The organism is Pseudophaeobacter sp. A-200-2 (assembly GCF_041008815.1).
Classification (GTDB): domain Bacteria; phylum Pseudomonadota; class Alphaproteobacteria; order Rhodobacterales; family Rhodobacteraceae; genus Phycobacter; species Phycobacter gallaeciensis_A.
Map to the genome: position 1 here is coordinate 114540 of NZ_JAXGFU010000011.1, position 56022 is coordinate 170561.

Annotated in this window: 50 protein-coding genes and 1 pseudogene (1 of these 51 cut by a window edge); 22 read left to right on the top strand and 29 right to left on the bottom strand. The window is 60.8% G+C overall.

Annotated features, from left to right (window positions below; all coding sequences use genetic code 11):
• The 3 genes from dnaK to radC all read left to right on the top strand — a co-directional run.
• A protein-coding gene (gene dnaK, locus SM766_RS17280) for a molecular chaperone DnaK (protein WP_065272089.1) crosses the window boundary here: on the top strand, positions 1-1473 show its 3' portion. Its footprint begins 447 nt before the window's first position; only the last 1473 of its 1920 coding nucleotides appear in the window; the start codon falls outside the window, past its left edge; the stop codon is at positions 1471-1473.
• An 82-nt stretch (positions 1474-1555) separates the two neighbouring features.
• Positions 1556-2710, top strand: coding sequence for a molecular chaperone DnaJ (gene dnaJ, locus SM766_RS17285; protein ID WP_065272088.1), 1155 nt, complete (start codon positions 1556-1558; stop codon positions 2708-2710).
• A gap of 128 nt (positions 2711-2838) precedes the next feature.
• Positions 2839-3612, top strand: coding sequence for a RadC family protein (gene radC / locus SM766_RS17290; protein WP_490363366.1), 774 nt, complete (start codon positions 2839-2841; stop codon positions 3610-3612).
• Between the two features lie 21 nt (positions 3613-3633).
• Here the strand turns inward: radC and SM766_RS17295 are convergent, their stop codons facing one another.
• The 3 genes from SM766_RS17295 to secA all read right to left on the bottom strand — a co-directional run bounded on the left by SM766_RS17295 (position 3634) and on the right by secA (position 9070).
• Positions 3634-5187 (bottom strand): substrate-binding domain-containing protein, encoded by a 1554-nt coding sequence (locus SM766_RS17295; protein ID WP_274836071.1) that lies wholly within the window; start codon positions 5185-5187, stop codon positions 3634-3636.
• 24 nt (positions 5188-5211) lie between these two features.
• A complete protein-coding gene (locus SM766_RS17300; protein WP_368948567.1) occupies positions 5212-6141 on the bottom strand; it encodes a hypothetical protein in 930 nt (309 codons plus the stop codon).
• A gap of 202 nt (positions 6142-6343) precedes the next feature.
• Positions 6344-9070 carry a preprotein translocase subunit SecA gene (gene secA, locus SM766_RS17305; protein ID WP_368948569.1) on the bottom strand — a complete coding sequence of 909 codons (2727 nt, stop codon included), beginning with the start codon at positions 9068-9070 and terminating at the stop codon, positions 6344-6346.
• A 178-nt stretch (positions 9071-9248) separates the two neighbouring features.
• Between secA and SM766_RS17310 the strand changes: the two genes are divergently transcribed.
• Genes SM766_RS17310 through mutT form a run of 3 tightly spaced genes read left to right on the top strand, consistent with a single transcriptional unit; the run spans position 9249 to position 11726 of the window.
• On the top strand, positions 9249-10100 hold the full coding sequence (locus SM766_RS17310) for a peptidylprolyl isomerase (protein ID WP_274831711.1): 852 nt from the start codon (positions 9249-9251) through the stop codon (positions 10098-10100).
• 4 nt (positions 10101-10104) lie between these two features.
• Positions 10105-11331, top strand: a complete 1227-nt coding sequence (gene argJ / locus SM766_RS17315) for a bifunctional glutamate N-acetyltransferase/amino-acid acetyltransferase ArgJ (protein ID WP_368948570.1) — start codon at positions 10105-10107, stop codon at positions 11329-11331.
• The gene (gene mutT / locus SM766_RS17320; protein WP_065272081.1) at positions 11328-11726 is read left to right on the top strand and encodes an 8-oxo-dGTP diphosphatase MutT; all 399 of its coding nucleotides are present in this window, start codon (positions 11328-11330) and stop codon (positions 11724-11726) included. The genes argJ and mutT overlap by 4 nt, the downstream gene beginning before the upstream one ends.
• Before the next feature lie 506 nt (positions 11727-12232).
• On the opposite strand, the gene infB is transcribed toward mutT, so the two are convergent.
• The 6 genes from infB to pip all read right to left on the bottom strand — a co-directional run bounded on the left by infB (position 12233) and on the right by pip (position 19616).
• Complete coding sequence (gene infB, locus SM766_RS17325) at positions 12233-14719, bottom strand: translation initiation factor IF-2 (RefSeq protein WP_065272080.1); 2487 nt, start codon at positions 14717-14719, stop codon at positions 12233-12235.
• A gap of 8 nt (positions 14720-14727) precedes the next feature.
• Entirely contained in the window at positions 14728-15348 is a 621-nt protein-coding gene (locus tag SM766_RS17330; protein ID WP_274831714.1) for an RNA-binding protein, read from the bottom strand.
• Between the two features lie 29 nt (positions 15349-15377).
• Positions 15378-17012: a transcription termination factor NusA gene (gene nusA / locus SM766_RS17335; protein WP_065272078.1), complete on the bottom strand. Its 1635-nt coding sequence runs from the start codon at positions 17010-17012 to the stop codon at positions 15378-15380.
• On the bottom strand, positions 17012-17629 hold the full coding sequence (gene rimP, locus SM766_RS17340; protein WP_065272077.1) for a ribosome maturation factor RimP: 618 nt from the start codon (positions 17627-17629) through the stop codon (positions 17012-17014). Before rimP ends, nusA begins: the two co-directional genes overlap by 1 nt.
• Before the next feature lie 164 nt (positions 17630-17793).
• The gene (locus tag SM766_RS17345; RefSeq protein ID WP_368948571.1) at positions 17794-18639 is read right to left on the bottom strand and encodes an ABC transporter substrate-binding protein; all 846 of its coding nucleotides are present in this window, start codon (positions 18637-18639) and stop codon (positions 17794-17796) included.
• Positions 18636-19616 carry a prolyl aminopeptidase gene (gene pip / locus SM766_RS17350; RefSeq protein ID WP_065272074.1) on the bottom strand — a complete coding sequence of 327 codons (981 nt, stop codon included), beginning with the start codon at positions 19614-19616 and terminating at the stop codon, positions 18636-18638. The genes SM766_RS17345 and pip overlap by 4 nt, the downstream gene beginning before the upstream one ends.
• A gap of 49 nt (positions 19617-19665) precedes the next feature.
• Here pip and ubiG point away from each other — a divergent pair, with 49 nt between their 5' ends.
• Positions 19666-20415 (top strand): bifunctional 2-polyprenyl-6-hydroxyphenol methylase/3-demethylubiquinol 3-O-methyltransferase UbiG, encoded by a 750-nt coding sequence (gene ubiG / locus SM766_RS17355; protein ID WP_274836062.1) that lies wholly within the window; start codon positions 19666-19668, stop codon positions 20413-20415.
• A gap of 307 nt (positions 20416-20722) precedes the next feature.
• On the opposite strand, the gene SM766_RS17360 is transcribed toward ubiG, so the two are convergent.
• From SM766_RS17360 to SM766_RS17375, 4 genes and pseudogenes are all read right to left on the bottom strand, one after another.
• Positions 20723-21160, bottom strand: a complete 438-nt coding sequence (locus tag SM766_RS17360; protein WP_368948572.1) for a MarR family winged helix-turn-helix transcriptional regulator — start codon at positions 21158-21160, stop codon at positions 20723-20725.
• Positions 21160-21990 (bottom strand): carbon-nitrogen hydrolase family protein, encoded by an 831-nt coding sequence (locus SM766_RS17365; protein WP_368948573.1) that lies wholly within the window; start codon positions 21988-21990, stop codon positions 21160-21162. Before SM766_RS17365 ends, SM766_RS17360 begins: the two co-directional genes overlap by 1 nt.
• 17 nt (positions 21991-22007) lie before the next feature.
• On the bottom strand, positions 22008-22265 hold the full coding sequence (grxC, locus tag SM766_RS17370; RefSeq protein ID WP_065273656.1) for a glutaredoxin 3: 258 nt from the start codon (positions 22263-22265) through the stop codon (positions 22008-22010).
• Between the two features lie 86 nt (positions 22266-22351).
• Positions 22352-23081 (bottom strand): annotated as a pseudogene (locus tag SM766_RS17375) (double zinc ribbon domain-containing protein).
• Positions 23082-23095: 14 nt separating this feature from the next.
• Here SM766_RS17375 and SM766_RS17380 point away from each other — a divergent pair.
• The 3 genes from SM766_RS17380 (at position 23096) to SM766_RS17390 (ending at position 28183) form a co-directional block, all read left to right on the top strand.
• Positions 23096-23926, top strand: coding sequence for a methyltransferase domain-containing protein (locus tag SM766_RS17380; protein ID WP_368948574.1), 831 nt, complete (start codon positions 23096-23098; stop codon positions 23924-23926).
• 125 nt (positions 23927-24051) lie between these two features.
• Positions 24052-25113, top strand: a complete 1062-nt coding sequence (hemH, locus tag SM766_RS17385) for a ferrochelatase (protein ID WP_368948576.1) — start codon at positions 24052-24054, stop codon at positions 25111-25113.
• Positions 25114-25180: 67 nt separating this feature from the next.
• Positions 25181-28183 carry an aminotransferase class III-fold pyridoxal phosphate-dependent enzyme gene (locus SM766_RS17390; RefSeq protein ID WP_368948577.1) on the top strand — a complete coding sequence of 1001 codons (3003 nt, stop codon included), beginning with the start codon at positions 25181-25183 and terminating at the stop codon, positions 28181-28183.
• A 91-nt stretch (positions 28184-28274) separates the two neighbouring features.
• On the opposite strand, the gene SM766_RS17395 is transcribed toward SM766_RS17390, so the two are convergent.
• Both SM766_RS17395 and SM766_RS17400 read right to left on the bottom strand, forming a co-directional pair.
• Positions 28275-28457 (bottom strand): hypothetical protein, encoded by a 183-nt coding sequence (locus SM766_RS17395; protein ID WP_065272066.1) that lies wholly within the window; start codon positions 28455-28457, stop codon positions 28275-28277.
• Positions 28458-28595: 138 nt separating this feature from the next.
• Positions 28596-29213 (bottom strand): L,D-transpeptidase, encoded by a 618-nt coding sequence (locus SM766_RS17400; protein ID WP_065272065.1) that lies wholly within the window; start codon positions 29211-29213, stop codon positions 28596-28598.
• A gap of 167 nt (positions 29214-29380) precedes the next feature.
• Here SM766_RS17400 and dalA point away from each other — a divergent pair, with 167 nt between their 5' ends.
• Positions 29381-29875 (top strand): divisome-associated lipoprotein DalA, encoded by a 495-nt coding sequence (dalA, locus tag SM766_RS17405; protein WP_065273655.1) that lies wholly within the window; start codon positions 29381-29383, stop codon positions 29873-29875.
• A gap of 62 nt (positions 29876-29937) precedes the next feature.
• Here dalA and SM766_RS17410 read toward each other — a convergent pair whose 3' ends face one another.
• The 8 genes from SM766_RS17410 to hslO all read right to left on the bottom strand — a co-directional run bounded on the left by SM766_RS17410 (position 29938) and on the right by hslO (position 39370).
• The gene (locus tag SM766_RS17410; protein WP_065272064.1) at positions 29938-30456 is read right to left on the bottom strand and encodes a L,D-transpeptidase family protein; all 519 of its coding nucleotides are present in this window, start codon (positions 30454-30456) and stop codon (positions 29938-29940) included.
• 63 nt (positions 30457-30519) lie between these two features.
• Positions 30520-31317, bottom strand: coding sequence for an ion transporter (locus SM766_RS17415; RefSeq protein WP_368948578.1), 798 nt, complete (start codon positions 31315-31317; stop codon positions 30520-30522).
• Positions 31318-31340: 23 nt separating this feature from the next.
• A complete protein-coding gene (locus SM766_RS17420; protein ID WP_368948579.1) occupies positions 31341-32588 on the bottom strand; it encodes a class I SAM-dependent RNA methyltransferase in 1248 nt (415 codons plus the stop codon).
• A gap of 78 nt (positions 32589-32666) precedes the next feature.
• Entirely contained in the window at positions 32667-34520 is a 1854-nt protein-coding gene (locus tag SM766_RS17425; RefSeq protein ID WP_368948580.1) for an ABC transporter ATP-binding protein, read from the bottom strand.
• Positions 34514-36358: an ABC transporter ATP-binding protein gene (locus SM766_RS17430; RefSeq protein ID WP_368948581.1), complete on the bottom strand. Its 1845-nt coding sequence runs from the start codon at positions 36356-36358 to the stop codon at positions 34514-34516. Before SM766_RS17430 ends, SM766_RS17425 begins: the two co-directional genes overlap by 7 nt.
• A gap of 224 nt (positions 36359-36582) precedes the next feature.
• Positions 36583-37746: a CCA tRNA nucleotidyltransferase gene (locus SM766_RS17435; RefSeq protein WP_368948582.1), complete on the bottom strand. Its 1164-nt coding sequence runs from the start codon at positions 37744-37746 to the stop codon at positions 36583-36585.
• On the bottom strand, positions 37746-38318 hold the full coding sequence (locus SM766_RS17440; RefSeq protein ID WP_490363368.1) for a CoA pyrophosphatase: 573 nt from the start codon (positions 38316-38318) through the stop codon (positions 37746-37748). The genes SM766_RS17435 and SM766_RS17440 overlap by 1 nt, the downstream gene beginning before the upstream one ends.
• A gap of 65 nt (positions 38319-38383) precedes the next feature.
• A complete protein-coding gene (gene hslO / locus SM766_RS17445; protein ID WP_274829333.1) occupies positions 38384-39370 on the bottom strand; it encodes an Hsp33 family molecular chaperone HslO in 987 nt (328 codons plus the stop codon).
• 76 nt (positions 39371-39446) lie between these two features.
• Here hslO and SM766_RS17450 point away from each other — a divergent pair, with 76 nt between their 5' ends.
• On the top strand, positions 39447-39884 hold the full coding sequence (locus SM766_RS17450) for an NUDIX hydrolase (protein ID WP_368948584.1): 438 nt from the start codon (positions 39447-39449) through the stop codon (positions 39882-39884).
• A 282-nt stretch (positions 39885-40166) separates the two neighbouring features.
• Here the strand turns inward: SM766_RS17450 and SM766_RS17455 are convergent, their stop codons facing one another.
• Entirely contained in the window at positions 40167-41399 is a 1233-nt protein-coding gene (locus tag SM766_RS17455; protein ID WP_370570785.1) for a PP2C family protein-serine/threonine phosphatase, read from the bottom strand.
• A gap of 215 nt (positions 41400-41614) precedes the next feature.
• Between SM766_RS17455 and SM766_RS17460 the strand changes: the two genes are divergently transcribed.
• Positions 41615-41938 (top strand): Hpt domain-containing protein, encoded by a 324-nt coding sequence (locus SM766_RS17460; RefSeq protein WP_368948585.1) that lies wholly within the window; start codon positions 41615-41617, stop codon positions 41936-41938.
• 58 nt (positions 41939-41996) lie between these two features.
• Here the strand turns inward: SM766_RS17460 and ilvA are convergent, their stop codons facing one another.
• Both ilvA and SM766_RS17470 read right to left on the bottom strand, forming a co-directional pair.
• Entirely contained in the window at positions 41997-43235 is a 1239-nt protein-coding gene (gene ilvA / locus SM766_RS17465; RefSeq protein WP_274829330.1) for a threonine ammonia-lyase IlvA, read from the bottom strand.
• Positions 43236-43317: 82 nt separating this feature from the next.
• Positions 43318-44076, bottom strand: coding sequence for a hypothetical protein (locus SM766_RS17470; protein WP_274831729.1), 759 nt, complete (start codon positions 44074-44076; stop codon positions 43318-43320).
• Positions 44077-44213: 137 nt separating this feature from the next.
• Between SM766_RS17470 and SM766_RS17475 the strand changes: the two genes are divergently transcribed.
• From SM766_RS17475 to SM766_RS17485, 3 genes are all read left to right on the top strand, one after another.
• Entirely contained in the window at positions 44214-45440 is a 1227-nt protein-coding gene (locus SM766_RS17475) for an argininosuccinate synthase (protein ID WP_065272053.1), read from the top strand.
• Positions 45437-45901: a DUF1810 domain-containing protein gene (locus SM766_RS17480; protein ID WP_274831731.1), complete on the top strand. Its 465-nt coding sequence runs from the start codon at positions 45437-45439 to the stop codon at positions 45899-45901. Before SM766_RS17475 ends, SM766_RS17480 begins: the two co-directional genes overlap by 4 nt.
• Positions 45902-45981: 80 nt before the next feature.
• Entirely contained in the window at positions 45982-46266 is a 285-nt protein-coding gene (locus tag SM766_RS17485) for an SCP2 sterol-binding domain-containing protein (protein WP_274836046.1), read from the top strand.
• 385 nt (positions 46267-46651) lie between these two features.
• Here SM766_RS17485 and SM766_RS17490 read toward each other — a convergent pair whose 3' ends face one another.
• Both SM766_RS17490 and SM766_RS17495 read right to left on the bottom strand, forming a co-directional pair.
• The gene (locus SM766_RS17490) at positions 46652-47365 is read right to left on the bottom strand and encodes a sulfotransferase-like domain-containing protein (protein ID WP_368948586.1); all 714 of its coding nucleotides are present in this window, start codon (positions 47363-47365) and stop codon (positions 46652-46654) included.
• Positions 47365-48273: a D-amino acid aminotransferase gene (locus SM766_RS17495; protein ID WP_065272049.1), complete on the bottom strand. Its 909-nt coding sequence runs from the start codon at positions 48271-48273 to the stop codon at positions 47365-47367. Before SM766_RS17495 ends, SM766_RS17490 begins: the two co-directional genes overlap by 1 nt.
• Positions 48274-48414: 141 nt before the next feature.
• Here SM766_RS17495 and msrA point away from each other — a divergent pair, with 141 nt between their 5' ends.
• The 6 genes from msrA to SM766_RS17525 all read left to right on the top strand — a co-directional run bounded on the left by msrA (position 48415) and on the right by SM766_RS17525 (position 54656).
• On the top strand, positions 48415-49080 hold the full coding sequence (gene msrA, locus SM766_RS17500) for a peptide-methionine (S)-S-oxide reductase MsrA (RefSeq protein WP_368948587.1): 666 nt from the start codon (positions 48415-48417) through the stop codon (positions 49078-49080).
• Positions 49081-49302: 222 nt separating this feature from the next.
• The gene (locus tag SM766_RS17505) at positions 49303-50079 is read left to right on the top strand and encodes a substrate-binding periplasmic protein (protein ID WP_368948589.1); all 777 of its coding nucleotides are present in this window, start codon (positions 49303-49305) and stop codon (positions 50077-50079) included.
• Positions 50080-50233: 154 nt separating this feature from the next.
• Positions 50234-52453: a putative bifunctional diguanylate cyclase/phosphodiesterase gene (locus SM766_RS17510; protein ID WP_368948590.1), complete on the top strand. Its 2220-nt coding sequence runs from the start codon at positions 50234-50236 to the stop codon at positions 52451-52453.
• A 247-nt stretch (positions 52454-52700) separates the two neighbouring features.
• Positions 52701-53486, top strand: coding sequence for an energy-coupling factor ABC transporter ATP-binding protein (locus SM766_RS17515; RefSeq protein ID WP_368948592.1), 786 nt, complete (start codon positions 52701-52703; stop codon positions 53484-53486).
• On the top strand, positions 53461-54060 hold the full coding sequence (locus tag SM766_RS17520; protein WP_368948593.1) for an energy-coupling factor transporter transmembrane component T family protein: 600 nt from the start codon (positions 53461-53463) through the stop codon (positions 54058-54060). Before SM766_RS17515 ends, SM766_RS17520 begins: the two co-directional genes overlap by 26 nt.
• Before the next feature lie 47 nt (positions 54061-54107).
• On the top strand, positions 54108-54656 hold the full coding sequence (locus SM766_RS17525; protein WP_065272045.1) for a biotin transporter BioY: 549 nt from the start codon (positions 54108-54110) through the stop codon (positions 54654-54656).
• A gap of 70 nt (positions 54657-54726) precedes the next feature.
• Here the strand turns inward: SM766_RS17525 and SM766_RS17530 are convergent, their stop codons facing one another.
• Positions 54727-55203 (bottom strand): response regulator, encoded by a 477-nt coding sequence (locus SM766_RS17530; RefSeq protein ID WP_368948594.1) that lies wholly within the window; start codon positions 55201-55203, stop codon positions 54727-54729.
• Between the last annotated feature and the right edge of the window lie 819 nt (positions 55204-56022).

The following is a 56022-nucleotide window of genomic DNA, read 5'->3' on the forward strand; positions in this document are numbered from 1 at the left end:
CGTCAGGCCACCAAAGACGCAGGCAAGATCGCCGGTCTTGAAGTCCTGCGTATCATCAACGAGCCGACAGCCGCCGCGCTGGCCTATGGCCTCGACAAGGAAGACACCCAGACCATCGCGGTTTATGACCTTGGTGGTGGTACCTTCGACGTGACCATTCTGGAAATCGACGACGGCCTGTTCGAAGTGAAGTCGACCAACGGCGACACCTTCCTCGGTGGTGAAGACTTTGACATGCGCATCGTCAACTACCTGGCAGATCAGTTCAAGAAAGAGCACCAGGTCGACCTGACCAAGGACAAGATGGCCCTGCAGCGACTGAAAGAAGCCGCTGAAAAAGCCAAGATCGAACTGTCCTCCAGCTCGCAGACCGAAATCAACCAGCCGTTCATCTCGATGGATCCGTCCTCGGGCCAGCCGCTGCACATGGTCATGAAACTGACCCGCGCCAAGCTGGAAAGCCTGGTTGGCGACCTGATCAAGGCTTCGATGAAGCCCTGCGCCGCAGCTCTGAAAGACGCCGGTCTGTCCGCGTCCGACATTGATGAGGTGGTTCTGGTCGGTGGTATGACCCGGATGCCGAAAGTCATCGAAGAGGTGACCAAGTTCTTCGGTAAAGAGCCGCACAAGGGTGTGAACCCGGACGAAGTGGTTGCCATGGGCGCCGCCATTCAGGCCGGTGTTCTGCAGGGTGACGTGAAAGACGTTGTTCTGCTCGACGTGACCCCGCTGAGCTTGGGTATCGAAACCCTGGGTGGTGTCTTCACCCGCCTGATCGACCGCAACACCACTATCCCGACCAAGAAGTCGCAGGTGTTCTCGACCGCGGAAGACAACCAGAACGCCGTGACCATTCGTGTGTTCCAGGGTGAGCGCGAGATGGCTGCCGACAACAAGATGCTCGGTCAGTTCAACCTCGAGGACATCCCCCCGGCACCGCGCGGCATGCCGCAGATCGAAGTGACCTTTGACATCGACGCCAACGGTATCGTTTCGGTCGGCGCCAAGGACAAGGCGACCGGCAAAGAGCAGACGATCACCATTCAGGCTTCGGGCGGTCTGTCCGATGACGACATCGAAAAGATGGTCAAGGACGCCGAGGACAACGCCGAGGCGGACAAGGAACGCCGCGAGCTGATCGAAGCGAAGAACCAGGCCGAAAGCCTGATCCATTCGACCGAGAAGTCGCTCGAAGAGCACAGCGACAAGGTGGACCCGTCCACCGTCGAAGTGATCGAACTGGCGGTTGCCGCGCTGAAGGACGACCTGGAAAGCGACAAAGCCAACGCCGAGAAGATCAAGGCTGGCATCCAGAACGTCACCGAAGCGGCGATGAAACTGGGCGAAGCGATCTACAAGGCGCAGGCTGAAGAAGGTGAAGAAGAACCCACAGCCGCTGACGAAGCCAGCGGCCCGGGCGACGACGACATCGTGGATGCCGAATTCGAAGACCTGGACGGCGACAAGCGCTAAGGTCTGAATCATTGGCTTGACCCTCGGGCCGGTCCGGACCCCGGACTGGCCCGTTTTACGTTGAGGCAGAAGGGGTAAACCGATGTCAAAACGCGACTATTACGACATTCTCGGGGTGGCCAAAGGCGCCACCGCCGAGGAAATCAAAAAAGGCTATCGCAAGAAAGCCAAGGAACTGCACCCGGATCGCAATGCCGATAACCCGGATGCCGAAGCGCAGTTCAAAGAGGCCAACGAGGCCTACGAGGTTCTGAAGGACGCCGAGAAGAAGGCAGCCTATGACCGCTATGGTCATGCGGCCTTTGAAAACGGCATGGGCGGTGGCGGCGGTCCCCGCGGCGGCCATCCGGGCGGCGGCGATTTCTCCTCGGCCTTCTCGGATGTGTTCGACGACCTGTTCGGCGACTTTATGGGCGGACGCGGCCAAGCAGGCGGGCGTCAGCGCGCATCGCGCGGCGCGGATCTGCGCTATAACCTGCGCGTCACCCTGGAAGAGGCCTTCTCCGGGCTGCACAAGACGATCAAGGTTCCGACCTCGGTCGCCTGTACCTCCTGCGAGGGCACCGGTGCCGAAGGTGGGGTCGAACCCACCACCTGCCCGACCTGTTCGGGTATGGGTAAGGTCCGTGCGCAACAGGGCTTTTTCACGGTGGAGCGCAGCTGCCCGACCTGTTCGGGCCTGGGCCAGATCATCAAGAACCCGTGCAAAACCTGCCACGGCCATGGCCGCGTGGAAAAGGACCGCTCGCTGTCGGTGAATATTCCGGCGGGCGTGGAAACCGGCACACGGATCCGTCTGGCGGGCGAAGGCGAGGCGGGCCTGCGCGGCGGGCCTCCGGGCGACCTCTACATCTTTGTCGAGGTTTCACCGCACGACCTGTTCGAACGCGACGGCAACAATCTTTATTGCCGGGTGCCCGTGTCGATGGCCAAAGCTGCCCTGGGCGGTGCCATCGAGGTGCCGACCATCGACGGCGGCCGTGGACGCGTCCAGATCCCCGAAGGCAGCCAGTCGGGCCGTCAGATGCGCCTGCGCGGCAAGGGTATGCCCGCGCTGCGTGGCGGCAGCCCCGGTGACATGTTCATCGAGCTGGCCGTGGAAACACCGGTCAACCTGACCTCCCGACAAAAGGAACTGCTGCGCGAGTTCGAAGATCTCTCGGAAGAGAACACGAACCCGGAATCCCGCAGCTTCTTCTCCTCGGTCAAAAGCTTCTGGGACGGAATGAAGGGGTAAGCCCCTGAACCCTCCCCGGCTTTCGGGTCGAATACCATCGCAAAAACGCCCCCTCGTGGGGCGTTTTTACTTTGTGCAGCCCACTGCGCTGGCCCTTAATACCGAGGACAGGCCTGATACCTTCAACGATGGTGATCGTGGTGAAAGCTGGCGCATTCCGGGACAAGACCCTGCCACTGTTTGATTGCAGTGACGAAGCGCGCGATGCGCTGGTGCCTGCCGGACGCCTACCGTCCTATATCAAGGATCACCGCGCCCGGCTGCGCCTGCGGTTCATGGAGGGCGGCGCGGCAGCCATGCCAGATTATGAGCTGCTTGAGCTGATACTGTTCCGGTCTATCCCGCGTCAGGACGTCAAACCGCTGGCACGCCGACTGATGGATACCTTTGGCGATTTCAACCGGGTCATCACCGCCCCGGCAGAGCGCCTGTTGCGGGTGAAAGGCATCGGCGAAGCGGTGATCACCGACCTTAAGGTGCTGGAGGCCGCCGCCCACCGAATGGCGCGTTCCCGCATCATGCAGCGGCAGGTGCTATCCAGTTGGGATGCGCTGCTGGACTACTGCCACACCACCATGTCCCACTCTGAAGTCGAGCAATTCCGGGTGCTGTTCCTGGACCGCAAGAACGTGCTGATCGCGGATGAGGAACAGGCTCGCGGCACCGTCGATCATGTGCCGGTCTACCCGCGCGAGGTCGCCAAACGGGCGCTGGAGGTGAACGCCAGCGCTGTGATTCTGGTGCACAATCACCCCTCGGGCGATCCAACCCCCTCGGAAAGCGATATCAGCATGACCGCAACCATTGAGAACGCCCTGACCGCGCTTGGCATCACTCTGCACGATCACCTGATCATCGGGAAATCATCCGAACTCAGCTTTCGCAGCCACGGGTATCTGTAGCTCTGGCACCCATCGCAAGGGTCAACGTACCCAGACTTCGACCCGGCGGTTCACCTCGCGGCCCCAGGCGCTGTCATCGCAGGCCATGGGCAGAGCCTCACCAAAGGCAGCCACGTCGATCTCTACCCGGTCGAGATTGGCGGTCTCTGCCGCTGCCGCCACCGCATCGCGTACCGCATTGGCCCGCTTAATGGCGATCTTGCGGTTTGTCTCAGCCGGTCCCACTCCGTCGGAGAAGCCGACGAAGAGCAACCTGTGCGAATCGTAGATCCCGGCCTCCAGCGCCCGGCCCAATTGTTCGATGTTGCTACGGGACTGGGCATCAGGGCGGGTTGAACCCGGTTCAAACCGGAAGGATGTTGTCAGCCTCTGGAGCCCGCGCAGAGTAGATGTCAGCCGCTGCAGTTCTTCCAGATCCACCTCTGGCCCTGCCGCCTCTATCGCGTTGGCCAGCCGGTCCCCCTGGGCGGCAATCGACACGCGTTCCGGCGCCTGATCGACGAATCCCGCCCTGCGGATCACAATCTGCGCGCCGGGACCACGCACGTAGCTAAGGAAATCCCGCGCCACCTTGGGCAGCCGTCGTTCCGGCAGGTAAAGGAACATGGGAGAGGTCAGCGGGTAATCCTCAGTCTTGATCGACCGGCGCGTCGCGCGCAGGGAGAACCCACATGGCCCGGTCAGGGTCAGCGCTCGCGCGGTGCCCGTATTGGCAAAACTGCCGATAGCGAGTGCGAAGGGGTCCGTGGCAACCATGCGCACCATCGTGCTGTGCCGGTCATGGCGACGCAGATCAGGCATTAATGTCGCCTTGGCCGGGGCCAGCAGCTTGTCCTCAACCGCCTGGGCCAGGCCGGAGCCTTCGACCGGCAGGTGCAGGGAAATCGGTGCATCGGCGCCGCCCAGCTCGGACCAGTTGGTGATCTCACCGGAAAGGATCGCAACCAGCTGCGGCAGAGAGATACGCTGCACCGGGTTTTCCGGCGACACCAGCGGCACCATCGCATCAAGCGCCAGAACCCGGCTACGCGACGGGCCCGTCATATCCCCCATGCCAGCCGCCTGCGCGTGTTCGCGCTCGGCCGGGCGGATTTCCCGCAGCGCCATGACGATATCGGCCTCATCCGCCAGAAGATCAGCAAAGCCTTCGTCGGTATTGCTGACGAAAAAATCGAACCGGGCGGCGGGACGATCCCCGCGCAGCAGAACATATTCGAAATTGTCGCCGGGCAGCGGATCGCGGCGCGTCTGGTAGCCGTTGCGCAGGGCAAACCCTTCGATCAGGGCGGGCAGCAGGACCTCTGCCATGGTCGAGGACCCCGATAGAGTGATCTCTGCCACGTAATCCGACAGGCTGGGACAGCCCGGCCCGTCACAGCTGACCCCGGATCCGTCGACGGTCAACTCGCCGAACTTGGTGTCGACACGGTAATATTCTCCGTCGAATCCCAACAGGTTGCCGGTGATTTCCACGGCCCCATCGGGAGAAGACAGCGTGACATCCTGGGCGGCCAGCGATGTGACAGTTCCGGACAGAAGAAGTGCGGCGCAAATCGCCGCACGAAAGAAAGCCATGAGAAATCCTGGAATGAATGCGGATCAGTTGGAGGCGATTTTCAGGTTTTCCAACAGATTATTCAACACCAGAAAGTCACCCTTGGCCGCGCAATCGGGGATTGCCAGCGTCAGGTCACGGGTCTGCAATTTGCTCTGCCCGCCAGCCCGATGCAGGGTCAGGGCCTGCGCCTCAACATCACGGCCACAGTTGATCGCGGTGATCTCTGCCTCGACGCTGATTTCCACCGTTTCACCGGCTTGTTCGGCGGCGCGCGGGAAGCTGTAAACCTCGGCCAGACGCGGCGCCAACTGGCTGTCATCACCCAGCCGCACCATATGGCCCATGCCAGAGGCCGGATCAGAACCATGCCAGACATGCCCCGGCGCGCCATAGTCGGCGCCGTTTTCGCGGGCATGAATTTCAAAACCGCTGTTGCCGGTCCATTGCAGCGCGACGCGGTCGATTTCGGAAAGGTCCGGCACCGGTACCACCGCGACTTCGGCCATCCCGTCCTGCGGCTCGATGATGAATACCGCCGAAGTGGCCAGGGCTGGCACCTCTTGTGTCAGATGGCCCGCATCATCCAGCGCTACCGTGAACATCATGCCCTGATGATGCACCGTCAGCCGCTTTCCCGCCTGGCAGGGCGCGGATACGTCGAGTTTAACCATGGCACCGGGCAGTGCATTAGCTGCGACCGACAGGGCGCAGTCATCCTTGGCGACGACCGCTTCGGCCTGCACGGTCTCTGCCTGCTGCGGCGCCGGACCTTCGTGCGGAACCGAGGTCAGCGTGATGTTCTCGATGGTCAGCTCGGACAGATCCGGATCGGCCGGGACCTGCACCGACGCGGCACTGATCTCCGGTGTTTCATAGATACGCGGAGCGGCGGACTGCTGCATGAAAAAGCCGATCCCCAGCGCACAAGCCACGGTTCCGCTGCTCAAGATCAAGATACGTTTGTCCATCATCACACACTCCACACCCTGGATAGGTTAAGGAAGTGTAGCATGGGAAAGGCGGCCAGTTTGTGGCCGCCTGCGGGAGAGATTCGGGCAGAATAAAGAGAATTTTAATATCTCTGTCTGAATGGCCCACGCGTGCGGTCAGGCCAAATCAGGGGCCGATCCCCGGTTAAAACGGCTGGCGTTCAACCGGGCATGCAGGCGTATCTCAGGCCAGACGCCCGTGGCAATGTTTGAACTTCTTGCCCGATCCACAGGGGCATTTGTCATTGCGCGACGGGTTGCCCCAGGTTTCGGGATCATCCTCGACAAATCCGGGCGCGGGCTCTTCCACGAGTTCAGCAACAGCTTCGCCTTCTGCAGCAGGCGCAGGTGCACCGCCGGCGGAGGCCATTTGCTGAATGGCGGCCTGGCGGGCTGCCATTTCCATCATCATCTGGCGCTGCTCTTCTTCGTTCATCGGACGCACGCGGCTCAGCTGCTTGGCAACGTCTTCGCGCAGGGAGTCGAGCATGCTTTCGAACAGCTGGAAGCTTTCGTTCTTATACTCGTTCAGCGGATCACGCTGCGCATAGCCGCGGAAACCCACAACCGAACGCAGATGCTCCAGCGTCAGCAGATGTTCGCGCCACTTGGCGTCGATGGTCTGCAGCAGCACCTGCTTTTCGATGTTGCGCATGTTTTCCGGACCGAAGGCCTCGGTCTTTTCCGCCATCAGCGCATCGCTTGCGGCCTCAAGCCGTTCGCGGATCTGTTCGTCGTCGACGCCTTCCTCGGCAGCCCATTCGGCCACCGGCGCGTCGATGCCCAGCCCTTCAAGCACAGCGGCCTGCAGGCCTGCGGTGTCCCACTGTTCGGCGTAGGTCTTGGGCGGCATGTAAGTGTCGATCAGGTCGTCGATCACCTCGTGACGCATATCATTGACGATCTCGGACAGATCCTCTGCCGCCATGATTTCACGGCGCTGGCCAAAGATCACCTTGCGCTGGTCGTTCATCACATCGTCGAACTTCAGCACGTTCTTACGCATATCGAAGTTGCGGCCCTCGACCTTGGCCTGGGCACGTTCCAGCGATTTGTTCACCCAAGGGTGAATAATCGCTTCGCCTTCCTTCATGCCCAGCGAAGACAGGACCTTGTCGAGACGCTCGGACCCGAAGATGCGCATCAGGTCGTCTTCGAGGCTGAGATAGAACCGGGTGCGGCCCGGGTCACCCTGTCGGCCCGAACGGCCGCGCAGCTGGTTGTCGATGCGGCGGCTTTCGTGGCGTTCAGAGGCCATCACGAACAGGCCGCCCGCGTCCAGAACCTTCTGCTTTTCTTCGGCGTGCTTGGCTTCCTCGGCGGCGCGCAGCTCGGCAGGATCGGCATCGGGGTTGGCCTCAAGCGCGGCCATCACCTTGATGTCGACGTTGCCGCCCAGCTGAATGTCGGTACCCCGGCCAGCCATGTTGGTGGCGATGGTCACCGCGCCAAGCCGCCCGGCATCGGCGACGATCTGCGCTTCCTGCTCGTGGTGGCGCGCGTTCAGCACGTTGTGTTCGATGCCTTCCTGCTGCAGCATCTGGCTCAGCAGTTCGGATTTCTCGATCGAGGTGGTGCCCAGAAGAACCGGCTGCCCCTTGGCATGGGCCTTCTTGGTCTCTTCGATCATCGCGCGGTATTTTTCCATCGCGGTGCGGTAGACCTGGTCGTCCTCGTCCACCCGTGCAATCGGCCGGTTGGTCGGAACCTCAACCACGCCCAGACCATAGATCTCGGCGAATTCCTCGGCTTCGGTCATGGCAGTACCGGTCATGCCCGACAGGCGGTCATAAAGGCGGAAATAGTTCTGGAAGGTCACCGAAGCCAGCGTCGTGTTCTCGGGCTGGATCTGCACCTCTTCCTTGGCTTCGATGGCCTGATGCAGGCCTTCGGACAGGCGGCGCCCGGCCATCATGCGGCCGGTGAATTCGTCGATCAGCACAACCTCGCCATCGCGCACGATGTAGTCCTTGTCACGCTGGAACAGTTTATGCGCGCGCAGGGCCTGGTTGACGTGGTGCACCACGGTGGTGCTTTCGGGGTCATAGAGCGAGGCCCCCTCTTCCAGCAGGCCGCGTTCGATCAGCTTCTGCTCAAGGTATTCGTTGCCCTCTTCGGTGAAGGTCACACCGCGGGTCTTCTCGTCGATCTCGTAGTGTTCCTCGCTCAAGAGCGGGATCACCGTGTCGATGGTGGTATAAAGCTCGGAGCGATCTTCAGCCGGGCCGGAAATGATCAGCGGCGTACGTGCCTCGTCGATCAGGATCGAGTCGACCTCATCGACGATGGCAAAGTTGTGATACTTCTGGAACACCTGGTCCAGGCTGGGCTTCATGTTGTCGCGCAGGTAGTCAAAGCCCAACTCGTTGTTGGTCGCATAGGTCACATCGGACTGGTAGGCCGCCATCTTCTGATCGTCGGGCTGACCGGACCAGATCACGCCTGTGGTCATGCCCAGCTGCTCAAAGACCTTGCCCATCCATTCGCTGTCACGTTTGGCCAGGTATTCGTTCACCGTAACCACATGCACGCCCTTACCGGTCAGCGCATTGAGGTAGGCCGGGAAAGTGGCGACAAGTGTCTTACCCTCACCCGTTTTCATCTCGGCGATATTGCCCTGGTGCAAGAAGACACCGCCCATCAGCTGCGTATCAAAGGCCCGAAGACCCAGCGCCCGGCGGGCCCCTTCGCGTACGTTGGCAAAGGCTTCGGGCAACAGAGCGTCGAGGGCTTCACCGTCCAGCGCGCGTTTGCGCAGCTCTTCGGTTTTCTCGATCAGACCCTGGTCGCTGAGCTTTTCGAATTCGGGTTCCAGCGCGTTGATCTTTGCGATCAGCGGCCGCGTCGCCTTGATTTTTCGGTCATTCGGTGTGCCGAAAATCTTTTTGGCGAGTGTTCCGATACCCAGCATGTGCTCTCCCACGGTCCTGTCATGGCTTCTGACCTAAGGCAGGCTTGCCCGCCCTGCCCGCAACCCATAAACAAAGGTGGAAACGACGGTCCTGCCATTGGCCCTTAGGCGATGTAAGCGGCAGGCATATAAGTGTCAACGCCGCGCCATGCTGCGGCCCGGGAATAGGAAGAATTGAATGCTGAAAGGTCTCACTTTTCTGCGAGGCGCGGCAACCGCGGCCGTAATGGCGCTGCCTTTGTCGGTACAGGCCGCACCGCATGCCAATACCGTGGTGGCCTCAGTCAACGGCGAAGAGATCACCCTTGGTCACATGATCATGGCCCGTGAAAACCTGCCGCAGCAGTACAAGCAACTGCCGGACGAGGTGCTGTACAACGCCATTCTGGACCAGCTGATCCAGCAGACGGCACTGAAACAGCAACTGCATGGCGAAGTGCCCCATTACGTGGAGCTGTCGGTCGAAAACGAAAGCCGGGCATTGCTGGCCGCTGATGTCATCGAAATGGTGATGGCCAACGCAACCGGTGAGGAAGCCCTGCGCGCGGCCTATGACCGTAAATACTCCACCGGCGATGGCGGCGATGAATTCCACGCGGCGCACATTCTGGTGGAAACCGAAGAAGAAGCCAAAAAGATCAAGATGGAGCTGGAAGACGGCGCTGATTTTGCCACCACTGCCAAGGCGCGGTCGACCGGCCCCTCCGGGCCAAGCGGCGGTGATCTGGGCTGGTTCGGGCTGGGTAGTATGGTTCCCGAATTCGAAGAGGCTGTGCTTGCCATGCGGTCGGGGGATATCTCGGATCCTGTGAAAACCCAGTTCGGCTGGCACGTGATCCTGCTGCGCGAACGGCGCAAATCTGCCGCGCCCAGCTTTGACGAAGTGCGCGGCGAGCTGGAGCAGGAACTGCGGACACGCGCTGTCGAAGATCGCGTCAACGCACTGACCGCTGAGGCCACCATCGAACGACCCGAAATCGAAGGGCTGGACCCCGCGATGATCAAAGATCTTGGTCTTGTAAGGAACTGATCCGATGGCAAAACCTCTGCCCCGTTCTCCACTGGCTCCGGCCGGATTTCCCGATCTTCCCACGATCAAAGGCGTGCGGTTCGCCACCGCAGCCGCTGGTGTAAAATACAAGGACCGGACCGATGTGATGCTGGCGGTACTGGATCCGGGCACCACGGTTTCCGGGGTGTTCACTCGCTCCAAGACGCGATCTGCACCTGTGCGCGATTGTCAGGAGAAACTTGGGGCAGACCCTTCGGCGAGCGCCGCGATTCTGGTCAACTCGGGCAATTCCAATGCCTTTACCGGTCATCACGGACAAACCTCGGTGGCAGAGATCGTCGCCGCCGTCTCCGGCATCACTGGGGCACCAGCAGGGCGCGTCTTTACCGCCTCGACCGGGGTGATTGGTGAACCGCTGCCGCATGATCGGATCGTCGCCAAAATCGCCGAGCTGAATGATGGGCTGAATGCCGATGCGCTGGAAGCAGCAGCCGCCGCCATCATGACCACCGATACCTTTGCCAAGGGCGCTGGCGCCACCGTCACCATCGACGGGCAGACCGTGAACATCGCCGGGATCGCCAAAGGATCTGGCATGATTGCGCCTGATATGGCGACCATGCTGGTCTATATCTTCACCGATGCCAAGGTCGAGCAAAGCGCGCTGCAGGCGCAGCTGGCCAAAATCTGTGACCGGACCTTCAACTGCATCACGGTAGACAGCGACACCTCGACCTCGGACAGCCTGATGCTCTGTGCGACCGGCGCATCGGGCGTTGATGCAACCGGGAACCCGGAGTTTGAGCAGGCGCTGGAGGGCGTGATGCTGGATCTGGCGCATCAAGTCGTCCGCGATGGGGAAGGCGCTACGAAGTTCGTCGAGATCCAGGTGACCGGCGCCGAAAGCGACGCAGATGCCAAGACCCACGGGCTGGCGATTGCCAATTCGCCTCTGGTGAAAACCGCAATCGCGGGTGAGGACCCCAACTGGGGCCGCGTGGTGATGGCAATCGGAAAATCCGGCGCTGCGGCGGACCGGGACCTGCTGTCGATCTCCTTCGGCGATGTTCTGGTGGCCGAAAAAGGCTGGGTTGCGCCCTCATACAAGGAAGAGGACGGCGCCGCGCAAATGAAACAGGACGAGATCACGATCAAGGTGGATCTGGGTCTTGGCGATGGCGCGGCAACGGTCTGGACCTGCGATTTGACCCATCAATACATCACCATCAACGCGGATTACCGGTCATGAAAACGGTTCTCGTCTCGGCCGTGGCCCTGATCGACGTCGAAGGGCGGATCCTGCTGGCGCAGCGCCCCGAAGGCAAATCCATGGCCGGGCTTTGGGAATTCCCCGGCGGCAAGGTTGAAGCCGGGGAGACCCCCGAAGTGGCGCTGATCCGCGAACTGGAAGAGGAGCTGGGCATCAACACCTGGCAATCCTGCCTGGCGCCGCTGACCTTTGCCAGCCACAGCTATGAAGATTTTCACCTGCTGATGCCGCTGTTTGCATGCCGCAAATGGGAGGGCATTCCGCAGGCCCGGGAAGGCCAGGTTCTGAAATGGGCGCGGCCGCAAGAGCTGCGTGATTACCCGATGCCTCCGGCCGATATTCCGCTGATTCCGATCCTGCGGGATTGGCTGTAGCGTTCAAAAACTGGCGGGCCGCCCGGCGGGTTGCCCTCTGCATACCCCCAACTTCCCCTCCAATCCGGACGCAATTTACTACCGGATATTGGAGATTTGTCGGTAGAAACACTAGCCATTGTAGCTTTGGCACATGTCGTCAAGATTTTGTTAACCAATTTGTCAAAAACTGGTTACACTATCTGGCAGTGAACCTTTTTGAACTTCTCCCTGACGAAGGATCAGACAACAAGTGGACCTATTTGGGCACATGTTTTCTGGTCCGGGACAGGTTCATGCAGGCACACATCAACGACCGCAACGGGGTGCCGGTAGGCGCGGCAGAACGCCTCCGAATACCACCGATTTTCGCGGCACACTGAAGACCAATCACTCACGGCAATAGAGGGCAGCCCGGCGGCTGCCCTCAGCCGTTTTGGCGGGCACTAGACCTCCCACCACCTCAAAGATGCAAAAACCCCGGCACAGAGGCCGGGGTTTTGACTGTTTCTGAGTGTCGCAGCGCCTTAGTCGAGCTTACGTTCAACTTCCTGACGCTCGAAGATCTCGATGACATCGCCTGCGCGAATATCTTCGTAGTTCTCAAAGGCCATACCGCATTCCTGACCGGACTGAACCTCTGCGACTTCATCCTTGAAGCGCTTCAGCGTTTTCAGCGTGCCTTCGTGGATCACAACGTTGTCACGCAGCAGACGCACACCAGCCGAGCGACGGGCAACGCCTTCGGTGACCAGACAGCCGGCAACCTTGCCGACGTTGGAGACCTTGAACACGTCCTTGATGGTCGCGTAGCCGATGAAGTTTTCCTTGATCTCGGCCGACAGCAGGCCAGAGGCCGCCGCTTTCACGTCATCCACAAGGTCATAGATCACCGAGTAATAGCGGATCTCGACGCCCTTCTGGTTGGCAGTGTTACGGGCCGAAGTATTGGCACGAACGTTGAAGCCCATGACCGGCGCACCGGAAGCTTCGGCCAGGCCGATATCGGTTTCGGTGATGGCACCAACACCCGAGTGCAGCACGCGCACGCGCACCTCGTCGTTGCCGATCTTCTCCATCGCCTGAACGATCGCTTCGGCAGAGCCCTGCACGTCTGCTTTGACCAGGATCGGCAGTTCGGAGACGTTTTCGTCTTCCTTAGCCTTGGCCATCAGCTGTTCCAGAGTGGTCGCAGCACCGGCTGCGGCGCGTTTGTCCTTGGCGGCCTGCTCGCGGTATTCCGCGATTTCGCGGGCCTGTGCCTCGGTCTCGGTCACGTTCAGCACGTCACCCGCTTCGGGCGTGCCATTGAGACCCAGAACCTCGACCGGAACCGACGGACCGGCTTCCTTGACGCGCTCACCCTTGTCGTTGATCAGCGCACGGACCTTACCGTACTGCTCACCCACAACGAAGATGTCGCCCTGATGCAGGGTACCGTTCTGAACCAGAACAGTGGCAACCGGGCCGCGGCCCACGTCCAGCTGTGCTTCGATCACGGCGCCTTGGGCGGCACGGTTCGGGTTGGCTTTCAGTTCCAGGATTTCCGCCTGAAGCGCGATGGCTTCCAGCAGTTCATCCAGGCCCTGGCCGGTCACGGCGGACACTTCCACGTCCTGAACGTCGCCGGACATGGCTTCCACGATCACCTCGTGTTGCAGCAGCTCGGCACGCACCTTGTTCGGATCGGCGGCAGGTTTGTCGATCTTGTTGATCGCCACGATCATCGGAACACCGGCAGCCTTGGCGTGGTTGATCGCCTCGATGGTCTGCGGCATGACCGAATCGTCGGCAGCCACAACCAGAACCACGATATCCGTCACCTGAGCACCGCGAGAGCGCATCGAGGTGAAGGCCGCGTGGCCCGGCGTATCGAGGAAGCTCAGTACGGTGCCGCTATCGGTGGTCACCTGATACGCACCGATGTGCTGGGTGATACCGCCTGCTTCGCCAGCCACAACCCGCGCATCGCGGATCGCATCCAGCAGCGAGGTTTTACCGTGGTCGACGTGGCCCATGATGGTGATCACCGGCGGACGCGGCTGCAGATCTTCTTCCTTGTCCTCGACCTCTTTGATCACGTCTTCGACGTCAGAGTCGGAAACGCGGACAACTTTGTGGCCGAATTCTTCGATGATCAGTTCAGCCGTATCGGCGTCGATCGACTGGTTCTGGGTGACCATCATGCCCATGTTCATGAGCGATTTGACCACGTCACCAACGCGTTCTGCCATACGGTTTGCCAGCTCGGAAACAACGATGGTTTCCGGCAGCTGCACGTCACGGATGACCTTTTCACGCTCGACGGTGCCCATTGCCTTCTGACGCGCGCGCTCCTGCTTGCGCTTCATTGCGGCCATGGACCGCTGGCGGCCACCTTCGCCGGTTGCCTGACCCAGTGTCAGTTTGCCGGAACGGCGACCCTGATCGCGGCCTTTGCCACCACGGCCACGCTCTTCGCGTTCGCGGTCAGCTTTGCGCGGGGCTTGGGCTGCGGGTTTGGCCGCAGAACGACCTGCGGCGGGACCGGCAGATTTTGCCTTCTCCGGCTCTGCTGCCGGAGCGGCTGCTGCACGCTTGGCCGCCTCTTCAGCTTCGAGGCGCTTGCGCTCTTCCTCTTCCGCCTTGCGACGGGCTTTTTCCTCGGCTTCGCGCTGTTCGCGTTCCTTGGCTTCCTGCTCGGCGCGGCGGCGCTCACGCTCTTCGGCACGGGCCTTTTCCTCGGCTTCGCGCTGCGCGGCTTCTTCGACTTCACGCGCCTTGGCAGCCTGCAGCGCCTTCAGGCGGCGGGCCATTTCCGCGTCGGTGATGCCGGCAGGTCGACGGGATCCATCCGTCGCGGGAGACGCACCACTGCCGCCTTTACCCGCACCCGGCTTGGGAACCACAACGCGTTTGCGCTTGGTTTCCACTACGACATTCTTGGTCCGCCCATGGCTGAAGCTTTGTTTCACGTTCCCAGGCCGGGAACCACCACGCAAACCCAATGTCTTTTTGCCGTCACTATCGCTCATAAAGCTCTTTATCCTTCCGTGCGGCCCTTGCCGCCCACCATTTCGCGCAAACCCTGCAATCGTTGCGCTTCCTCTACAACACGTTTGCTGAGTCCACCAGAGGCCAGCGCCGCATGTATCACAGTTTGACGCCCAAATGCCATCCCCAGCTCATCCGCAGAGAGGCAACCGATATAGTTCCCTCGGTGCGGCGTGCTCAGTTTCGACTTTCCACGCCCGGATCCGTCAGCCGCCTGAATCAGCACACTCGCCTCTTCCTTCAGCAGCCAATCCTTGACTTTTTCATAGCCACCGACCGCATCACCCGACTTTCGGGCCAAGCTGATCAGATCAACAAGGCGGCGCAGAACCTGCCGCTCCACCTCGTCTGCAAGGTCTTCGGGCACCTTCACCTGGGCCTTGAAGCCACGGGCGAAGAGTTTCTTCTTTACCGCCGTATCTAACGCAGAACGGCTGGCGGTCACATAAACGCCCCGACCGGGGAGTTTACCGAACACATCCGCAACGACCTGCCCGTCGGGGCCCATCACGAACCGGATGAGACCCTGCTTAGGCTGGATCTCACCTGTTGCGATGCACTTTCGCTCCGGGCCGTCTGACCGGTCTTTTTCGGCGCCTCCGCGAGCCATTCAGCGTCTCCTTTCAGGAGCAGCGGGGATCAGACCCCGGCCCCTGTGTCAGCGGCTTCTTCGTCACCTTCGGCCTCGTCATCTTCCGAGACTTCCGGTTCCAGTTCGGCGGGATCAACCCAGCCCAGCAAGACGCGGGCTGTCATGACCATATCCTGTGCCTCTTCCAGCGACATGCCGAAAGGTTCCAGAATACCGTCGTCCTTGATCCGTTCGCCGCCATCCGTGGTCCAGCCGCCGGCCAGTTCCCAGTCCGCGCAGGTGGCAAAGTCTTCCAGCGTCTTGATGCCGTCCTTTGCCAGTGCCTCAATCATCTGGGGTGTCAGACCGTCAAAGTCAATCAGGCTGTCCTCTGCGCCCAGCGCACGGGCCGCATCAATCGCCGCCTTGGCCTTGGCTTCGAGGTAGTCACGGGCCCGGGCCTGCAGCTCTTCGGCGGTGCCTTCGTCAACACCATCGATGACCAGCAGTTCATCGAGCTCCACATAGGCAACCTCTTCGAGGCTGGTGAACCCTTCGGAGACCAGCAGCTGGGCAAAGAATTCGTCCAGATCCAGAGTTTCCATGAACAGGCCGGTGCGCGCTTCGAATTCCTTCTGGCGACGCGCCGATTCCTCTTCCTCGGTCATGATGTCGATGTCGAGACCGGTCAGCTGCGAGGCCAGACGCACGTTCTGACCACGGCGGCCGATCGCGAGGCTCAGCTGTTCCTCGGGGACCACGACTTCGATCTTGCCGGCTTCTTCGTCCAGAACCACTTTCGACACTTCGGCCGGCTGCAGCGCGTTAACGAGGAAGGTCGGCTGATCTTCGTTCCACGGGATGATGTCGATCTTTTCACCCTGCAGCTCGTTCACAACGGCCTGCACGCGGCTGCCGCGCATACCAACGCAGGCGCCCACGGGGTCGATGGAACCATCATAGGAAATCACGGCGATCTTGGCGCGCGAACCGGGATCACGGGCAACGGCCTTGATCTCGATGATACCATCATAGATTTCAGGCACTTCCATCTTGAACAGCTCGGCCATGAATTCCGGCGCAGTACGGCTGAGGAAGATCTGCGGGCCGCGCGGTTCGCGGCGCACATCCTTGATGTAGCAGCGGATACGATCGTTCGGACGATAGCTTTCGCGGCCGATCTTCTCGTTGCGGCGCAGGATCGCTTCGCCAGCGCCCACATCGACGATGACGTTGCCGAATTCTTCGCGTTTGACCAGACCGTTGATGATGGTACCGGCGCGGTCCTTGAATTCTTCGTACTGGCGGTCACGCTCTGCTTCGCGGACCTTCTGCAGGATGACCTGCTTGGCCGATTGGGCCGCGATACGGCCCATTTCTACCGGCGGAACCTCTTCCACATAGGTGTCGCCCACCTTGGGATCAGCCATGTACTGCTTGGCCTGTTCGACGGTCATTTCCGACTGGTAGTTTTCCAGTTCTTCATCTTCGACGACCGAGCGGACGCGGGTAAAGGTGGCCTTGCCGGTCTTGCGGTCGATGGACACACGGATGTCCATTTCGCTGCCGTAGCGGCTTTTGGCCGCCCGGGCGAGGCTTTCTTCCATGGCTTCGACCACCAGGCCGGGGTCGATCATTTTCTCGCGCGCCACGGCTTCGGCGGTTTGCAACAGCTCAAGCTGGTTTGCAGAGGTGATGGCCATTACTTGTTCTCCTCTTCGGACCCTTCGGTCACCTCGCCCTCAAGGGGCGTATCTTCGATAACGTCGTCAAAAGCATCTTCGTTCAGCGTGCCAGCCGCCTTGCGCTGGCGCAGCATTTCCTTGATCAGATCGTCGGTCAGCACCAGCTTGGCATCGCTCAGCCAGTCGAATTTCAGACCGATGGTCACGGGCTCGCCGTGTTCCTCAATATTGATCAGAACCTCGTCATCCTCGACACCGGCCAGCTCGCCCTTGAAGCGGCGACGACCGTCGATCAGCTCGGCGGTTTCCAGCTTGGCCTCATAGCCTTCGAACATGTCAAAGTCCTTGAGACGCGTCAGGGGGCGGTCGATGCCGGGGCTGGAGACCTCAAGCGCGTAGGCATCAAGGATCGGATCCTCGACGTCCAGAACTGCGCTGACGGCATTCGAAATATCGGCACAATCATCAACTTCGATCCCGCCATCGGGTTTGTCGGCCATGATCTGCAGGGTTGTCGTCTTGCCGGACATCAGCCGGATACGGACCAGCTCATAGCCCAGATCCTCGATCACCGGGGTGATGATCTCGGCAAGGCGGCGGTCAATCGCGGCTTTGGCAATCAGGTCGTTGGTCATTCGGGTTCCAGCTGTCTTTCGGACACAAAAAAACGGGCGCGCGGCCCGTTGAAAATCCCGGTGGAGCCTTGGACCAGAGCCCAACGCGCCGCTGTTGTGAAAGGCATATACGCTTGATGGGGCGAATCTGCAAGGACAAGTTCGAAACCGGGCCTGTGCCCCGGTCAGATCCGCCACCAGCGTTCGGCAATACGGCCATCATCCAGCGCCGCGCGGCGACCCACGGTGCGGGGCATGCCCACATCGCTGCGCGCCGCCAGCGCCATGTCGCTGGCCGAAGGATGATACAGGAATCCGCCCTTTTCGATCAGCGCTTCTGGCGCGGGCAAGGCGGCCACATCAACATAGCCATCACGCAGTGCCTCGGCCCGCACGCGGGCATCCGGGATGACGATCACCTCGACCGTATCCACCCAGCCTGCCTGCCCGGCCTTGTAATGATCGGCCAGTTTTGCCGCACGGAAATGCCGCCCGTCCTGCGCCCGCTCGACGCGGTAACAGCCGGTTCCCACGGCCTGCGCCAGAGGCAGATCCACCTGGCCCGCCGGAGCGATGACATGCACCGGATCCGCCAGAAGGTAAGGAAGATGGGGGTTTGCGGCCGTCAGCTGGATCTCGATCCGATGGTCGGAGACCTGCTGCACCAAGGCAACCTCGGCGCCGTCGATGCCGCGCCCGCTCAGCGAGGCAACCACATCCGCCGCCGTCATGGCCGCGCCATCATGGAACCGCACATCGCTGCGCAGATCAAAGGACCAGGTCCGGGCCGCGTCGCTGCTGTGCCAGCCCTCGGCCAGCTCGCCCCGCAACACGCCATCGGGCGCGATCTCTGTCAGGGTGTCGAAGACGGCGCCACGCGCCACCTGTTCCATCAACCCGTCCTGACGCGGCACCGCAAGACGCAGCACCCCGCCCGCCCGCGGCGCCGCCGCCAATGACGTGCCTGTCGCCGCCAGCAAGGCAGCCGCAGCACCAGAGGTGAACAGCGCGCGGCGGTCGATACGGGTCATGGCAGCATCTCCTCGGCAATCCGGTCCATCGTGCGCACCAGTTCGGCACTGATTCCCGGCTCCGACAAGGCATGACCTGCATTGCGGATCATTTTCAACTCGGCATTTGGCCACAGCTCGTTCAGGCGCCAGGCCGAGGTCGGCGGGCAGATCATGTCGTAACGGCCCTGCACGATGATGCCCGGAATATGGGAAATCCGCCCCATATTGGCGAGGATCTGCCCATCGAAATCCAGAAAACCGCCATTGATGAAATAGTGGTTTTCCAACCGGGCAAAAGCGCGGGCATAATCGCCGGGGCTTTCGCCGCCATGACCGTTAGAATGGACCGAGGCCAACGCGTTCTCCCAGGATGACCAGGCACGACCGAATCGGATTTCCTCGTTCACATCGCCGGAAAACAGCCGCTTGTTATAAGCGGCGATCATATCGTGCCGCTCGTCATGCGGGACCAGCGCGACAAACCGCGCCCAGGTTTCCGGCCAGAACCGCCCGGCGCCGCCCCCGTAAAACCAGTCGAGTTCGCTTTGCGTCATCAGGAAGACACCGCGCAGGATGATGTGCTGCACGCGCTCCGGGTGCGTCTGCGCATAAATCAGCGCCAGCGTCGCCCCCCAGCTGCCACCGAACAATAGCCAGCTGTCGATCTCCAGCAGGCGGCGGATCTCCTCCATATCGGCAACTAGGTGCCAGGTGGTGTTATCCTCGCAAGAGGCATGCGGGCGCGAGCGGCCGCAGCCGCGCTGATCAAAAAGAATCACCCGATAGATATTGGGATCGAAATAGCGCCGCATCGCCGGGCTGCTGCCGCCGCCGGGACCACCATGACAGACAATCACCGGAATGCCCTTGGGGTTGCCCGATTGCTCAACATAAATGCTGTGGCCCTGCCCCACATCCAGCATACGCTGGTCGTAGGCATCGACCGGAGGATAAAGATACTGCACTGCGCGCTTTTGGTCCGAGTATTTGTCCATTACTGACCTAACTAGTCTGTTAGACACAAAAGAACACACGGAGACAGGAATGCAAGCGCCTCAGTCCACGGTAGACCCGTCCGAGATCGCCAAATTCGAAGCAATGGCCGCGGAGTGGTGGGATCCCAACGGCAAGTTCAAGCCGTTGCATATGCTGAATCCCTGTCGGCTTGATTACATCACCCAGCAGATCGCCGGGGAATTCGGCCGTGATCTGACGCAGCCGGAGCCATTCAGGGGCCTGCGCCTTCTCGACATTGGCTGCGGCGGCGGGCTGTTGTCGGAACCGATGGCGCGCCTTGGCGCCGAGGTCGTGGGGGCCGATGCTGCCGCCGGGAACCTGCCGGTGGCGCGGATTCATGCGGAACAATCCGGCCTTACCATCGATTACCGCCACACCACTGCCGAGGCCCTGGCCGAAGCCGGTGAACAGTTCGACGTGGTTCTCAACATGGAGGTGGTTGAACATGTGGCCGATCCGCTGAGCTATCTGACCGCAACGCGGGAATTGCTGAAACCGGGTGGTTTACAGATCTGTTCCACCATCAACCGCAATCCCAAAAGCTATGTCATGGCCATCTTTGGCGCCGAGGTGGTGATGCGCTGGCTGCCGCGTGGCACGCATGAATGGAACAAATTCATCACGCCGGACGAGCTGTTCGAGCTGCTGCGCAAGGCGGGGCTGGAGCCAGTCGACCGTAAGGGGTTCGTGTTCAACCCGGTGACCTGGGGCTGGTCGATTTCTCCGCGCGATCTTTCGGTCAACTACGTCACGGCCAGCACCAAACCCGCCGCGTAACAAGGTGGCGGATAACCGCCTCCTATCCTTTCGTATAGGAGACCTAATCCCTCTGCGTACTTGGCGTTTGACTCGATTTAGTATAAAACCGTCCGATCGGTTGGGTTTTAGTCTGACCGATACCGGGCCTTGGCCCTTAACAGAGTGAATGCTGTACCCGATGGCCTATCGGCGCAATGCGAAATGATCGCTGCCACCACTCACGCGGCCAGATGGGAAATTGAGGAAGGGATGCCCGTTACACGGCATCCCTTTCTTTTTGGGGCACAGGCAAACGCAAGGGCATGGAGGCCGCGCCGGGCGGCGCTTAGTCGTCTTCCAGCTTGCTGCGCAACTCCCGCAGGATCGGAAGTGCGGCACGCACACGCTCACCGCCCAGCTCATCCACCACTTCGGAAATCACCGGCACGATACTGGCCAGCGCCGCATCGCGGGCCTGCCGACCAGCGGGGCTGATCGCCACCATCTTGCGACGGGCATCGTCCCAGTCGGGGCGGATATGCACATAACCCGCCATCTCCAGCTTGTTCAGCGTATTGGTCATGGCACCGCGGGTGACGTGAAACGCCTTCGCCAGCTGCGCCGGAGAGCGTTCCAGCCCGGCCCGTGCCAGATGGTTCAGAACCGAAAAATGCGACAGTTCCATTCCCTTGGGCAGGGCCTTGCCCAGCCGCGAGCGCGCCAGCTGGTCGGCCATCAGGATTTCACTGAACAGCGAAACGGCCAGAGAATGTGATTCTTCCATCAGGGTCCGTCGAACTCTCGATCATGGGTCAGCGCAGGAACACGTTTGCGTGCTTCTGCCACTTTTTCCATATCAAGATCAACGCAGACAACCCCGGGATCGGTCCCGGCGTCCGCCAGAATCTCTCCCCAGGGCGCCACAACCAGCGAATGCCCGAATGTGCGGCGCGATGCGCCCCTGCTGGCTGGATGGGTCCCGGTCTGGGCAGGCGCCAGCACGTAGCATCCCGTCTCTATCGCGCGGGCCTGCAGCAGCGTGTGCCAATGGGCGGCGCCGGTCACATGGGAAAATGCTGCCGGAACCGTCAACACCTGCGCCCCGGCCTGCGCCAGCGTCCGGTGCAGATGGGGAAAGCGCACATCATAGCAGATGGTCATGCCGATCTTTGCAAACGGTGTCTCGGCCAGCACCGCGCGGGTGCCGGGGCGATAACCATCCGATTCGCGGTAGGTTTCCTCCGGCGTGACCTCCACATCGAACATGTGGATCTTGTCATAGCGGGCGGCGATCCCGCCATCGGGGCCGATCAGGAACTGGCGATTGGCAAAGCGCCCATCCGCATCGTGGGTCTTGATGCCGAGCGAGCCGAGCACCAGCCAGACGCCCAGTTTCGCGGCCTCGTCGCGCAGGGCAGCCAGGGTCGGATCGTCTTCTTCGCGATGCAGGACGGCTTTCTGATGCGCGCGGCTGGTCGAAAGGCAATTGGTGACCTCGGGCGTCAGCACGAAACCGGCGCCCTCGGCCACCGCTGTGGCCATCATGGCGCGCACGCTGTCCAGATTCTCGGCTGGATCATCGCTTGAGGTCATCTGCAACAGGGCTGCGCGCATCAGGTGGGTCTCCGGTTTCAGGCGGACAGCAACTGATCCAGTTTGCCGGCCTGTTCAAGCGCGTAAAGCTCATCACAACCGCCCACATGCGTGTCGCCGATAAAAATCTGCGGCACCGTGCGGCCCCCGTTCGCGCGCTGGATCATTTCAGGTTTGCGTTTCGGGTTCATCATAACGTCGACCTCGGAAAAGGTCACACCCTTCTGGTTCAAAAGCCGTTTTGCGGCGTGGCAAAAGCCGCACAGAGGCGAGGTGTAGATTTCCACCGGTTTCATGCAGGTCTCCAATATATTCGGGTTTTTGCGTTTGTGAGGGATATGGGGCCGCAATGCAATCTTTGCCAGAGGCCCCGACAAAGCGGTCACGCATGCGTGACGCGGGCCAGAACGACGATCCGCACCTCTTCCGCACCAGCGCGCAGGCAGGCATCGGCGCAGGCCGACAGGGTCGCCCCGGAGGTCATAACATCATCCACCAACAAGACGTTGCGACCGCTCAAGGCAGGCGCCTTGCGCGGCGGCACCCCGATCACATCGCCCAACAGCCGGAACCGTTCGGCGCGCGACCGCCCGTCCAATGACGGTGTTCTGCGGTGGCGGCGCAGCAGATCGGGGCAATATTGCAGCCCAGCGCGGCGTGCCAGCGCCCCGGCCAGCACGGCGGACTGATTGTAGCGGCGTTTCAGAAGTCGGCTCCAGTGCAGGGGCACCGGGCAGACCAGCGGACTATCCTGCAGCAGAGGTTCCGCCACCCGCGCCATCCAGACTGCCGCCGGAGCAGCAATATCAAGCCGGTCCCCATGTTTCAGCGCCAGCACCAGCTCGCGCGCCTTACCGCCATAGACAAGCGCGGCACGGCCCTGGCTCCACGGGCGGGGCGTCGCCATGCAATCATCGCATTCGATGCGAAATCCGTCGCTCTCCCCGGGGCAGGGGCACCCCGCAGCCTTCGCAAACCGTGCCGGAAATGAACTCCGTCTCGCGCCAGCAGGGACCGCACAGGCCCGCGTCCTGCCCGACCAGCCCGCCGCAGCCCAGACAGCGCGGCGGATAGATCAGTGAAACAGCGGTTTGAAACTGCGCCAACAGCATTTAAGTAGCCCCCCATGACGCAAAACACACAACACCAGCCACAGCTGTTTGACAGGCAGGCTTTGGCAGCGCATCGGGCCCGGCGGCAGCAAGAGGCCCTGTTCCTGCACCAGATGGCACGGGACGAGGTCGAAGATCGCCTCAGCATGGTTAACAGAACCTTTACCGCCCCTGCGGTGGTGTCTCCTTTTGCGGAGATTTGGGACGGTGCCCTTGGCGGTGCGACCTGCGTGGCGGACGAGGATGTTCTGGATCTGCAGCCCGGCGCCCATGACGTGGTGATCCATGCGATGGGCCTGCACTGGGCCAATGATCCGGTTGGCCAGCTGATCCAGTGCCGCCGCGCACTGAAGGAAGACGGGCTGCTGCTGGCGGTGATGCTGGGCGGGCAGACTTTGCAGGAGCTGCGCGTGGCGCTGGCCGGAGCAGAAACCGAGGTGCTGGGCGGGTTGTCTCCGCGCATCGCCCCGATGGGCGAGGTCCGCGATCTGGGCGCCCTGCTGCAACGGGCCGGGTTCGCCTTGCCGGTGGCCGATGTGGTGCCGCTGACGGCGGAATACCGCGACCTGATGCATCTGATGCGCGAATTGCGGGACATGGGGGAAACCAACGCCCTGACATCCCGCCTGAAACGCCCGGTCCCGCGCCGCCTGTTCCACCGTGCCGAAGAGATCTATCGCCAGCACTTCGAGACCGAGACCGGCCGCCTGCCCGCCAGTTTCGAACTCATCTGCCTGACCGGCTGGTCGCCCTCTGAAAGCCAGCAGAAACCGCTGCGCCCCGGCTCGGCCCAGATGCGGCTAGCGGATGCCCTGAAAGTGCCGGAAACCAAGCTGCCCGACTAGGCCCGCGCCACTGCGGACGATAGGCAAACGCGATGGCAGCACAAATTTGATCCGATTGGTCTTTGACCGCGTATGCCATTACTATTGCGCCGAAACACAAAGCCTCAACCGCACAGGACACATCAATGCTGGATTCGACCTCAACTGCAAAATGCCCTGTTCACGCTCCTGCCGACCACCCCAAGGTGCAGCCGGAAAAGCTGGGCATTCTGCTTGCGAACCTCGGCACCCCGGATGACTACAGCTACTGGCCCATGCGCCGCTATCTGAGCGAATTCCTGTCGGACAAGCGGGTGATCGACAGCCCGTCGTGGAAATGGCAGCCGCTGTTGCAGCTGATCATCCTGACCAAACGTCCGTTCAGTTCGGGCGAGGCCTATAAATCCATCTGGAACCACGACAAGGGCGAAAGCCCGCTGATGACCATCACCAAGGACCAGACCGCCAAGATGGCAAAGGTGATGTCCGACCGGTATGGCGATCAGGTCATGGTCGATTTCTGCATGCGCTATGGCAACCCGTCGACCAAGTCCAAGGTCCGCGAAATGGTCAAGGCGGGCTGCCAGAAGATCCTGTTCGTGCCGCTCTATCCGCAATATGCCGGCGCCACATCGGGCACGGCGAATGACCAGTTCTTCCGCGCTCTGATGGAAGAAACCTGGCAACCTGCCGCCCGCACCATTCCTGCCTATTTCGATGAACCCGCCTATATCGATGCGCTGGCGCGTTCCGTCGAAGAGGCCTATGCCAAGGCCGAGAAACGCCCCGATATTCTGGTCGTATCCTACCACGGCATGCCGAAACGCTATCTGATGCAGGGCGATCCCTACCACTGCCAGTGCCAGAAAACGACGCGCCTTCTGAAGGAACGCCTTGGCTGGGAAGACACCGAGATCACGACGACCTTCCAGTCGGTCTTTGGCCCCGAGGAATGGCTAAAACCCTATACCGTCGACCACGTCGCCACGCTGGCCAAGGAAGGCAAAAAGAACATCGCCGTGATCGCCCCGGCATTCTCTGCCGACTGCATCGAAACGCTGGAAGAGATCAACGAAGAGATCAAGGAAAGCTTCGAAGAGGCGGGCGGCGAGGAATTCCTCTATATCCCCTGCCTCAACGATGATGACGATCACATCGCCGCACTGGCCGGTGTCATCGAACAGAATTTGAAAGGCTGGGTGGACTAACGCCGCGCCCCGGTTCAAATAGGATCCAATATTGGGTTACCGCCGAAGCGGCGGATCGGGGGGTTTTATGACACAGGCGCATTGGGCGGCCGCATTTGCGGCACATTGGGGGATCGAGGCGGAGCTAACCCGCCTTGATGGCGAATACGATCTGAACTTTCTGGCGCTGGCGGCGGATGGCACCGGCTATATCGTCAAGGCCATGCGCCCCGGCTGCGCGCAGGATCTGGTCGATATGCAGGTGCAGGCCCTCGACCATATCGCTAAATCCGCGCCGGATCTGCCCTGCCCGCGTGTGATCCGGGCTAGCAACGGCGCCGCAATGTGCGCGATTGCCGATGAAACCGGCGCCGAACGGCTGGTCTGGGTCATCAACCAGCTGCCCGGGCGCTGCTATGCCAAGGCGGCACCGAAATCCGACAGCCTGATCCACGAGGTTGGCGCGGTGCTCGGCCAGACTGACGCGGCGCTGGCGGATTTTCAGCATCCGGGCCTTGAGCGGGATTTCAAATGGAACCTGATGCAGGCCGGGTGGATTGCCGATGATCTGGATTGCATTGCCGATCCGGCCCGCAGGGCCCTGCTGACCGATATTCATGGCGCCTTTGCCGAACTGGTACCCGACCTTGCCAAGCTGCCGCAGCAGGCAATCCACAATGATGCCAATGATTACAATATCATCGTATCGGGAGAACTCAGCGAACCGCGCCGGGTGTCCGGCCTCATCGACCTTGGCGATATGTGCAACGCGCCGCGCGTCTGCGATCTGGCGATCGCGGCCGCCTATATCGTTTTGGACCATCCCGACCCCGAGGCCGCGCTGGCTGCGCTGGTGTCCGGCTATCATTCCGCCTGCCCACTGACCCCAGCGGAGGTAGACATGATCTGGCCGCTGTTGCGGGCACGGCTTGCGGTCTCAGTGGTGAACTCCACCTTGATGGCCGCAGAGAACCCCGATGATCCTTACGTGACCATCTCGCAGGCGCCTGCTTGGCGGTTCCTCGAAGGCTTTGACCTGAACGCCAAGCTGGTGAACGCCCGCCTGCGCGCCGCCTGCGGTCTGCCGGTGGTGGAGGGCGCCGATCGGGTGCTGGCATGGCTAAATGCAGAACGCGGCAATTTCGCTCCCCTGATGGGCGCGGACCTGAGCGACGTGCCGATGGGGTCGCTCTCGGTCGAAAACGCCACCTGGCCGCAGAACCCGTTCGATATGCCGCTGGAAGAAGCCGCCCGCGTCGGCGAGGAATACGGCACCGGCATCTGGCTGGGCTATTACAACGAACCCCGGCTGATTTATACCGCGCCCGCCTTTCGCAAGGGGCGCTGGAAGGCCAGCAACCGGCGCACCGTGCATCTGGGCGTCGATGGCTTTGCCCCGGCGGGCGCTCCCCTATATGCGCCGCTGGCGGGCGAGGTCTTCATCGTCGAGAACCGCGCGCATCACCTCGACTATGGCGGCACCATCATTCTGCGCCATGAGACACCGGCGGGAGACACCTTCTACACACTTTACGGCCATCTGGATCCGGAGTGCTGCGACCGCCTGAAACCCGGCGACACCGTGGCGCGGGGCGAAGCCTTCTGCCGCTTGGGCGATCCCACCCAGAACGGCGGTTGGGCACCGCATGTGCATTTCCAGCTGGCGATGACCACCGACGGGATCGAGGCCGACTGGCCCGGTGTCGGTGACCCGGACGAGATGTACCTGTGGCACGCAATCTGCCCCAACCCGGCGGCGCTGATGAACCTGCCCGATGACAAGACCGGCTATCAGCCCACCGACAAGGGTGAAGTCCTGAAAGGGCGCCGCGCGCATTTCGGCGGCAATCTCAGCCTCACCTACTCCGATCCGGTGATGCTGCTGCGGGGCTGGAAACACCACCTGTTCGATGAATGGGGCAGGCCCTATCTCGATGCCTATAACAACGTGCCGCACGTGGGCCATGCCCACCCACGCATTCAGGCGGTGGCGGCGGATCAGCTGAAGCGGATGAACTCCAACACCCGCTACCTGCACCCCGCGCAGGTCGCCTTTGCCGAGAAGGTGCTGTCGAAACTGCCAGCCCCGTTCGAGGTCTGTTTCTTCGTCAACTCCGGCACCGAGGCGAACGAGCTGGCCCTGCGGCTGGCCCGCGCCCATACCGGCGCCAAGGGCATAGTGACGCCAGACCACGGCTATCACGGCAACACCACCGGCGTGATCGACATCTCCGCCTACAAATTCAACGCCAAGGGCGGCGTTGGCCAATCGGACTGGGTGGAACTGGTCGAGGTCGCGGACGACTATCGCGGCAGCTTCAAACGCGACGATGCGAACCGAGCGCAGAAATTCGCGAACCTCGTCGATCCTGCGATTGCCAAGCTGAAGGACAAGGGACACGGGCTGGCCGGGTTTATCGCCGAAACCTTCCCCTCGGTCGGGGGGCAAATCATCCCGCCCAAGGGGTACCTGCCAGCGGTCTATGAAAAGGTCCGCGCCGCCGGGGGTATCTGCATTGCCGATGAGGTGCAGACCGGTCTGGGACGGCTCGGGGACTATTACTTCGGCTTTGAACACCAGGGCGCGCTGCCCGATATCGTGGTGATGGGCAAGCCCATCGGTAACGGCCACCCGCTGGGTGTTCTTGTCACCACCCGCGCCATTGCCGACAGTTTCGCCAAGGGGCCGGAGTTCTTCTCGACCTTCGGCGGTTCCACCCTGTCCTGCCGCATCGGCAAGGAGGTGCTGGACATCGTCGATGACGAAGGGCTGCAACAGAACGCCAAGGCCATGGGCGACCAGCTGATGGCAGGACTGCGGCAGCTTGAGGCGAAACATGCCTGCGTCGGTGATGTGCGCGGCATGGGGCTGTTTCTGGGGCTGGAGCTGATCAACGCAGATGGCAGCGAGGCGACCGGGATCTGTTCATACGTCAAGAACCGCATGCGCGATCACCGCATCCTGATCGGCAGCGAAGGACCCAAGGACAACATCCTGAAGATTCGTCCGCCGCTGACCATCGACAGCGATGACGTGGAGATGATCGTGCAGACGCTCGAACTTATTCTGGATGAGGTCGCCGCCCTCTGAGGGCGGCCCCACCGGACACTCTGTTTCCGGCCAGCAGGCAATAAAAAAGGCGGTGGAAAACCACCGCCTTTTTAAATCTTGCAAGAAGCAATTAGTTGCTTGCGACAGCTGCGCCAACCAGGACCAGCAGCAGCAGCGGCAGCAGGATGCCGGAAGACGAGCTTTCGGCCTGCTCAACGATTACAGGTGCTTCGATAACGGGCTCTGCCAGGTTGCCGGCAGAAGCGGTGGAAGCGGCGGCAGTCAGAGCAGCTGCGATAACGAGTTTTTTCATGTTAACCTCCAGAATTCGCGTCGGACACAACAATGGCCTACGCACCCAAGACTTATCTCGTATTTTTTTCTAACCAAGTAACCCTCGGGAATGCAAATGCTTGTTTAAAAGGGCAGCCTTGCGCGTGCGGCAATGTCGTCAAATTAGCAACACTTGCGTGCCCACCTTGGTCAGCTGAAACAGCTGCGCGATGTGCTCGTTATAAAGCCCGATGCAGCCGTTCGACGATTTCCGCCCAATTTTGCGCGTATCGTGGGTCCCATGGATGCGGTAGAACTTCCAGCTGAGATACAAAGCATGTGATCCCAATGGGTTATCCGGTCCTGGCGGGATGTATTTTGGCCATTCAGGGTTCCGTTTCAGCATGTTCGGCGTCGGCGACCAGCTGGGGCCATCAACCTTGCGGATGACTGAAGTCCGACCCCGGCGGGTCAGATCATCGGACAAGGGCACCGAAGAGGGGAACAATTTGTAGACCGATTCATCCTCTGACCAGTAATGCAGCGCCCGGCTGTCGATATCGACGAGAATCGCTCCTTTGCGCAGATTATCGAAATAGGGCCTCCAGTTTTTGGCGCGGAAGGCCGAGATATTGCGTTTGACCGGCGGTTCCGGCTCTGGCGGCGGGCGCAGGGGATCATAGGCAACATCCTCGTCCTGCGCGACACCTTCGGCGAGGGCCGGAGAGGACAGCAGCGCCGCCGACCCTGCCAGAAATTGGCGCCGGGACGGTTTATCAAACAGACTGTGGGTCATGGTCTTTCCCTGCAGGTAAACATCAAAATACTGGCGGTATATTATGGCTCTTAAGCCTCAGTCGCAAATCAAACCGCCGATTAAGGGTCCCGAATGGCCGACGCAGGTTTGCACCTGCGCCTCAGGAAGGCTAAGTGCAGGAACAATGAAACTGAGCGAGATGCATGATGACGCGTGTTTTCCTGATCCTGGCTGCTGCCTTCGTTACCCTTGCTGCGGCCTGCACTCCGGTCCCTCAGACGGGTGAGGGCGGCGGAACAGTCTACAGGATCCGCAATGCCGACAAAGTACAGATCCGTATGCTCGATTCGGTTAATGCGCTGCGCCAGGCGGCCTCTGCCCCGCAGGTCCAGCTGAATGCCCAGCTGAACGCCGCTGCCGCCACCCATTCGCGTGACATGTCGGTTCAGAACCGTCCATGGCACTTCGGCTCAGACGGGTCCTCGCCGCTGGATCGCGTCGCCCGCACTGGCTACCCCGGCTCCATGCTGGGCGAGGCGATTTCAGAAACCTACGAGAACGAGCTTCAGACCCTGACCGCCTGGATGGAAGACCGCGGTACCCGCGCGGTGATTCTGGATCCCAAGGCCACCAACATGGGCTTTTCCTGGTACCAGGAACCCAACGGTAAGATCTGGTGGACGCTGGTGATGGGCAACTAAAAGCCCGTTCACCGGGCAGCTCTGCCCCGGCTATAGGGACAGGCTGCGGATTTTCGACGCCCTCAGGGGCGCAGGGAAATCAGGGTGCCGGTCTGAACCATGGCGTAGACCTCTTCGATCTCGTGGTTCTTGACGGCGATACAGCCTGCTGTCCAATCCTTGACCCGCGCCGCACGCTTGCGGTCCTTGTGGTCATTCGGCTCTCCGTGAATGAAGATCTCTCCACCCGGCTTTTTCCCCAGGGATTGAGCATGGGCGACATCCGCCGAGTTGGGATAAGAAATGCCCACCGACAGGTGAAAACTGCTGTTCGGGTTGCGACGGTCGATCAGATAGGTGCCTTCCGGCGTCTTACCGTCGCCTTCGACACGCTTGGCCCCGTCCGGCGCAAAGCCAAGATCGACCTCATATTCGCGCAACACATCCTCGTTGTTGAGAAGATACATTTTACGCGCGCCCTTGTTGACCACGATCGAGGTCACCTCGGGGCCTGAATAGCTTTTGAACTTGCTCTCAGCCTGGCTGCACCCTGCAACCATCGCACAAGAAACCGCTCCGAGCCCGAATAACCGCCTGTCCATTTTTGAACCTGTTTTTATTGACTGCCTAGAGCGCAGAATACCCGAAAATTTCCGAACTCGAAATCACTTCTTTGTCTGCTGATCCGCGGCCGTACTGTCGGAAAGGCGCCGTTCGATGGCCTCCAGCCGCGCCAGAACTTCGTCGCGGTAGGCGCCAGTGCGCTGGTCGTCTTCTTCGGAATGGGCATCCTGCATGGAGTTCACAATCAGACCCACCAGAAGGTTCACCACGGCAAAGGTCGTGACCATGATAAACGGCACGAAGAAGGCCCAGGCATAGGGGTAGACCTCCATCACCGGGCGCACGATTCCCATCGACCAGCTTTCCAGCGTCATGATCTGGAACAGGGAATAGGCGCTGAGGCCAAGATCACCGAACCATTCTGGGAAACTATGACCGAACAGTTTGGTCGCCATCACCGCGCCAATATAGAAAATGATCGCCATCAGCAGGAACACCGAGCCCATCCCCGGCAGCGCGGTAATGAAACCCTCCACCACGCGACGCAGGCGGGGGGCTACCGAGATGACCCGCAAAACCCGCAGGATCCTGAGCGCCCGCAGCACCGACAGCCCCTGTGCCCCCGGCACCAGCGCGATACCGACGATGACGAAATCAAAAACGTTCCAGCCGCTGACAAAGAACCGCAGCCGCGCCACCAAAAGCTTGGCCAAAATCTCGGCAACGAAAATGGACAGGCACAGGTAGTCGATGAAATGGATGATCGGACCGATCCGCTCCATGATCCCGGCCGAGGTCTCCATCCCCAGCGTGACGGCATTGATCAGGATGACCGTCGTCACGAACCGGCTGAACCGGTGACTGTCCAGGATCTTGCGAAGGGTCTGCATCACGCTCATCAATCCAGTCTGTTGGGTGCCTGTCAGCTGTCCAGCGTGAAACTGGCAGCCAGTTCGGTATGGGCGGACCAGCGGAACTGGTCAACCACCTGGACCCAGTTCAGACGATAGCCCGCAGCGACCAGCGTCTTTGCGTCGCGGGCAAAGGTCACCGGGTTGCAGGAAACATAGGCAATGACCGGCGTGCGGGCCTGTGCCAACTGGGCAATCTGCGCCTCACCACCCGCGCGGGGCGGGTCGATGACCGCAGCATCGAAATGGGCGCCAAAGGGGTTCAGATCCTCAGGCAGCAACGGATTGCGGAACAGATCGCGGACTTCGGAGGTGATCTTTTTCAGCCCCTGCGCCCGGCGCCAACCCGCATCCAGCGCGACAATCATGTCCCGCTCGCCCTCGACTGCGTGAACTTCGGCATCCTGCGCTAGCGGCAGGGCGAAAGTGCCGCATCCCGCAAAAAGGTCGACAAGGCGTTTGGCGCCTTTGGTGATTTCCTGAACGGCGGACAGCAGCGCCGCCTCGCCATCTTTGGTGGCTTGCAGAAACGATCCCGGCGGCGGGCAGACGCGGGCGGGACCAAAAGCCTGCACCGGGGGCTGCTCCATCAGCACCTGCTCATCCCCCCAGGTCAGTCGGGCCACGCCGTTCTGACCAGCAATGCGCGCCAATTCCAGCCGCAGGGAGCCATCCAGGGGCTTGCCCTCGCGCACCATCACGTCCAGCCCGACCTCGGATGTGGTCAGCGTGACAGAAAGGGGCGCCTTGCGGCTGGCCCCGGCCATGGCGAGTTCCTCGGCCAATGGAATGGCCCGGATCAACGCCGGATCCAGCAGCTGGCAATCCGGAATCGGGGTGATCACATCCGATGCACGCCCGTGAAACCCGGCCATCGCGCCCTTCTTGGTGCGGCGCACGGTCAGGGTGGCGCGGCGGCGGCTGCGCGACGGCGAGGTATGGATGGGGCGGAATTCGGTCTCAAGCCCCTGCGCCCGCAGCGCGGTTTTCACCACCTCGACCTTCCAATCGGCGACAAAGGCATCGCTAGCGTGCTGCAACTGGCAGCCACCACAGGATTTATAGTGTCGGCACGGCGCCTGCACGCGGGTTTCGGAGGGCGTTTCGATCCGCACTTCGGTCAGCTGGCTGCCGCTGACTATGCCGCTGACCACCTCTCCCGGCAGGGTGCGGGGGGCGAACAAGGGGCCTTCGGCGACCCCGTCGCCCTGTTGGCCAAGACGGGTGATCGTAGCTGTGGTTCTGGCTGCATCTGTCATGCAGCGTAGATAGCCTGCGCAGACCCGGCGCAAAAGAGCCAAACGGCACGGGGCAGACAAACCCTCTTGCGCCGGTTGCTATTCGGCAGCTTCGGTCGAGTCTTCGTCGGTGCAGATAAATCCGCCGGACTGACGTGCCCAGAACTGCGCATAACGCCCGCCCTGCGCCAAAAGATCCTCGTGGCTGCCCACCTCAACCATCTGGCCCTGATCCATCACGATGATCCGATCCATTTCGCTGAGCGTGGACAGGCGGTGGGCGATGGCCAGAACCGTCTTGCCCTCCATCACCCGTTCCAACGCTGTCTGGATCGAGGCTTCGACCTCGGAATCCAGCGCCGAGGTTGCCTCGTCCAGAACCAAGATAGGCGCATCCTTCAGGATCGCGCGGGCCAGGGCGATCCGCTGACGCTGACCGCCGGACAGTTTGACGCCACGCTCGCCCAGATGCGCCTCATAGCCCTCGCGCCCCTGACCGTCCGCAAGATCCTGAATGAACTCATGCGCCTCGGCCTTCTGTGCGGCGGCGATCAGCTCTGCCTCGCTGGCATCGGGGCGGCCATACAGGATATTGTCGCGGGCGGAGCGATTGAACATGGCAGTTTCCTGCGTGACCATGCCGATCTGCCGCCGCAGGCTGTCCTGTGTGACGCCAGTGATGTCCTGCCCATCGATCAGAACGCGCCCCTCTTCGGCATCGTAAAGCCGCAAGAGCAGCGACACCAATGTCGACTTCCCGGCGCCTGAAGCCCCGACAATGCCCAGTTTCTCCCCCGGTTTGATGGTCAGGTCGATGCTGCGCACGCCGCCGATATTGCGGCCATAGGAGAAACTGACGTTATCGAAATGCACCTGTCCCTCGCGCACCACCAGATCGAAGGCATCTTCGGAATCGGTGATGCGGTCGAACCGGGCCAGCGTCTTGATCCCGTTTTCCACCTCACCCACGTTGGCGTAGATCCCCATCAGCGCAAAGCTGAGCCAGCCGGTCATCTGTGCCAGCCGGATCGCGATGGTGCCCGCCGCCACGATATCGCCTTCGCTGGCCTTTCCGCCCTGCCACAGGAGCAACGATGCACCGATCATCATCACCGGAAGAACACCGGCGCAGCCCATCAGGCAGAAGCGGAAGCTCGCTGACAGGGTGCCAAGATGCAGCCTAGCATCGCGGTAGCCCGCCATGGCATCCTTGGCGCTTTCTTCCTCGTTACCAGCATGGGCGAAAAGCTTCACCGTCTTGATATTGGTGATCGTGTCGACCACCTGCCCCGACACCATGGCCCGCGCCCCGGCCATCTTACCCGAGCGTTCGCGGACGCGCGGTAGGAACCAGCGGATCAGGCTGAAATAGCCGATGAGCCAGATCGCAAACAGCCCGGTGATCCGCCAATCGATCGACCCCAAAAGGGCAAAGGTACTGATCAGCGCCGCAAGGCCAAAGATCACCACATTGATCCCCTCGACCGCGACCTGCGTCATGGCATTGGCGGTCTGCATCTGCTTTTGCGCAATGCGCCCCGCAAAATCATCGTCGAAATAGCTGACCGACTGGCCCAAAACCCAAGTGTTGATCCGCGACAGGATCAGCGGCGAAATGAAAGGCTGCACCAGCACCGCATTGGCAAAGGCGCCGAGCCCCAGAATTGCGGGGCGAAACAGCAGGAAGAAGGCCGCAAAGGCCACCACCACCAGCATATGTTCGGCAAAGAAGGCCTGCGGCCCGGCATCAACCGCCGTGTCGATGATGAATCCCAGAAGAAAAGCGTTGAGCGTATCCATACCGCCGGCCATCACCGACAGGATCGTGAACAGCCCCAATACCGGCCAGGCCCCCGCCAGCGCCCAGCGCGCAAAGGCCACAAGCGTTTCCGGCGGCGGCCCTGCGGCAGGCCGGAACGGATTGAGACGCCGGTCGAGAAAGGATTTCAGCATTGTTCTTCTGCCTCTGCGTTCAGAAAGCCACCCGATTGGCGTGCCCAGAATTGTGCATATAGGCCGCCCTGCTGCAAAAGCGCGTCATGGCTGCCTTGTTCTGCAATCCGTCCCTGATCCAGCACCAGAATGCGGTCCATGTGGGCGATGGTGGACAGGCGGTGGGCGATGGCAATCACCGTCTTGCCCTCCATCATGCCATAAAGGGTCTCCTGAATGGCGGCCTCGACCTCGGAATCGAGCGCCGAGGTTGCCTCGTCCAGTAACAGAATCGGTGCGTCCTTGAGAATGACCCGCGCCAGGGTGATCCGCTGACGCTGCCCGCCAGAGAGTTTCACGCCGCGCTCGCCCACATGGGCGTCATATCCTGTGCGCCCCTGCGGGTCCTCCAGATCCAGAATGAACTCCTGCACCTGGGCTTGCCGGGCGGCGGCGAGCATCTCTTCCTCACTGGCATCCGGGCGGCCATAGAGCAGATTGTCCCGCACCGACCGATGCAGCAGCGCGCTGTCCTGCTGCACCATGCCGATATTCTGGCGCAGGCTGTCTTGCGTCACCTGCCGGATGTCCTGCCCGTCGATCAGAATTTGCCCCCGGTCCGGATCGTAGAACCGAAGCAAAAGCTTCACGAGCGTCGATTTGCCCGCACCAGAGCGCCCGATCAGGCCGATCTTCTCACCCGGTTTGATGGTCAGGCTGATGCTGTCCAGCCCGCCTGCCTCGCGGCCATAATGGTGCGACAGATCCCGCAGCTCGATCTCTCCCGCGCTCAGTTGCAAAGGCTGCGCTTCAGGCTGATCGACCAGCGTGATCGGCTGGGCAATCGTACGCATCCCCTCGGCCACCACGCCCAGCTGGCGGAAAAACGATGTCAGCGCCCACATGATCCAGCCGGTCATCGCGTTGAGCCGCAGCGTCAGCGCGGTTGCTGCCGCCACCACCCCGACCGAAGCCGCGCCCTGCATCCACAACAGGAAGGCCCAGCCGACGACGCCAACGATCAGCAGCCCGTTCAGCATGACCAGAACCCCATCCATGACGGTGAAGATCCGCATCTCTTCCTGAAAGGTCGTGCGCGCGTCCTCGATCGCCTCTTTGGCATAGGAAAGCTCACGATCGTCATGGGCGAACATCTTGACCGAATGGATGTTGGAATAGCTGTCCACCACCCGCCCCGTCACGGTGGACCGCGCATCGGAGGCCGCTTCGCTGGCCGGGCCCACGCGCCGCACGGTCCAGCGCACCAGCAGCGCATAAAGCGCGAACCAGATCGCCAGCGGCAGCATCAGCCGCGCGTCGGCGGCAAAAAGCAGCACCGCAGCCCCCACCAGATAAGCCAGTGAAAAGGTGATGGCGTCAAAGACCTGAAACACCACCTCTCCGGCGGCCGGGGGTGTCTGCATGATCCGGTTGGCAATGCGGCCGGCAAAATCGTTTTCGAACCAGCTGACCGATTGGCGCAGCACATGCCGATGTGCCCGCCAGCGGATGAGCGTGCCGAAATTGGGCAGGATCGCATTGTTCAGCAGCAGCACATCCACCAGCTGCAGGGCGGGCCGCAGGAACAGGATCAAAAGGGCGACGACGATCAGCTCGGTGCCGTGATCCTGCCAGACCTGAGCAGGCGTGCCGCCCAGCAGATCCACCACCCGGCCCATGTAATAGATCAGGCCGATCTCGATGGCGGCCACCACCACCGACATCATCGCCGTCAGCACAAAGACGCGTTTGAAGGGCTGGGCATAGTCGCGCAGAAACGGCCAGAGCCGCGTCGGAGGCACGTCTTTTTCGGGGTAGTCACAATAGGGATCAATGAGGTTTTCAAAGAAACGAAACATGGGCGGGTGCTCCAATCACTTGAGCAAATTATGGAATGCGGACATGCGTCAGATGGGTGCCGTCAAGGCCCCCTGACAAACGGGTGGTATCGGCGTTAGCTGTACCAGATCCCGTAATACATGAGCATTCCTCCCGGTGCCTGTCGTTCATGACAGCCCAATGGATAGACACCCAACCCGCTTTTGTCACCCCGTTTTGTCTCAGCTTGCGACTTCGCGGAGGTTCAGCCGTTCAGGCGCGCCAGCAATGCCGCGCGATCCAGGGAAAACCCCGAAGCGATCCAATCCGATTCCAGCTGTTTCAGCGCCGCGCCCAGCGCCGCACCACTAAGGTCTGGCATCAGGTCCCGCGCCGCCACCGGGCAGGTCTGGGCGCTGCCATGAGTTGCTGCCGCAAGCGCGTCCGGCGCCAGGGGTTGCTCGAGCAGTGCTGCCCGCAGGAGCAGCGCATCGCGCCCCTGATCCGCGCCCAGCCGATACCCCAGCTCACCCGCGCCCAGGGTGCCGGTTGCAGCCTCATAAAGGCGTTCCAGCCTGCGCGCCTGATCCTTGCTGAGCCGGAGCGATTCTTGCAGGTCTGCGCCGCCACTGATCGCAGCCAGCCGCCGGATCGGATCGGCAGAAAGCCCGGCCTCGCCCTCAAGATGGACAAGCGGCGCCAGAGCGCGATCATCCGCCCCCGGCAGGATCTGTCCCAGAACCCCGGTCTGGCGCATCACCGCCACCTCAGGCGCCGGATCCGGCGCGCCGAGCAGCTTCAGCAGTTCGGCCCCCACCCGTTCGCGCGACAATTTTCCCAGCCCGTCGAGGTTAGCCGCAATCGCAGCAAGCGCATCGGGGTCAAAGCCTGCAGCCTGATCGCCATACCAGGCATGGAATCGGAAATAGCGTAGCGAGCGCAGGTAATCCTCGCAGATGCGGTGGTCTGCTGTGCCGATAAACCGGATGCGCCGGGCCTGAAGGTCGGGCATCCCGCCCAAAGGATCGACAATGCTGCCGTCTGGGCGCGCATAAAGCGCGTTCACGGTAAAATCCCGGCGCGCGGCGTCCTCGGCGATATCGGTGGAAAAGGCAACGACGGCGCGGCGGCCATCGGTGTCCACATCCTTGCGAAAGGTGGTGATCTCATGCGGGATACCGCCCTTGATCAGCGTCACGGTGCCATGGTCGATGCCGGTCGGAACGGCGCGGATCCCGGCCTGTTCGGCCAGCGCCAGCACGGTGTCCGGCGGCACATCCGTGGCGATATCAAGATCCGAGACTGGCACCCCCAGCAGCGCATTGCGCACGCATCCGCCCACGAACAGCGCCTGCGCGCCCGCCTCTGTCAGCGCGGCGCAGACGGCTTGCGTCTCGGGCGCATGCAGCCAGGGTTGGTCGATCCGCATCAGCTCTGCATCCGGTCTGCAAACTGGCGCAGCATCCGTGCGGTGGCCCCCCAGATGTAATAGGGACCATAGGGCACAGTGTAATACCGCCGCCGCGTACCCCGCCAGCGGCGCGATTCGATGATGTAATTGGCCGGATCCAGAACATGAGAAAGCGGCACCGAGAAGACCTCGGCCACCTCGCCCGCCTCAGGGCGGACGTCAAACTCTGACCTCAGCAGTGCCACCACCGGCGTGACGGTGAAACTGGTGACCGTTTCATGGGTCGGCAGCGCGCCCAGAACCTCGGGCAGATCCTGCGGCAGACCGATCTCCTCACAGGCTTCGCGCAGGGCAGTATGAGTGACATCCCTATCGCCCTCGTCCACCTTGCCGCCCGGAAAGGCGATCTGCCCCGGGTGGTGTTTGAGCGCAGAAGACCGTTTTGTCAGGATGACCCGCGGGGCACCTGAGGCCAACGAGATCGGCACCAGAACGCCGGCCGGGCGCAGCTTGCGCGCCTGCGGCAGAGACATCTCCGGATTGAGGTCAAAATCCGAGGACCCCGCATCCGGGCCGCTTTGCACGGCCATGGAAAGGCGCTGTTTCAGGTCCTCGGGAGTGTCATACATATTGTCGGTCGCTCAGCTCGCTTTGATCAGGACGGCGGGTTTTCGGCCTCAAAGCCCAGCGTCTTCGGGTCCAGATCATAATGGGCGCCGCAGAACTGGCAATCGGCGGTCACCCGGCCGTCCTCTGTGGTCATCGTCTCCAGATCCTTGGCCGAGTAGATCGACAGGCTGTTGCGCACCCGCTCTTCCGAGCAGGTACAGCCAAACTGCACCGCCTGCGCATCATAGACGCGCGGCTGTTCCTCGTGGAACAGTCGGACCAGAAGATCGGTCGGCGAGACCGTTGGGCCGATCAGTTCCAGATCCTCAACCGTGGCCAGCAGCATATTGACCCGGTTCCAGTTTTCCGCGGTCTCTTCCGGGATCAGATCCGCCGCATTGAGGATATCCCCGGTGCCCTGCAGTTCTGCCGCAAAGGGCGACGCCTTGGGCATGTGTTGCAGCATCATGCCACCCGCGCGCCAGCGTTCGGAGACGCCCGGTTCGGAAGATTTCCCAAAGCTGAGGCTGAACCGCGTGGGCAGCTGCTCGGACTGGGCGAAATAGGCCTCGGCGCAGGCCGAAAGCGAGCCGCCCGCCAGCGGTGTGATCCCCTGATAGGGCTGCATATCGTGGCCCTGGTCGATCATGATGGCAAAATACCCCTCGCCCACCTGATCAAAGGGCAGGCCGGGCTCCAGCCGGGAGGGATCATAGCTGGCATAGGCGCGGATCCGGGCCGGATCGCCCTCTTTCTCTGGTGCGTAGTAATCGGTGGCGATCATCCGCACGGCGGCGCCCTTGGACTGCACCTGCAGCGACAGTTTCCAGCGCAGTTTGATGGTCTGGCCGATCAGAGCGGTCAGCAGGGCCATTTCGGCCACCAGCGCCTCCACCTGGGGCGGATAGTCGTGCTGTTTCAGAATACCATCCAGAACGCCGTCAAGACGCGCGACGCGGCCGCGCATGTCCGAGGCATCAAGCTGGAAGGGCAGGACCGTATCGTCCCACGCGATTTTCGAACCAAGTGTCATGGGGTTTCCTTACACGCCGGAGGTTGGCATATCGAGCCTATATAGGGTTTTGCCATTCGGAGTGAAGGGGGCGCATGTGATCAGACGTTTTGGAAAGCCGCCCGAAGCGGGGCGAAGCTACAGGCTGCGGCCCGGAATCTATGCGCTGCTTCCGCGCGACGGGCAATTGCTGCTGACCTGCCAGATGGATCCGGGGCCGGACATCCAGCTGCCCGGAGGCGGCATTGACCCCGGCGAATCGCCCCTGCCCGCGCTGCATCGGGAGGTTTATGAGGAAACCGGATGGAGTATCGCCGCGCCACGTCGCCTTGGTGCGTTCCGGCGGTTCGTCTTCATGCCGGAATACGATCTCTGGGCGGAGAAACTCTGCCATATCTATATGGCCCGGCCCCTGCGCCGCTTGGGCCCTCCGCTGGAGCCCGGCCACGAGGCGCTGTGGATGCCCGCTGATGAAGCCGTAACGCACCTCGGCAACCCCGGGGATCGCCATTTTGCCGCCCGGTTCTGCCCGTAGGGAAAATGGGGACCGTCCACCACACAACATAGCCCCGGGGGCACTCCCGCGCGTGACTTGAACGGCCCACTGGGCCTTCGGTCCCCCTTGGGCATGGCAGCGCGCAAGCGCGCTGCGGTGGGATTCCATAGGGTTGGTTGTGTTTATGAGTGGCGTTAGAAGCATGACCGCTGCACGCCCTGGCGTGCAGCCCGGCCCAACAAGAGCCGATGATCGTTGATCATCAGGCGATTGGCGGGAGAGCCCTGCCGAGGCGATGCCGGTGCAGGGATGCGGTCCGGATTACGGTCCTTCGTATTCGAACAGGGTGGCGGAAACGTCATCCTCCAGCCCGTGCTCTGGCGATAGGATCTGGGTCAGGTTCCAGTAGAGATCGTCCAGGAATTCCTTGCCGGACTGGCTGCTGTCGCATTTGCGGATCAGTTCGAGCAGCCCCTCGGCCTCCAGCATCTCACCGGATTCCAGGCGCGCTTCGGTAAAACCATCGGAGTAGAGCAGCAGCCGGTCGCCCTTTTCCATCACCAGCTCTTCCTGGCTGTAGCCGATATCCGGCACCAGACCGACGGGGACCCCGCCTTTGCCGATGAATTCAGCGGTTCCGTCCTTGCGCAGCAGCAAGGGGTGCGGATGCCCGGCCTGCACCATCTTCAGTACGCCACTGCGCAGATCGACTATGCAATAGGCCATGGTGAAGTATTCTTCGATGCCGGTATCCGCGATCAGGCGGGCGTTCAGCATGCTGGCCACCTCTTCCGGCTGCCGCAGCGCATAGAATCGGTTGAACCGCTTTTCCATGCCGACGTTCTGGTCGAAATAGGTCGAAGACAGGTAGCCACCCAGTCGTGCGGTCATCATCGCCGAGGTGATACCGTGGCCCGATACATCGATGGAATAGAAGCCGATTCGGTTGACGCCCGGACAAAACATGCCCACCAAATCGCCACCGATATGGCCACAAGGCTTCAAAAGCAGGCTGACGGTCGAGGAGCCAAACGACTTGGACAGCTCCGGCACCAGTGATTCCTGAATCTTGCGCGCCTGAATCAGATCTTTGTCGATCGCATCATAAACCCGCTGCAGCTCACCCAGGGTTTCCGAGACGATCCGGTTCTTCTCGGACAGCTCACGCTGCATCCGCAGGATCCGTTCTCCGGCCGAAATCCGCGCCCGCAGCTCATCCGAGCTGACCGGTTTGGTGAGGAAATCATCAGCCCCTGCATCCAGGCCTTCGGCGACTTCGTTCTTTTCGCTCTTGGAGGTTAGAAGAATAAAATAGCTATATTTATCAGTGCCCTGAGCCCGGAATTCACGGCAGAACTCGATACCGTTCATGCCAGGCATCATCCAGTCACTGAGGATAAGATCCGGCGGATCGTTCCGGCAGATTTCCATCGCCTGTTCGCCGCCCTCGGCTTCCAGAACGTCAAAACCCCATTTCTTCAGAGACGCGACAAGAATCCGGCGCTGCAGCCGACTATCATCGACAACCAGCACACGGTTGATCGATCCGCTCATAGCGTCTTCCTCATGGTCCACGGGACTGTCTGGCAGCAACTAACGACACCTCAATACACTAGCAAGGAATTTGCCCACAATAGCGGGCATTATCCAGCCAGTTCTTTAACAGGTTATGAAGCGGAAAGATTGAACTCACCACCTGCTTTCACTTTAAATTTACCCGTGGGACGTTATGAAATACTTACCGGGAAACAAGAAGCAGGACTTGGATTATGATTAACTGGCCTCGCGTCAAGGAACTTCGCCAGGAAGTAGGGGAAGAGGACTTCGATGAGGTTGTGGAGCTCTTCCTGGAGGAGGTAGAGGGCGTCATCAGCAAACTTCGCACTGGAGATCGCGGCGCCTTGGAGCAAGACCTTCATTTCCTCAAAGGCAGCGCAATGAATCTGGGTTTTGATGCCTTCTCTGACCTCTGTCTTGCCGGGGAGCGCCAGTCGGCAAGCGGCGCCGCCGGATCGGTCGATCTGGACGCGGTGATCTCTGCCTATGAGAATTCCAAGACGCAGTTTCTGGCAGAACTGCCCAACCTGAGTTGATCGACTGCCGGCCTCAGCTACCGGTCTGAGCGTACCCCCTCTGCCTGAGAAGAACCTTTCAGATCAGAAACTGCGCCAGCGTTTCGTCATTGGTGATATCGGTATAGGTCATGCCTGCCTCATCAAGGCGGGCAAAAAGCGCGGCAAAATTCTCCGGGCGCTTGGTTTCGATCCCGATCAGAACCGAGCCAAAGTTGCGCGCCGACTTCTTCAGGTACTCAAACCGCGCAATATCATCCTCGGGGCCAAGGATGTTGAGGAACTCCTTCAGCGCGCCGGGCCGTTGCGGCAGACGCAGCAGGAAGTATTTCTTGATGCCCGAATAGCGCAGGGCACGTTCCTTGACCTCTGGCAGACGTTCGAAATCGAAATTCCCGCCCGAGGTGACACACACGACGCTTTTACCGCGAATCCAGGAGCGCACATCGTTCAGCGCCTCGACCGACAGCGCGCCAGCGGGTTCCAGCACGATGCCTTCGACATTCAGCATCTCGATGATGGTGGTGCAGATCCGGTCTTCGGAAATGGCGATCACATCCGGCAGCGGGATGTGTTTCAGAAGGTCAAAGGGCTGCGCGCCGATGGTGCCCACCGCGGCGCCATCGACAAAGGTATCAACCTTGTCCAGCGCCACCGGATGCCCTGCCGTCAGCGCCGCGCGCAGGCAGGCCCCGCCTGTGGGTTCGGCAAAGAGGCAATGCACCGCATCGCCAAAAAAGGTCGCAACACCCGAGGACATGCCACCCCCGCCCACCGGCAAAATCACATGGTCGGGGATCCCGCCAAGCTGCTCTTCGATTTCCACCGCGATCGAGGCCTGACCTTCGATCACATCGCTGTCGTCAAAGGGCGACAGGAAATGCCCACCCTCCCGCGCGCACCACTCTTGTGCAGCAGACAGCGTGTCGTCGAAATAGTCGCCGATCAGGTGCACCTCGATATTGTCACCGCCGAACATGCGGGTCTTCTGGATCTTTTGCTGCGGCGTTGTCACCGGCATGAAGATCACCCCGCGCTTGCCCAGATGCTTGCACATGAAGGCGACGCCCTGCGCGTGATTGCCGGCCGAGGCGCAGACAAAGAGATCCTGATCGGGCTGCTTGCGCATGGCGTTAAGCGCGCCGCGAATCTTGTAGGAGCGGACCGGGCTCAGATCCTCACGCTTGAGGTAGATATCCGCCCCGAACCGTTCGGAAAGGTGAACATTGCGCTGCAAAGGCGTTGCGGGAAACACCTCGCGCATGGCCGCCTCGGCGGCGCGGGCGGCATCTTTGAACCGGGTCTGAAAATCGCTCATACCCTTTCAGTGGCGCAAGCCCGCCCCCAAGGCAAGGGGCAGGCGCAAAGCATGCAAAAGAATACCGGTGAGCGGGTCGTCGTCAGATCGGGCGACCCTGCACGTAATGGCCATAAAGGGTGGTCAGGATACTCACATTAACCAGCGTCATCACCAACGCCGCGCCAAGCGAGAAGATGAAGCCAAGCGGCGCAAAGACCATCATCGAGGCCCCGACGATGAACTGCAGCAACAACTGCACGAGGATCAGAACCACGAACAGCATGATCGCCGTTCCCGCCGTCCCGCGCGTCGCCTGCAGAGACTGGCTCATGCTGAGCCGTTCACCGATGGCCGCCGCCGGCAACATGGGCAACAGCCGGAACAGAAAAACGCCCACAAAAACAAAGGCCGCAATGGCCAGGATCATCGCGATAACGGGCGGAAAGACCGCAGCAGACATCATCACGACCATTCCGATGACAACAGCGGAAACAAGCCCCATCACAAGCGCAAGGATCAGAGACACACCGATGTAGGCCAGGATGCGCCCGCCACGAAAAGGCGGGATCCAGCCTTGGGGATATTCCTCAAGCAACACGAAACGGTGCCAGTTCACAAACACCCAGAGCTCCAGGATGATGAAAACCACGGCAGCCAGAAACAGCGGACCGGCAAGGGCAGGATCCACGGTCGGAACGCCGTTTGCGTCCATATGCATGGCTTCTGACATCAGCCCACCAAGGAAGGCCACAAACAGCACAACTCCTATCAAAACGGGCACAAGAGCGATGCGGAGGGCGTCGCGCCAGTTGCGCAGCACCATGTTGAGGGAATGCGAAAATATCTTCCAACTGATCACGGGAAATGTCTCCTGAAAAACAACTTTCCTTTCTTCTTGCACGTATTGCGCGCAGCAAGACAAGGAAAACCCGGCGAACCTTGCCCTTCTCCGCAAAACCCGCTACCCCGCAAACGTTCTGATCAAGAGGAAAACCCATGTCCGCGCCCAAAAAAGTTGTGCTGGCCTACTCTGGCGGCCTTGATACGTCGATCATCCTGAAATGGCTGCAGACCGAATATGGCTGCGAGGTGGTGACCTTTACCGCCGATCTGGGCCAGGGCGAAGAGCTGGAGCCCGCCCGCAAGAAGGCCGAGATGCTGGGCATCAAGCCGGAAAACATCTACATTGAAGACGTCCGCGAAGAGTTCGTGAAAGACTTTGTCTTCCCGATGTTCCGTGGCAACGCCCTGTACGAAGGCGAGTACCTGCTGGGCACCTCGATTGCGCGTCCGCTGATCTCCAAGCGTCTGGTTGAAATCGCCGCTGAAACCGGCGCCGATGCCGTGGCCCACGGCGCCACCGGCAAGGGCAACGACCAGGTGCGTTTCGAACTGGCCGCCTATGCGCTGAACCCCGACATCAAGGTGATCGCCCCCTGGCGGGAATGGGACCTGACCTCGCGCACGCGCCTCTTGGAATTCGCCGAAAAGAACCAGATCCCGATCGCCAAGGACAAGCGCGGCGAAGCGCCCTTCTCGGTCGATGCGAACCTGCTGCACACCTCTTCCGAGGGCAAAGTGCTGGAAGATCCCGCCGAACAGGCCCCCGATTACGTCTACCAGCGCACCGTGAACCCCGAGGATGCACCGGATACGCCGGAAATCATCACCATCGGTTTCGAGCAGGGCGATGCGGTTTCGATCAACGGCGAGGCGATGAGCCCGGCCACCATCCTGACCGCGCTGAACGAATATGGCCGCAAGCATGGCATTGGCCGTCTGGATTTTGTGGAAAACCGCTTTGTCGGCATGAAATCCCGCGGCATCTACGAGACCCCCGGCGGCACCATCCTGCTGCAGGCGCACCGCGGTATCGAGCAGATCACCCTCGACAGTGGCGCAGGCCACCTGAAGGATTCGATCATGCCCCGCTATGCCGAGCTGATCTACAACGGCTTCTGGTACAGCCCCGAGCGTGAAATGCTGCAGGCCCTGATCGACAAGAGCCAGGAGCATGTCACCGGCACCGTGACCCTGAAACTCTACAAAGGGTCGGTCTTTGTGGTGGCGCGTGACTCTGAACATTCGCTCTATTCCGAGGCCCACGTGACCTTTGAAGAAGACGCCGGCGCCTACAATCAGGAAGACGCGGCAGGCTTTATCCAGCTGAACGCCCTGCGCCTGAAACTGCTGGCCGCACGCGACCGTCGGCTGAAAAAATGAGTGACGACTACGACATAGACGGCGATTTCGAGGACGATTTCGAAGAAGAGCTGGAAATGTTCGTCGAAGCCCAGGACACGGTCTGGTCCGATGTCCTGAGCGAACTTTCTGCGGGTAAAAAGACGAGCCACTGGATGTGGTTCGTCTTCCCGCAACTGGCCGAGCTTGGCAAATCCCACATGGCGCAGCTTTACGGGATCGAGGATCTGGCCGAGGCCAAGGCCTATCTCGGCCACGAGGTGCTCAGCGCCCGTCTGGTCGAGGTGTCCCGCCTGATGCTGTCGCACGCAGATCAGGATGCCGCCGAGATCCTCGGCAAGGTCGACGCCAAGAAACTGCGCTCTTCCATGACACTGTTTGCTGCCGTGCCGGATGCACCGGGCGAATTCAAACAGGTCCTTGATGAATTTTACAGCGGCAGCCCCTGTCCGCTGACGATCGAGGCACTGGCAAGCGCCTGAGGCTCGCCTCCCGCTTGGTCATGCTTGCCCAGCGCAAATCCCTTGCCTAACGCTCACGTCAGGCAAGAGGAGATTCCCTGATGGCACTTCACGACATCGCCGCCGGTATCCAATCCGGCCTGTCCGGCAAAAGCTTTGACGGTTCGCTGAAATTCGACTGCGGCGAGGAGGGCGTCATCGTTCTGGCCGACGGCACCGCGACCACCGAAGACAGCGACACCGACTGCACCCTGCGCCTGTCGGAAGAAAATCTGAAAAAGCTGCTGACAGGCAAGCTGAACCCGATGACTGCCGTGATGATGGGCAAGATCAAGATCACCGGCGACATGGGCGTCGCCATGAAACTGGGCAAGCTGATCGGGTGACCCCTCCAGAACAAAGGTCGAACAACGTCCTAGACGCACCAAATGTAAGCCGCTAACATATATCTAGCGGGGGAATCGTCTCACGCCACTACCTTTAGTTTATTCGAAAGGGGGTGATGAAAGATGGCTAAGAGCACTCGCAAGATCGGAAGAAGTGCTGTCACAGGCAGATATGTTCCGGTCTCCACGGCTCGCAGCAAGCCGAGAACGCATGTTGTCGAAACCGTGAAGAACCCAAAGCCTAAGAAAGGCAAGTAAGGTTTGGGGCAGCTTCATTTGACCAAGGGCTGCCCCAAACTCCCCCGATGTTGCCACACATGATTCTTCGATTCAATGAATAATTACAAATGGCTAGAGATCAGAAAGTCGACTCATTTTCAGTGGCTTAGATCTTCACCCCCTTCAGCTGCTCGTAATAGGGCATCGCCTCCTCCAGCACTGGTTGCAGGTGTTCGGGCACCTCGGGCAGATCGCCTTCGGGACCGGCAAAACCGGTAGAGGTCCAGACCGCGCCATACCAGACCTCGGCCCAGACGCCATCGTCCTTGTGGCCGCCTTTGGGCCAGCTCAGCATCTTGGGCGAATAGGCAAGGCCGATGGCATCGCACATCTGTTCCAGCTTGGCGGCGGGGTCCTGGCGGATGTCATAGCTGTCCACTACCACTGGTGCCTGTCCCCAGCTGCGACAGAGATCATAGAGTTCAGCCTGCTGACGAAAGCCGATATCATCGAGGTTAGGGTTCTCGCGTTTCGCCGCATAAGAGGCGATGACCCGCGCCGGATGGCGAATGAGGAAGACATTGGTCACCTCCCGCATCCAGTCACGCGGCATGCCGGGGATCATATGCTGACTCATATGCTTTTGATAATAAATCGGTTTTGCAGCCGGAATATCTCCGATCAGCATATCGGCCACCACCTTCGGATCCTGGCTCTGGCTGTCCATGATCTCTTCGCGCATGGGATGGTCGAGGCCCGTCATCTTCAGATAGGCGGCGTAAAAGGGCTCATCGACCACCGCGCAATCGCCACGGTTGCCAAAGGAATACATCAGCGCCGTCGACAGGTTCCGCGGCCCCGACCACATTGCAATCCGCATCAGGCGCACTCCTGCTCGATCAGACCCTTGTAGAGCGCCCTAATCCGTTTGGTCACCGGACCCATTTCGCCCGTGCCGATCTGGCGTCCGTCGATATCGCCCACCGGGGTTTGCGCGCCGAAGGTGCCGGTCAGGAAGGCCTCATCGGCGCCATAGGTGTCGACCAGCGAATAGTTGCGTTCATGCACGGGGATGTCATTGGCGCGACACAGGTCGATCACCTTTTGCCGGGTGATGCCGTTCATGCAGTAATCCCCGGTCGAGGTCCAAACCTCGCCACCGCGCACGATGAAGAAGTTGCAGGCGTTGGTGGTGTTCACAAAGCCGTTCACATCCAGCATCAACCCTTCGTCCGCGCCTGCCTTTTCGGCGGCAATGCAGGCCAGGATACAGTTGAGTTTGGAATGGGAATTCAGCTTGGGGTCCTGGCTCATCGGCAGGCCGCGAATATGGGGCACGGTCGCGAGCCGGATCGGGCGCGGCAGATGCGGGCGCGAATGCTCCATGATGATGACCATGGTCGGCCCCTGCTGCGACAGGCTGGGGTGCTGGAAGGGACGGGTTTTCGGGCCGCGCGTCACCATCAGCCGGGCATGGGCATCGGTGGTCATACCGTTGGCCTTCTGCGTGTCCAGCACCGCCTGTTTCACCCCCTCCGGGGTCAGGCCGATGTCCAAATCGATGGCCTTTGCCGCCTCGAACAGACGGTTCAGGTGTTCGTCGATGAAGGCCCAGGTGCCGTTGTAAAGGCGCAGCCCTTCCCAAACGCCGTCACCCAGCATGAAACCGCTGTCATAGACGCTGACGGTGGCTTCGGCCTTGGGCACGATCTTCCCGTTCAGATAGATGAGGATCTCTTCGTTGCGCTGATCTTCTTCAGCCTGATGGGTACTCATTTTTTCAGTCATAGGACCCTCCTTTTGCGGCACGCTAGCCAGATTGGATCCAATTTCCAAGCGATAACTTGCGCTCACCAGTGCGTGACATTTGATGACATGGGTTGAGCGCGGGCCCGCCCGGCGGCAGGGTTTCAAAAAACGGAGGCGATGATGAAGACATTGCATCACATCAAACAGGTTTCCCTGGCCATCCTGATCCTGGCTGCGGGCCTGTTGCGCGGATATGAAGCCCATGCGGCCGAGCAGGAAACGCTGACCGTTGCGGGCGGTTGTTTCTGGTGCGTCGAGAGCGATTTTGAATCGGTTCCCGGCGTCTCCGATGCCGTTTCTGGCTACACCGGCGGCACCACCAAGAACCCCACCTACAAGGAGGTCGGCCGTGGCGGCACCGGTCATTACGAGGCGGTGCAAATCACCTTTGACCCGGCCAAGGTAAGTCGCGCGCATCTGCTGGATCTGTTTTTTCGCTCCGTCGATCCCACCGATCCGGGCGGCCAATTCTGCGATCGCGGCGAAAGCTACCGTACCGCCGTTTTCGTGTCCTCCGACGCGGAAAAAACAGCCGCAGACCAGGCAAAGGCCAAGGCGCAGGCAGAGCTGGGGCAGACCATCGTCACGCCAGTCCTGCCAGCCGGTCCCTTTTACCGGGCCGAGGATTACCATCAGGATTATTACAAGGGCGACAATCTGGTCTTTACCCGCTTTGGCCCCAAGAGACAGTCCAGCGCCTATAAACGCTACCGTGAGGCCTGCGGCCGCGATGCCCGTGTGCGGCAGCTGTGGGGGGATGCAGCGCCCTTTGCCAACGCTCACTAGGCGAAACACCACTGGCCCAAACCTTATTGGACCAGTTCCCGCACGCTAAGGCGCATTGCCCGCCTGCCTGAGGGCAAGATCGCGCGCGGTGTTTATTAAATTTCTCTCTATAAAACGACCGAAAATCACGGTGGTTTTGCGATTTGCCGGGCAGGTACTGAGATTCATTTAACCCGTCTCGCGCAGTCTGACTGTTACTTGTTTTTAGGAGGTAACAGTCGCATGCGGAGTGTCCGTCCCATCCGTGCCAGATCAGCGACGAATGTTCTGGCTGCACTGTTGTTGCTAGGGACGCCTGTCAGCGCGGATGTCATTGACCTGCGCGCTGACGCCTGGTGTCCATTCAACTGCGATCCGGCTAGCGACCAGCCGGGGTATATGGTGGAAGTGGCGCAAGAGGCGCTGGCGCTTTTTGGGCACGAGGTACGTTATACGTCGATGACCTGGAGCCGCAGCCTGTCGCAGGCTCTCAGCGGCGACATTACCGGTGTCATCGGCACCGATCAGGAAGAATCGCCTGATCTGATCCTTGGCCCGCCCATGGGCAACTATCAGGAGGCTGTCGTGTTCCGCGCCGGGGAAGCCCGGTCAATCGCGACCGCTGCAGATCTGGAAGGTATCCGGATCGGGGCGATCCTGGACTATGAGTACAACACCGTGATCGCCGCCTATGTTGCAGCGAACGCCAGAAACCCCGAGCGGGTTCAGATGATCGGCGGCGATGATGCCCTGAAACGAAATCTGCAAAAGCTGAAGGCCGGGCGGATCGACATGGCAATCGATGAACGTTCGGTTGTGACCTACATGATCGATCAGCTGGGATTGCAGGACGATCTGCAAGTCGCGAACTATGGCGAGGCGACCGAGCTTCACATCGGTTTCTCCCCGGCGATGGAGGCTTCTGCGCTTTATGCGCAGCAGCTGACAGAAGGGGTAGCGCAGCTCAAGGCATCTGGGCGCTACGGTGAAATCCTGAAACGCTATGGACTGACTGAGTAATTCTGCCATGAATGTTGTCGGCCCCAAAACCCTTCGCACCCGCATTCTGTTGGGCGTCCTGATCCCAGTTTTTCTAGTCCTAGCGGCAGGTCTGACCTACGAACTCTATGATCACAGAGCGCATCTGATAGAGCGTCAGCACCAGCAAGGGGACATGGTCGCCCGATTGACGGCAACGACCGTGACGCAGGCTCTGTGGGATTTCGACATTGTCCAGGTGGAACAATCGCTGCAACAGATCGTGGCCCTTGGCCAGGTCGCAAGTGTTGAAATTATTGGTCTGGCTGGCGAGCAGATCGCGGCCGCTACCGCACCGGGGTTCACCCCGAGTGAAGGGGATTTCATCACCACACATGTGATCGAGTATGTTCTGGGTGACCAACACGAAGAGCTGGGAGAGTTACGGCTGACTCTCCCAGTGGAACACGTCACTGGTCCCTTGATGGACACGACGGTTCAGCATGCTGCGGTCTCGGTACTTATCTTTGCTCTGCTGGCCGTCAGCGTGTTTCTTGTCCTGACGCGGATTTCGCAGCCGCTGACCAAGATCGGCACAGCGATCGACGATATTTACAATGGTCGGTTTGACACGGTGGTTCCCTATCAGTCCCGTACCGATGAGATCGGCATGCTGGCACAGACGCTGGAGCAAATTCGCCGCAATGAGGTCGAAATGGCAGACCTGCGCGCCCACACGACCGAAGCAAGCAGGCGGGAAAGAAAACGGATCTACCGCGCCCTGAAATCCACCCGCGATGGCGTGATCCTGACGGATGAAACGGGCCACGTGGTGTTCTCCAACGCCAACGCCAGCATCTTCTTTGCCGATGCACGGGACGGGGAAAAACTGAACTTCCGCTCCTGGTTGCCGCAGGACGTGGCCGAACAGATCGAAGAACGCGTCGCCGCCAATCAGGATTTTGCCGCCGAGGCAAGCGTCACCCATTTCAACAGCGGTGAAGAGCTGAACCTGTTGGTGCGGGGCGGTCCGATCCGGGACGAAGAGGGCCTGTACCTGGGCACACTGCTGCTGGCCACCGATCACAGCGATCAGGCACGTCAGGCCGCGCGCGTCAAATTCATGGCGGAACATGACAGCCTGACCGGCCTGCCGAACCGGCGCCTGCTAGAGCACACCCTCGGCAACTGGCTCAATCAGGGGGAACAGGTATCGATCCTGCTGGCGGATCTGGATCATTTCAAGATGATCAACGACACGCTTGGCCATCCCACCGGTGACGCCCTGCTAAAGGTCGTGGGTGAAAAATTCCTGGGCAACTGCGGGAAAAACGCCTTGGCAGCGCGGCTTGGCGGCGACGAGTTTGCGATCCTCGTCAAAGGCGCCGCAAGCGAGGAACGCCTGAACAGCATTGCCAACTCGCTGGTCTATGATCTGTCGAAACCGCTAACCATCGACGGCAACGTCCTGCACACCGGCATGAGTGCGGGCATCGCAACCCTGTCTGGTTCTGAGGCCGGTTCCACCGATGGCATCCGCTGCGCTGATCTGGCGCTTTATGAGGCGAAAAAGGGCGGCCGTGGCCGGGTCGAGATTTTCCACAAGGATCTGGAAACCGTCATCAAACGCAAAACCCTTCTGGAGCGGGAATTGCGCGGCGCCCTCAACGAAGGCAGCATCCGCCCCGTCTTTCAGGTCCAGACCGACCTCAAGACAGGTCAGATCATCGGATTTGAAACCCTTGCACGCTGGCATCACCGGCATCTGGGCAGCATCTCTCCGGCGGAATTCATCCCTGTCGCCGAAGACAGCGGGCTGATCCGCGAGCTAACCTACCAGATCATGACCCATGCCTTCCGCGCCGCGGCGCGCTGGCATGACATGGGTTGGACCGGCCGGGTAGCGGTCAATCTCTCGCCCAAGCTGTTTGGCTCGCAAGTCGATGAATTCGTCAATGACTGCCTGTATGAAACCGGCTGCCCCGCCAGCGCGGTCGAGGCCGAAATCACCGAAACAGTTGTCCTGTCGAGCGGCCAGTCTGCGCTGAAAGAGATCGAAGCCCTGCAGCGGCTGGGCGTGACCGTGGCGCTTGACGATTTTGGCATGGGCTATTCCTCGCTCAGCTACCTGCAGAAATTCCCGGTGAACAAGATCAAGGTCGACGCGGCCTTTGTCTCCAAACTGCCTGATTCCGCCGAAACCCGGGCCATCGTCGTGGCCATCGCGGAACTGGGGCATGCCCTTGGCATGCATGTCACCGGCGAAGGCGCTGAGACCGAACTGCACCGGCAGCTGCTTCGGGAATGCAAGGTCGATTATCTGCAAGGCTATTTCGATGGCCCGCCCATGGCCGAACGTGCTGCGACCGCTCGTCTCTTCCCTGGCGCCGGTCTGCACCTGCAAATGTCCAACTGACAAGCGCGCACCAAAATTCGTAGCAAAACCCCGGTCACGGGTTGGCTATTTCTGGCTCAATATCACTGGCGCTGCCGCAGCCCGGCACGCCGGTTCTGGTATTGCTTTGACACGGCGCAGGCTTTTGACCAGCCATCAGACCCCTCCCGACCTCGATTTGGCTGATTTTCTTGCGGAAAACGTTGCCTGAAGCAAAAAAACCGGTATCACCTGCCGAACCGATTTCGCCACAAAGGAGCCCCGCGTTTTGAAACCTGCTGCACCGGACCAGAGGCTGGATAGCGCAGGCGCACCCACTGCCGACTCTGCCCGGGCTGCCGTGGTGGATTTGCAGGCGGTGCATGTGATCGCAGGCGAAAAGACGCTGTTGCAGGACATCTCATTTCGCGCCGATGAAGCGCGGGTTGGAATCGTCGGGCGCAATGGATCAGGAAAAACCACTCTGTCGCGCGTCCTGGCCGGCCTGATCGCGCCAGATCAGGGAGAGGCCCGGGTCGACGGTATCGACCTGTCGCGCGACCGCAAGGCGGCGCTGGAGCTGGTGGGCGTGCTGTTCCAGAACCCAGACCGGCAGATCATTTTCCCCACGGTGGAAGAAGAGATCGGTTTCGGGCTGCGCCAGATGGGTCTGAGCAAATTCGACACCGCCGCAGAGGTGGCGCAGACACTGGCCCGTTTCGGCAAATCGCAATGGGCCAAGGCGCCGACACATCTTCTGTCGCAGGGGCAAAAACAACTGCTGTGCCTGATGGCTATTCTCGCCATGAAACCGCGCATCATCCTTCTGGATGAACCCTTTGCCGGGCTGGATATCCCAACCCGCATGCAGTTGCAGCGTGCTCTGGATCAGGCCGAAGCACAGCTTTTCCACGTCTCGCACGACCCGCAACACCTGGAACATTACGACCGTATCCTGTGGATCGAGGGCGGAAGGCTGCGGGCCGATGGTTCACCCGCTGACATCTTGCCGGAGTTCACCAGACAGATGACCGAATGGGGGGCAAGCGATGATCTCTCTGACCTCGCCAGTTGAAACCTGGGCGCACCGGTGGCCCGCGGCACTAAAGCTGGCCATCCTCTGCGCCACCACGGTGGTTCTGTTCTCCCTGAAAACACCAGCGGCGCAGGGTGGCGCGCTGGCACTGACGCTGGGTCTCTATCTCAGCGCCGGACCCGTCTTTGCGCGCAGCGGCGTGCGGAGCCTGCGCATTCTCTGGCCATTTTTCGCCGTGATCGCACTGTGGCATCTGATCGAAGGCACCCCGGCAACCGGGATGACCATCGCGCTGCGGCTGACTACTGCCGTAGCACTGGCGAATTTTGTCACCATGACCACCCGGCTCACTGATATGGTTGGGGTTGCCGCATGGCTGCTGACGCCGTTTCGCCGGATTGGCCTCAGCACCCGGGCGCTTGAAACCGCAATCGCGCTGGTGATCCGCTTTGGCCCGTTGCTGGCACACCGCGGCGCGGATCTGGCCGAAGCCTGGCGCGCAAGATCACCGCGCCGCCCATCATGGCGCATTGCCCTGCCGATGACCATTCTGGCGCTGGATGACGCCGACCACGTTGCCGAAGCGCTGAAGGCGCGCGGCGGCGTTCAATAATCTTAGGCCCGGCTGCGCAGCGGGGCATGCACAAGGATCGAAATCACATGGAACGTTCTATCGCTTACATCGCTCTTTTTGCGGCACTGATCGCCGCATTGGGGCTGATCCCGCAGATCACCCTTGCCTTTGGCGTGCCCGTTTCGGCCCAGAGCCTCGGTATCATGCTCTGCGGCACGGTACTGGGCGCCCGGCGCGGGTTGCTGGCCGTCCTCCTGTTCCTGCTTCTTGTCGCCCTTGGCCTGCCCCTGCTGTCCGGCGGGCGCGGTGGGCTCAGCGTCTTTTCCTCGCCCACGGCTGGCTTCCTTGTTGGCTTCCCGATTGCGGCCTTTGTCACCGGCCTGATCATGGAGCGGATGCGGGGTATTCCGCTGGTGGCGACGGCGATCATCGCCGCAATGCTGGGCGGGATCGTCGTGCTCTATCTGTTTGGTGTCGCCGGCATGGCCATCACCCTCGACAAGTCCTTTCCCGACGCTGCAGCCCTGGTCCTGATCTTCATTCCGGGCGACATCCTGAAGGCCGTGGTTGCCGGGCTGCTGACCGCCGGACTGGCGCGGGCGCGCCCCGGCAGCCTGCTATCGCGCAACAGCTAAGTTCCGACCCGAAGCCTCGGACACTCTGACATACACCGCAACGGAGCAGGCCCCATGCCTGCTCCGTTGATCAGATCGCCACGCCAGCCTGATGCCCTTCGGCGCCTTTGTCCTCTTGGACCTCCTCGCCGCCGCAAAATTCATGCGCAAGATTGATAATCAGCCATTTGAACAGAGGCTTGGGCAGGATATCGATCATCCCCCATTCGGTGCCACGCTGGAATTTCTCCAGGTTGGCGCAATCTGACATCCCAATGATCGCAGGGCCCGCCGAACCACCCCCAAGCGCGGCAATCTTCCGGGAAATCTCCCCCACCAGATTGCCAGCGGGAAACCGGATATCCATCAGCACCAGACCATACGCCGTCCGCCGCGCAGCGCAGCGCCGAAACGCCTCATGAGGATCCGCGCACAGTTCAAAAGGCACGCCCGCTTCGCGCAGGAATTCCTCCAGACGAAGGCGCACCCAGGGATCATCGTCAACGGCCAGGACCGACAGCGCCGGGATGGCGCGGGTTTCAATGGTTTCGGATCTCAAAGCAGACATAACAACACCCTCCCAAAGGCCGGGTTTCTACCCACAAACGTACCAACACCCCCAGATCCTGTCTGGGATCAGCTGCGATCTGGAAATGCGGATTTGCGACGCAAGGAAGACACGCTGAGAATCCGTATTCAGATTCAGCCCAACAATTCACATCCGGCGGAATGCGACATGTTGCACCCGCCCAGGTTGTTAACCTTAACACACCCCAAGACGATAAAACATACAAGTCGCCTAAAATTAACGACCAATTTTCCAAATATGCGAAAATCAGCCCGATGAGATAAAGCCAAATCTTAGGGAACACATCAAATCCCTAAAACGATTTCCACTATAAATCAATTGATTAGAGCAAATAATCAGAACGAAAAACAACACCCGCGAAAAAAAATACCGTCAAACCTGAGGTGGGCATAATTTTGCTCAACTCAAAGCCATAAGCGCATATCACCGTAAATAGAATGAAAGGGCCGTAACGGTCCCAATAATTTTTGCAACCGAAACTGAAACCAACCCAGAAACCCTGCCCACCTGTCGGTGAGAAGAATATCGGCGCGTGACGCTTTCACTGCCTCAGTCACGAATCGCCGTCCATCTTCGACGGAACGCCCAGACCCCAACGGGGTGCCCTGAGGATCTGTGTTGGCCCGCCTTCACAGTGGTCGAATCCGGTTCCGGAAACTGACCCTCGGGGTGGTTTTATTGCTTGTAAAGCGTTGCGGTGTTAAGTGCGTGGCCAAGTTGAGGCTGAGCCAGAATGGAGTTGCCAATGGGCACGGATTACATCGTCAAAGACATCGCATTGGCCGGGTTTGGCCGCAA

Bases quoted from the DNA above. Each gene is read 5' to 3' on its own strand.
- SM766_RS17430 (WP_368948581.1), bottom strand. From the start codon at position 36,358: ATGTTTCGTTTCTTTGAAAACCTCATTGATCCCTATTGTGACTACCCC.
- SM766_RS17415 (WP_368948578.1), bottom strand. From the start codon at position 31,317: ATGAGCGTGATGCAGACCCTTCGCAAGATCCTGGACAGTCACCGGTTC.
- SM766_RS17530 (WP_368948594.1), bottom strand. From the start codon at position 55,203: ATGTCTGCTTTGAGATCCGAAACCATTGAAACCCGCGCCATCCCGGCG.
- SM766_RS17525 (WP_065272045.1), top strand. From the start codon at position 54,108: ATGGAACGTTCTATCGCTTACATCGCTCTTTTTGCGGCACTGATCGCC.
- ubiG (WP_274836062.1), top strand. From the start codon at position 19,666: ATGCAAGCGCCTCAGTCCACGGTAGACCCGTCCGAGATCGCCAAATTC.
- infB (WP_065272080.1), bottom strand. From the start codon at position 14,719: ATGAGCGATAGTGACGGCAAAAAGACATTGGGTTTGCGTGGTGGTTCC.
- radC (WP_490363366.1), top strand. From the start codon at position 2,839: ATGGTGATCGTGGTGAAAGCTGGCGCATTCCGGGACAAGACCCTGCCA.
- rimP (WP_065272077.1), bottom strand. From the start codon at position 17,629: ATGACCAACGACCTGATTGCCAAAGCCGCGATTGACCGCCGCCTTGCC.
- SM766_RS17345 (WP_368948571.1), bottom strand. From the start codon at position 18,639: ATGACCCGTATCGACCGCCGCGCGCTGTTCACCTCTGGTGCTGCGGCT.
- SM766_RS17425 (WP_368948580.1), bottom strand. From the start codon at position 34,520: ATGCTGAAATCCTTTCTCGACCGGCGTCTCAATCCGTTCCGGCCTGCC.
- SM766_RS17400 (WP_065272065.1), bottom strand. From the start codon at position 29,213: ATGACCCACAGTCTGTTTGATAAACCGTCCCGGCGCCAATTTCTGGCA.
- ilvA (WP_274829330.1), bottom strand. From the start codon at position 43,235: ATGAGCGATTTTCAGACCCGGTTCAAAGATGCCGCCCGCGCCGCCGAG.
- SM766_RS17380 (WP_368948574.1), top strand. From the start codon at position 23,096: ATGACGCAAAACACACAACACCAGCCACAGCTGTTTGACAGGCAGGCT.
- SM766_RS17300 (WP_368948567.1), bottom strand. From the start codon at position 6,141: ATGATGGACAAACGTATCTTGATCTTGAGCAGCGGAACCGTGGCTTGT.
- SM766_RS17395 (WP_065272066.1), bottom strand. From the start codon at position 28,457: ATGAAAAAACTCGTTATCGCAGCTGCTCTGACTGCCGCCGCTTCCACC.
- SM766_RS17295 (WP_274836071.1), bottom strand. From the start codon at position 5,187: ATGGCTTTCTTTCGTGCGGCGATTTGCGCCGCACTTCTTCTGTCCGGA.
- SM766_RS17490 (WP_368948586.1), bottom strand. From the start codon at position 47,365: ATGCGGATTGCAATGTGGTCGGGGCCGCGGAACCTGTCGACGGCGCTG.
- dalA (WP_065273655.1), top strand. From the start codon at position 29,381: ATGACGCGTGTTTTCCTGATCCTGGCTGCTGCCTTCGTTACCCTTGCT.
- SM766_RS17365 (WP_368948573.1), bottom strand. From the start codon at position 21,990: ATGCGCGCAGCCCTGTTGCAGATGACCTCAAGCGATGATCCAGCCGAG.
- hemH (WP_368948576.1), top strand. From the start codon at position 24,052: ATGCTGGATTCGACCTCAACTGCAAAATGCCCTGTTCACGCTCCTGCC.
- SM766_RS17475 (WP_065272053.1), top strand. From the start codon at position 44,214: ATGTCCGCGCCCAAAAAAGTTGTGCTGGCCTACTCTGGCGGCCTTGAT.
- SM766_RS17480 (WP_274831731.1), top strand. From the start codon at position 45,437: ATGAGTGACGACTACGACATAGACGGCGATTTCGAGGACGATTTCGAA.
- SM766_RS17330 (WP_274831714.1), bottom strand. From the start codon at position 15,348: ATGGCTCGCGGAGGCGCCGAAAAAGACCGGTCAGACGGCCCGGAGCGA.
- SM766_RS17455 (WP_370570785.1), bottom strand. From the start codon at position 41,399: ATGAGCGGATCGATCAACCGTGTGCTGGTTGTCGATGATAGTCGGCTG.
- SM766_RS17435 (WP_368948582.1), bottom strand. From the start codon at position 37,746: ATGCGGATCGACCAACCCTGGCTGCATGCGCCCGAGACGCAAGCCGTC.
- secA (WP_368948569.1), bottom strand. From the start codon at position 9,070: ATGCTGGGTATCGGAACACTCGCCAAAAAGATTTTCGGCACACCGAAT.
- SM766_RS17510 (WP_368948590.1), top strand. From the start codon at position 50,234: ATGGTCGCCCGATTGACGGCAACGACCGTGACGCAGGCTCTGTGGGAT.
- nusA (WP_065272078.1), bottom strand. From the start codon at position 17,012: ATGGCCATCACCTCTGCAAACCAGCTTGAGCTGTTGCAAACCGCCGAA.
- SM766_RS17520 (WP_368948593.1), top strand. From the start codon at position 53,461: ATGATCTCTCTGACCTCGCCAGTTGAAACCTGGGCGCACCGGTGGCCC.
- SM766_RS17420 (WP_368948579.1), bottom strand. From the start codon at position 32,588: ATGACAGATGCAGCCAGAACCACAGCTACGATCACCCGTCTTGGCCAA.
- SM766_RS17310 (WP_274831711.1), top strand. From the start codon at position 9,249: ATGCTGAAAGGTCTCACTTTTCTGCGAGGCGCGGCAACCGCGGCCGTA.
- SM766_RS17440 (WP_490363368.1), bottom strand. From the start codon at position 38,318: ATGGCCGTGCAAAGCGGCCCGGATGCGGGGTCCTCGGATTTTGACCTC.
- dnaJ (WP_065272088.1), top strand. From the start codon at position 1,556: ATGTCAAAACGCGACTATTACGACATTCTCGGGGTGGCCAAAGGCGCC.
- SM766_RS17390 (WP_368948577.1), top strand. From the start codon at position 25,181: ATGACACAGGCGCATTGGGCGGCCGCATTTGCGGCACATTGGGGGATC.
- hslO (WP_274829333.1), bottom strand. From the start codon at position 39,370: ATGACACTTGGTTCGAAAATCGCGTGGGACGATACGGTCCTGCCCTTC.
- SM766_RS17485 (WP_274836046.1), top strand. From the start codon at position 45,982: ATGGCACTTCACGACATCGCCGCCGGTATCCAATCCGGCCTGTCCGGC.
- SM766_RS17410 (WP_065272064.1), bottom strand. From the start codon at position 30,456: ATGGACAGGCGGTTATTCGGGCTCGGAGCGGTTTCTTGTGCGATGGTT.
- SM766_RS17495 (WP_065272049.1), bottom strand. From the start codon at position 48,273: ATGACTGAAAAAATGAGTACCCATCAGGCTGAAGAAGATCAGCGCAAC.
- pip (WP_065272074.1), bottom strand. From the start codon at position 19,616: ATGGACAAATACTCGGACCAAAAGCGCGCAGTGCAGTATCTTTATCCT.
- msrA (WP_368948587.1), top strand. From the start codon at position 48,415: ATGAAGACATTGCATCACATCAAACAGGTTTCCCTGGCCATCCTGATC.
- SM766_RS17460 (WP_368948585.1), top strand. From the start codon at position 41,615: ATGATTAACTGGCCTCGCGTCAAGGAACTTCGCCAGGAAGTAGGGGAA.
- grxC (WP_065273656.1), bottom strand. From the start codon at position 22,265: ATGAAACCGGTGGAAATCTACACCTCGCCTCTGTGCGGCTTTTGCCAC.
- argJ (WP_368948570.1), top strand. From the start codon at position 10,105: ATGGCAAAACCTCTGCCCCGTTCTCCACTGGCTCCGGCCGGATTTCCC.
- SM766_RS17360 (WP_368948572.1), bottom strand. From the start codon at position 21,160: ATGGAAGAATCACATTCTCTGGCCGTTTCGCTGTTCAGTGAAATCCTG.
- mutT (WP_065272081.1), top strand. From the start codon at position 11,328: ATGAAAACGGTTCTCGTCTCGGCCGTGGCCCTGATCGACGTCGAAGGG.
- SM766_RS17505 (WP_368948589.1), top strand. From the start codon at position 49,303: ATGCGGAGTGTCCGTCCCATCCGTGCCAGATCAGCGACGAATGTTCTG.